This window comes from Pseudomonas sp. MF6751 (assembly GCF_016613265.1).
Classification (GTDB): Bacteria; Pseudomonadota; Gammaproteobacteria; order Pseudomonadales; family Pseudomonadaceae; genus Aquipseudomonas; species Aquipseudomonas fluorescens_BV.
On sequence record NZ_JAENSV010000001.1, the window covers coordinates 229,482 to 287,015 of the forward strand.

51 protein-coding genes (2 of these 51 running past the window's edge) are annotated in these 57,534 nt (G+C 60.9%); 28 read left to right on the top strand and 23 right to left on the bottom strand.

Annotated features, from left to right (window positions below):
- The 3 genes in view from JJD66_RS01045 to JJD66_RS01055 are tightly spaced (at most 10 nt apart) and all read left to right on the top strand, a layout consistent with a single transcriptional unit that may run on beyond the window.
- Positions 1-389: the 3' portion of an FMN-binding negative transcriptional regulator gene (locus tag JJD66_RS01045; RefSeq protein ID WP_200647436.1), read on the top strand. 250 nt of this gene lie to the left of the window's left edge; the window shows 389 of its 639 coding nt (coding positions 251-639); its start codon lies off the left edge, out of view; the stop codon is at positions 387-389.
- The gene (locus JJD66_RS01050) at positions 386-832 is read left to right on the top strand and encodes a GNAT family N-acetyltransferase (RefSeq protein WP_200647437.1); all 447 of its coding nucleotides are present in this window, start codon (positions 386-388) and stop codon (positions 830-832) included. The genes JJD66_RS01045 and JJD66_RS01050 overlap by 4 nt, the downstream gene beginning before the upstream one ends.
- Positions 833-842: 10 nt before the next feature.
- Positions 843-1,514, top strand: a complete 672-nt coding sequence (locus JJD66_RS01055) for a GNAT family N-acetyltransferase (protein WP_200647438.1) — start codon at positions 843-845, stop codon at positions 1,512-1,514.
- A gap of 127 nt (positions 1,515-1,641) precedes the next feature.
- On the opposite strand, the gene JJD66_RS01060 is transcribed toward JJD66_RS01055, so the two are convergent.
- On the bottom strand, positions 1,642-2,544 hold the full coding sequence (locus JJD66_RS01060; protein ID WP_198714605.1) for a homocysteine S-methyltransferase family protein: 903 nt from the start codon (positions 2,542-2,544) through the stop codon (positions 1,642-1,644).
- 114 nt (positions 2,545-2,658) lie between these two features.
- Between JJD66_RS01060 and JJD66_RS01065 the strand changes: the two genes are divergently transcribed.
- The 5 genes from JJD66_RS01065 to JJD66_RS01085 all read left to right on the top strand — a co-directional run bounded on the left by JJD66_RS01065 (position 2,659) and on the right by JJD66_RS01085 (position 10,078).
- Positions 2,659-3,480 carry an ABC transporter substrate-binding protein gene (locus JJD66_RS01065; protein WP_200647439.1) on the top strand — a complete coding sequence of 274 codons (822 nt, stop codon included), beginning with the start codon at positions 2,659-2,661 and terminating at the stop codon, positions 3,478-3,480.
- Positions 3,477-4,247: an amino acid ABC transporter permease gene (locus JJD66_RS01070; protein WP_014720547.1), complete on the top strand. Its 771-nt coding sequence runs from the start codon at positions 3,477-3,479 to the stop codon at positions 4,245-4,247. The genes JJD66_RS01065 and JJD66_RS01070 overlap by 4 nt, the downstream gene beginning before the upstream one ends.
- Positions 4,248-4,402: 155 nt before the next feature.
- Entirely contained in the window at positions 4,403-7,369 is a 2,967-nt protein-coding gene (locus JJD66_RS01075) for an autotransporter outer membrane beta-barrel domain-containing protein (RefSeq protein ID WP_200647440.1), read from the top strand.
- Between the two features lie 144 nt (positions 7,370-7,513).
- A complete protein-coding gene (locus tag JJD66_RS01080; protein WP_325167070.1) occupies positions 7,514-8,809 on the top strand; it encodes an autotransporter outer membrane beta-barrel domain-containing protein in 1,296 nt (431 codons plus the stop codon).
- A gap of 333 nt (positions 8,810-9,142) precedes the next feature.
- On the top strand, positions 9,143-10,078 hold the full coding sequence (locus JJD66_RS01085; protein ID WP_200647442.1) for a hypothetical protein: 936 nt from the start codon (positions 9,143-9,145) through the stop codon (positions 10,076-10,078).
- 72 nt (positions 10,079-10,150) lie between these two features.
- On the opposite strand, the gene oadA is transcribed toward JJD66_RS01085, so the two are convergent.
- Both oadA and JJD66_RS01095 read right to left on the bottom strand, forming a co-directional pair.
- Positions 10,151-11,959 (bottom strand): sodium-extruding oxaloacetate decarboxylase subunit alpha, encoded by a 1,809-nt coding sequence (oadA, locus tag JJD66_RS01090; RefSeq protein ID WP_034129149.1) that lies wholly within the window; start codon positions 11,957-11,959, stop codon positions 10,151-10,153.
- A gap of 11 nt (positions 11,960-11,970) precedes the next feature.
- A complete protein-coding gene (locus JJD66_RS01095) occupies positions 11,971-13,386 on the bottom strand; it encodes an acetyl-CoA carboxylase biotin carboxylase subunit (protein ID WP_003195732.1) in 1,416 nt (471 codons plus the stop codon).
- 194 nt (positions 13,387-13,580) lie between these two features.
- Between JJD66_RS01095 and JJD66_RS01100 the strand changes: the two genes are divergently transcribed.
- The gene (locus JJD66_RS01100) at positions 13,581-14,555 is read left to right on the top strand and encodes a LysR family transcriptional regulator (protein WP_200647443.1); all 975 of its coding nucleotides are present in this window, start codon (positions 13,581-13,583) and stop codon (positions 14,553-14,555) included.
- Here JJD66_RS01100 and JJD66_RS01105 read toward each other — a convergent pair.
- From JJD66_RS01105 to JJD66_RS01115, 3 genes are all read right to left on the bottom strand, one after another.
- On the bottom strand, positions 14,485-14,682 hold the full coding sequence (locus tag JJD66_RS01105) for a PA3496 family putative envelope integrity protein (protein ID WP_200647444.1): 198 nt from the start codon (positions 14,680-14,682) through the stop codon (positions 14,485-14,487). The two genes, JJD66_RS01100 and JJD66_RS01105, sit on opposite strands and share 71 nt — an antisense overlap.
- A gap of 262 nt (positions 14,683-14,944) precedes the next feature.
- Positions 14,945-15,811 carry a transcriptional regulator HexR gene (gene hexR, locus JJD66_RS01110; protein WP_003177007.1) on the bottom strand — a complete coding sequence of 289 codons (867 nt, stop codon included), beginning with the start codon at positions 15,809-15,811 and terminating at the stop codon, positions 14,945-14,947.
- Positions 15,812-15,973: 162 nt separating this feature from the next.
- On the bottom strand, positions 15,974-18,847 hold the full coding sequence (locus JJD66_RS01115; protein ID WP_200647445.1) for an EAL domain-containing protein: 2,874 nt from the start codon (positions 18,845-18,847) through the stop codon (positions 15,974-15,976).
- A gap of 277 nt (positions 18,848-19,124) precedes the next feature.
- Between JJD66_RS01115 and uvrD the strand changes: the two genes are divergently transcribed.
- From uvrD to JJD66_RS01130, 3 genes are all read left to right on the top strand, one after another.
- Complete coding sequence (uvrD, locus tag JJD66_RS01120) at positions 19,125-21,308, top strand: DNA helicase II (RefSeq protein ID WP_014720554.1); 2,184 nt, start codon at positions 19,125-19,127, stop codon at positions 21,306-21,308.
- Between the two features lie 217 nt (positions 21,309-21,525).
- Positions 21,526-22,392 carry a Tim44 domain-containing protein gene (locus JJD66_RS01125; protein ID WP_003195740.1) on the top strand — a complete coding sequence of 289 codons (867 nt, stop codon included), beginning with the start codon at positions 21,526-21,528 and terminating at the stop codon, positions 22,390-22,392.
- Between the two features lie 135 nt (positions 22,393-22,527).
- Entirely contained in the window at positions 22,528-22,935 is a 408-nt protein-coding gene (locus JJD66_RS01130) for an SMI1/KNR4 family protein (protein ID WP_014720555.1), read from the top strand.
- Positions 22,936-23,004: 69 nt separating this feature from the next.
- Here the strand turns inward: JJD66_RS01130 and JJD66_RS01135 are convergent, their stop codons facing one another.
- Positions 23,005-24,765 carry a cation:proton antiporter gene (locus JJD66_RS01135; RefSeq protein WP_200647446.1) on the bottom strand — a complete coding sequence of 587 codons (1,761 nt, stop codon included), beginning with the start codon at positions 24,763-24,765 and terminating at the stop codon, positions 23,005-23,007.
- A gap of 282 nt (positions 24,766-25,047) precedes the next feature.
- Between JJD66_RS01135 and JJD66_RS01140 the strand changes: the two genes are divergently transcribed.
- A complete protein-coding gene (locus JJD66_RS01140) occupies positions 25,048-25,533 on the top strand; it encodes an acyl-CoA thioesterase (RefSeq protein ID WP_003195747.1) in 486 nt (161 codons plus the stop codon).
- A 133-nt stretch (positions 25,534-25,666) separates the two neighbouring features.
- Here JJD66_RS01140 and pdxY read toward each other — a convergent pair whose 3' ends face one another.
- Positions 25,667-26,539, bottom strand: coding sequence for a pyridoxal kinase PdxY (gene pdxY / locus JJD66_RS01145; RefSeq protein WP_003195749.1), 873 nt, complete (start codon positions 26,537-26,539; stop codon positions 25,667-25,669).
- Positions 26,540-26,656: 117 nt separating this feature from the next.
- Between pdxY and JJD66_RS01150 the strand changes: the two genes are divergently transcribed.
- Entirely contained in the window at positions 26,657-27,052 is a 396-nt protein-coding gene (locus tag JJD66_RS01150) for a DUF3301 domain-containing protein (RefSeq protein ID WP_003195752.1), read from the top strand.
- Here the strand turns inward: JJD66_RS01150 and JJD66_RS01155 are convergent.
- Genes JJD66_RS01155 through dksA form a run of 4 tightly spaced genes read right to left on the bottom strand, consistent with a single transcriptional unit; the run spans position 27,046 to position 30,334 of the window.
- Positions 27,046-28,008 carry a CobW family GTP-binding protein gene (locus JJD66_RS01155; protein ID WP_200647489.1) on the bottom strand — a complete coding sequence of 321 codons (963 nt, stop codon included), beginning with the start codon at positions 28,006-28,008 and terminating at the stop codon, positions 27,046-27,048. The genes JJD66_RS01150 and JJD66_RS01155 overlap by 7 nt on opposite strands.
- A gap of 44 nt (positions 28,009-28,052) precedes the next feature.
- The gene (locus JJD66_RS01160; RefSeq protein ID WP_198714599.1) at positions 28,053-28,697 is read right to left on the bottom strand and encodes a DUF1826 domain-containing protein; all 645 of its coding nucleotides are present in this window, start codon (positions 28,695-28,697) and stop codon (positions 28,053-28,055) included.
- Entirely contained in the window at positions 28,697-29,902 is a 1,206-nt protein-coding gene (gene zigA, locus JJD66_RS01165) for a zinc metallochaperone GTPase ZigA (RefSeq protein WP_200647447.1), read from the bottom strand. The genes JJD66_RS01160 and zigA overlap by 1 nt, the downstream gene beginning before the upstream one ends.
- Positions 29,903-29,929: 27 nt before the next feature.
- Complete coding sequence (dksA, locus tag JJD66_RS01170) at positions 29,930-30,334, bottom strand: RNA polymerase-binding protein DksA (protein WP_034129158.1); 405 nt, start codon at positions 30,332-30,334, stop codon at positions 29,930-29,932.
- Positions 30,335-30,460: 126 nt separating this feature from the next.
- Here dksA and JJD66_RS01175 point away from each other — a divergent pair, with 126 nt between their 5' ends.
- Positions 30,461-30,829: a hypothetical protein gene (locus JJD66_RS01175; protein ID WP_034129159.1), complete on the top strand. Its 369-nt coding sequence runs from the start codon at positions 30,461-30,463 to the stop codon at positions 30,827-30,829.
- On the opposite strand, the gene JJD66_RS01180 is transcribed toward JJD66_RS01175, so the two are convergent.
- Positions 30,826-32,037 (bottom strand): N-acetylmuramoyl-L-alanine amidase, encoded by a 1,212-nt coding sequence (locus JJD66_RS01180; protein WP_200647448.1) that lies wholly within the window; start codon positions 32,035-32,037, stop codon positions 30,826-30,828. The two genes, JJD66_RS01175 and JJD66_RS01180, sit on opposite strands and share 4 nt — an antisense overlap.
- A 128-nt stretch (positions 32,038-32,165) precedes the next feature.
- On the opposite strand from JJD66_RS01180, the gene folE2 reads away from it, so the two are divergent.
- From folE2 to JJD66_RS01210, 6 genes are read left to right on the top strand one after another with little or no spacing between them, the layout of a single operon-like run.
- The gene (gene folE2, locus JJD66_RS01185; RefSeq protein ID WP_198714597.1) at positions 32,166-33,056 is read left to right on the top strand and encodes a GTP cyclohydrolase FolE2; all 891 of its coding nucleotides are present in this window, start codon (positions 32,166-32,168) and stop codon (positions 33,054-33,056) included.
- Positions 33,053-33,721, top strand: coding sequence for a metal ABC transporter ATP-binding protein (locus JJD66_RS01190; RefSeq protein WP_198714596.1), 669 nt, complete (start codon positions 33,053-33,055; stop codon positions 33,719-33,721). The genes folE2 and JJD66_RS01190 overlap by 4 nt, the downstream gene beginning before the upstream one ends.
- Positions 33,722-34,588, top strand: coding sequence for a metal ABC transporter permease (locus JJD66_RS01195; RefSeq protein ID WP_198714595.1), 867 nt, complete (start codon positions 33,722-33,724; stop codon positions 34,586-34,588).
- 11 nt (positions 34,589-34,599) lie between these two features.
- Entirely contained in the window at positions 34,600-35,478 is an 879-nt protein-coding gene (locus JJD66_RS01200) for a metal ABC transporter substrate-binding protein (RefSeq protein WP_198714594.1), read from the top strand.
- Positions 35,475-36,035, top strand: coding sequence for a gamma carbonic anhydrase family protein (locus tag JJD66_RS01205; protein ID WP_005792581.1), 561 nt, complete (start codon positions 35,475-35,477; stop codon positions 36,033-36,035). Before JJD66_RS01200 ends, JJD66_RS01205 begins: the two co-directional genes overlap by 4 nt.
- 3 nt (positions 36,036-36,038) lie before the next feature.
- Positions 36,039-37,376, top strand: coding sequence for a dihydroorotase (locus JJD66_RS01210; RefSeq protein ID WP_200647449.1), 1,338 nt, complete (start codon positions 36,039-36,041; stop codon positions 37,374-37,376).
- Here JJD66_RS01210 and JJD66_RS01215 read toward each other — a convergent pair.
- Positions 37,373-37,894 (bottom strand): DUF3617 domain-containing protein, encoded by a 522-nt coding sequence (locus JJD66_RS01215; protein ID WP_014720569.1) that lies wholly within the window; start codon positions 37,892-37,894, stop codon positions 37,373-37,375. The genes JJD66_RS01210 and JJD66_RS01215 overlap by 4 nt on opposite strands.
- A gap of 130 nt (positions 37,895-38,024) precedes the next feature.
- On the opposite strand from JJD66_RS01215, the gene cls reads away from it, so the two are divergent.
- Positions 38,025-39,464 carry a cardiolipin synthase gene (gene cls / locus JJD66_RS01220; RefSeq protein ID WP_105229023.1) on the top strand — a complete coding sequence of 480 codons (1,440 nt, stop codon included), beginning with the start codon at positions 38,025-38,027 and terminating at the stop codon, positions 39,462-39,464.
- 130 nt (positions 39,465-39,594) lie between these two features.
- Here the strand turns inward: cls and cfaB are convergent, their stop codons facing one another.
- From cfaB to JJD66_RS01265, 9 genes are all read right to left on the bottom strand, one after another.
- Positions 39,595-40,779 carry a C17 cyclopropane fatty acid synthase CfaB gene (gene cfaB, locus JJD66_RS01225; RefSeq protein ID WP_200647450.1) on the bottom strand — a complete coding sequence of 395 codons (1,185 nt, stop codon included), beginning with the start codon at positions 40,777-40,779 and terminating at the stop codon, positions 39,595-39,597.
- 87 nt (positions 40,780-40,866) lie between these two features.
- Positions 40,867-41,655, bottom strand: coding sequence for an HvfC/BufC N-terminal domain-containing protein (locus JJD66_RS01230; protein ID WP_200647451.1), 789 nt, complete (start codon positions 41,653-41,655; stop codon positions 40,867-40,869).
- A complete protein-coding gene (gene bufB / locus JJD66_RS01235) occupies positions 41,646-42,491 on the bottom strand; it encodes an MNIO family bufferin maturase (RefSeq protein ID WP_054896094.1) in 846 nt (281 codons plus the stop codon). Before bufB ends, JJD66_RS01230 begins: the two co-directional genes overlap by 10 nt.
- A 67-nt stretch (positions 42,492-42,558) precedes the next feature.
- Entirely contained in the window at positions 42,559-42,810 is a 252-nt protein-coding gene (bufA2, locus tag JJD66_RS01240; protein WP_020302041.1) for a BufA2 family periplasmic bufferin-type metallophore, read from the bottom strand.
- Positions 42,811-42,926: 116 nt separating this feature from the next.
- On the bottom strand, positions 42,927-44,813 hold the full coding sequence (locus JJD66_RS01245; RefSeq protein WP_200647452.1) for a cation-translocating P-type ATPase: 1,887 nt from the start codon (positions 44,811-44,813) through the stop codon (positions 42,927-42,929).
- The gene (gene hflK / locus JJD66_RS01250; protein WP_198714587.1) at positions 44,810-45,844 is read right to left on the bottom strand and encodes a protease modulator HflK; all 1,035 of its coding nucleotides are present in this window, start codon (positions 45,842-45,844) and stop codon (positions 44,810-44,812) included. Before hflK (JJD66_RS01250) ends, JJD66_RS01245 begins: the two co-directional genes overlap by 4 nt.
- Entirely contained in the window at positions 45,841-46,842 is a 1,002-nt protein-coding gene (gene hflC / locus JJD66_RS01255) for a protease modulator HflC (RefSeq protein WP_161903768.1), read from the bottom strand. Before hflC ends, hflK (JJD66_RS01250) begins: the two co-directional genes overlap by 4 nt.
- Positions 46,843-46,851: 9 nt before the next feature.
- The gene (gene hflK / locus JJD66_RS01260; RefSeq protein WP_200647453.1) at positions 46,852-48,777 is read right to left on the bottom strand and encodes a protease modulator HflK; all 1,926 of its coding nucleotides are present in this window, start codon (positions 48,775-48,777) and stop codon (positions 46,852-46,854) included.
- Positions 48,778-48,911: 134 nt separating this feature from the next.
- The gene (locus tag JJD66_RS01265; RefSeq protein WP_200647454.1) at positions 48,912-51,434 is read right to left on the bottom strand and encodes an RHS repeat-associated core domain-containing protein; all 2,523 of its coding nucleotides are present in this window, start codon (positions 51,432-51,434) and stop codon (positions 48,912-48,914) included.
- Positions 51,435-51,879: 445 nt separating this feature from the next.
- Here JJD66_RS01265 and JJD66_RS01270 point away from each other — a divergent pair, with 445 nt between their 5' ends.
- The 6 genes in view from JJD66_RS01270 to JJD66_RS01295 are tightly spaced (at most 10 nt apart) and all read left to right on the top strand, a layout consistent with a single transcriptional unit that may run on beyond the window.
- On the top strand, positions 51,880-52,500 hold the full coding sequence (locus JJD66_RS01270; RefSeq protein WP_200647455.1) for a CDP-alcohol phosphatidyltransferase family protein: 621 nt from the start codon (positions 51,880-51,882) through the stop codon (positions 52,498-52,500).
- A 10-nt stretch (positions 52,501-52,510) separates the two neighbouring features.
- Entirely contained in the window at positions 52,511-54,259 is a 1,749-nt protein-coding gene (locus JJD66_RS01275) for a bifunctional alpha/beta hydrolase/class I SAM-dependent methyltransferase (protein WP_200647456.1), read from the top strand.
- Between the two features lie 2 nt (positions 54,260-54,261).
- Positions 54,262-55,560, top strand: coding sequence for a phosphatase PAP2/dual specificity phosphatase family protein (locus tag JJD66_RS01280; protein ID WP_200647457.1), 1,299 nt, complete (start codon positions 54,262-54,264; stop codon positions 55,558-55,560).
- Positions 55,550-55,993 carry a hypothetical protein gene (locus tag JJD66_RS01285; RefSeq protein ID WP_105229034.1) on the top strand — a complete coding sequence of 148 codons (444 nt, stop codon included), beginning with the start codon at positions 55,550-55,552 and terminating at the stop codon, positions 55,991-55,993. The genes JJD66_RS01280 and JJD66_RS01285 overlap by 11 nt, the downstream gene beginning before the upstream one ends.
- 9 nt (positions 55,994-56,002) lie before the next feature.
- A complete protein-coding gene (locus JJD66_RS01290; RefSeq protein ID WP_034129175.1) occupies positions 56,003-56,623 on the top strand; it encodes a lysophospholipid acyltransferase family protein in 621 nt (206 codons plus the stop codon).
- A 1-nt stretch (position 56,624) separates the two neighbouring features.
- Positions 56,625-57,534, top strand: the 5' portion of a protein-coding gene (locus JJD66_RS01295; RefSeq protein WP_014720583.1) for a phosphatidate cytidylyltransferase. 23 nt of this gene lie beyond the right edge of the window; 910 of the gene's 933 nt are visible here — the first part of the coding sequence; the start codon lies at positions 56,625-56,627; the stop codon falls past the right edge of the window.

The window sequence follows — 57,534 nt, forward strand, 5'->3', positions numbered from 1 at the left end:
ATATCAGCCCGGCGTTTTACCCCGCCAAGGCCGAGCACGGCAAAGTGGTCCCGACCTGGAACTACATCGCCGTGCACGCCTATGGCACGCCTGCGGTATTCAGCGACGCCGAGCGCTTGCTCAAAGTGGTCACCGACCTCACCGACCGCCATGAAAGCGGCCGCGCCCAACCCTGGCGTGTCAGCGACGCACCGGCGGACTACATTGACGGCATGCTCAAGGCCATTGTCGGCTTTGCCCTGCCGATCGAACGCCTGGTGGGCAAACGCAAACTCAGCCAGAACCGCAGCGCCGCCGACATGGCCGGTGTACGTGACGGCCTGGCCGCCAGTGCCGATGTACGTGACCAGACCCTCGCCCGCTTTATTCCCCAAGGAGTTTCAGAATGAGCTTGATCGACATTCGCCAGGTCACAGCCGCCGACCAAGCCGCCTGGCTGCCGCTATGGCAGGCCTACTTGACGTTCTACAACACCGAATTGCCGGACGCCGTCAGCCAAAGCACCTGGCAACGCCTGATCGACCCCAGCGAGCCGACCCATTCGGCACTGGCCTGGCAGGACGGCAAGGCGGTGGGCATGGTCAACTTCATCTACCATCGCTCCAACTGGAGCATCGAGAACTCCTGCTACCTGCAGGACTTGCTGGTTGACCCGGCCCAACGTGGCACGGGCGTGGGACGCCAATTGATTGAGTTCGTCTACGCCACCGCCAAGGCCGATGGCTGCTGCAAGGTGCACTGGTTGACCCATGAGACCAACGCCACGGCGATCCAACTTTATGAGCGCATCGCCGAACGCCCAGGCTTCATCCAATTTCGCAAAGGTCTTTAAGGAGCACAGCATGATCAATTCCCTCGCTGATTGGAAAGGCGTCCCGGCGCCGACTGCGCAACTGCTTGAAGGGCGTTTTATCCACCTGGAAAAGCTCGACCCGGCGCGCCATGCCGATCAACTGTGGCAAGCCCTTAACGGCCCAGGGGCCGACCCGAAGCTGTGGGATTACTTGCCCTACGGCCCGTTCACCGAGCGCAGTGCCTTCGACGCCTGGTTGAACAATCACGCCGCCCACAGCGACCCGTACTTTTTCAGCGTGATTGACCGTGCGACGGGCCAGGTTCAGGGCATCCTCAGCCTGATGTCCATCGTCCCGGCGCAAGGCCGTATCGAAATCGGCCACGTCACCTTCGGCGCACCCATGCAGCGCTCGCCGAAAAGCACCGAAGCGGTGTACCTGCTGGCCAAGTATGCGTTCGAGCAGGGCTACCGTCGGCTGGAGTGGAAGTGCAACAACGGCAACGCACGGTCCAAGTACGCAGCCGAGCGCTTGGGGTTCAGTTTTGAAGGGGTGTTCCGCCAGCACATGGTGGTCAAGGGGCAGAACCGCGATACGGCGTGGTATTCGATCCTGGATTCGGAATGGCCGAAGGTCGGTGCCGGGTTTGAGGCGTGGTTGTCGGAGGCGAACCAGAGTGGTTCGGGCCAGTTGAAGACACTCACCGAGTGTCGGGGTTAATACTCACATGTGTGGGAGCTGGCTTGCCTGCGATACAGACACCTCGGTGTATCAGGCAAAACCAGTTGATGCCATCGCAGGCAAGCCAGCTCCCACATTGGAGGGTGGCGACTCTCCGAACTTAGGCTCAGCCAGCCAACTTCTGGGCCAGCACCGCAATATGCTCCGGTCCGATGCCGCAGCATCCACCCAGATGGCTAGCGCCGCGCGCTTGCCAATCCGCCGCCCATTGCAAGTAGCCGGGTGGGTCGAGGTCGTCGCGCAACGGGTCCAGACCATCGTTGGCCGTGGCCTCCTTGGGTTGCGGTGGGAAGGCGTTGGCGTAGGCGCCGATCTGAATCGCTACACCCAATCGTTCGAAAGTTTCCCGCGCCGCATCAATGGCCGCGCCGATCACTTCCGGCTGGCTGCAGTTGAACAGCAATACCTGCACGCCCAGTTGCGCCGCCGCCTCGGCTGCGTCCGCCACTGGTTCGCCGGAGCGCAGGCGCGGCACCTCGTCGGTGTCTTCGTCTTTCAAGGTAAACGACAGCCAGAACGGCTTGCCATCCTTAGGCAGCCCGGCATGGATCGCCCGCGCTTCAGCGATCGAGCTCTGGGTTTCCGCCAGCCACAGATCGACATGCGGGGCCAGGCCGTTCACCAAGGGGGTGAGCAACTCGCTGACGCGCTCGGCCTGGAACAGATCAGGGCGATAAGAACCAAACAGCGGCGGCAGTGAGCCGGCTACCTGCACGGCTTTACCGGAGGCCTGCACCGCCCGTCGCGCCAACTCACCGGCCAGGGCGGCGAGCGCCTGCCCTTCTTGGGCAAACCGCGCTTCGCCAATGTGGAACGGCACCACCGCGTAACTGTTGCTGGTGATCACATTAGCACCACTGTCGATGTAGGCCGCGTGCACCGCCTCCACCGCTTGCGGCGCTTCGCTCAAGGCCAGTGCCGACCATTCCGGCTGACGGAACGGCGCGCCACGGCGTTGCAGTTCACGGCCCATGCCGCCATCGAGAATTACTGTGCTTACTGCGCCCATATGCTTTTTACTCATATGCTTATGAAAATAACTCACTATGAGAGTCGTTCTTATAACTATTTAATGCGTACCGTTCGGTTAATAACAACCTCTTTTTTATTCAGGTGTTCGATTTTGAAATTCAGACCGCTGTTGGCCCTGGGCCTGACGATGTTGGCTGCTTCAACCCAAGCCTTTGGCGGTGCCACGCTGGATCGTGTCGAGCAGAAGAAAGAGCTGGTCGGCGTGCTGATGGAAAGCTATCCGCCGTTTTCATTTCTCAATGACCAGAATCAGCTCGACGGTTTCGACGTGGACGTGGCCAAGGCCGTGGCGCAAAAACTGGGCGTGAAGTTGCGCCTGGAAACCCCGTCCTGGGACGTGATCGCCGCCGGCCGCTGGAGCGGGCGCTACGACATCTGCATCTGCTCCATGACCCCAAGCAAGGCACGCGCCGAGGTGTTCGACTTCCCGGTGGAGTACTACGCCTCGCCCGCTGTGATCGTGGTCAATGCCAAGGACGATCGCATCCACGATGCGAAGGACCTGAGCGGCAAGAAAGTCGGCCTCACCAGCGCCTCCAGCTACGAAAGCTACCTGAACAAGAACCTGGTGATCGAAGGCGCCGAAGACACGCAGTTGCAGTACCCGTTCGAGGAGGTGCAGATCGCCCCGTACGACACCGACAACGTGGCGTTCCAGGATCTGGGCCTGGGCGCTGGCGTGCGCCTGGATGCGATCCTCACCAACCTGGTCACCGCGCAGCCGCGCCTGACCCAGGACAAGCGTTTCAAGCTCGCCGGTGCGCCGCTGTACTCGGAGCCCAACTCGGTGGCCATCGAGAAAGGCGACCCGCAGTGGGACAGCAAAGTGCGTGAGGTCTTCGCCCAGCTCAAGCAGGACGGCACCTTGAGCGCGCTGTCGCAAAAATGGATCGGCGCCGATATAAGCCGATGAGTTTTCGCCTACGGCTTTACCTGACCTGGGCGGCGCTGTTCGCGCTGTTTGCGAGTTTTTTCCTGAGCTTTGACCTGAAGTTCTCGATCATCCTCGACAAGCTGCCCAACCTGGTCGGCCTGCACCTTGCGCCCAACGGCTTCCTGCAAGGCGCGGCGCTGACGCTGTTCTTGTGCCTGTGCGCCATTGTCGCGTCGTCGGTGCTGGGCTTTATCACCGCGTTGGGGCGCCTGTCCAAAAGTGCCGTGGCGTTCGGCATCGCCAGTTTCTACGCCTCGTTCTTTCGCGGCACGCCGCTGCTGATCCAGATCCTGTTGATCTACCTGGGCCTGCCGCAATTGGGGCTGGTGCCAGGCGCCATCGTCGCCGGGATCATCGCGTTGTCACTGAATTACGGCGCCTATCTGAGCGAGATTTTCCGCGCCGGCATCCTCGGCGTGCCCCATGGTCAACGCGAGGCTGCGCTGGCCCTGGGCATGCGCGACAGGGCGATCTTCTGGCACGTGACGCTGCCCCAGGCCATGCGCACCATCATCCCGCCGGCCACCAACCAGTTCATCTCGATGCTCAAGGATTCGTCGCTGATCTCGGTGATGGGCGTGTGGGAAGTGATGTTTCTGGCGCAGTCCTATGGCCGCTCAAGCTACCGCTATATCGAGATGCTCACGACGGCGGCGATCATTTATTGGGTGATGTCCCTGGGGCTGGAATTGATCCAGGCGCGGATGGAGCGGCATTTCGGCAAGGGCTACGTGCGGCGCGGTTGACGTGCAGAATGTGCAATATATTGCAGCGCTCAGGCTGAATAGGCTCAAGGATCTGCAATAGATTGCATATTCATTGTCGTCATCTTTTCGACACATTCCTGCAACTCCCCTCCGCTATACAGGTCGACTCGCTTGCCATAACAAGGTCGCCCAGCATGCCCCCGTCTCCTCAACGCCTCGCGCTCGCCATCACCCTGTTGGCCAGCGGTGGTTTCATCGAAGCAGCCGCAGCCAAGACCCTGCAGATCGACACGCCTACCACCCAGGGGCAAACCTTGGGGGGCAGTGATACGTTGACCACGTCGGCGCCTGGCAGCATTAGAACCTCTGGGGTGGCGGTGACGCTCAAGGACGGCACCCGCGGTGCGGGGGTGGTGGTGACGAACGCGGGCAAGCTGGTCTCCAGTGGCGGTCGGGGTATCGACAGTTCGGGGAGTGTCAGCGGGGAGCGCAGGTACAGCATTTACAACCTTGCCGGCGGGGTGATCCAAGGCGCCAATGATGCGTTGCGCATCAACGGTAACGTTGCCAGCGGCAGCGTGCTGATCGACAACAGCGGCACCATTCGCTCGGCCACCGGCCAAGGGCTGGACTTGGATGCGCTGCGCAGCAGCAACGTCACCACCACCATCATCAACCGTGCCGGTGGTTTGATTCGCGGGGAGGCCAGCGACGGCATGAAGACCGGCGCCAACGCCTCTATCACTAACTACGGCGAGATTTCCACCGGCAACACCTTCTCCCGCGATGACAAGTTCGATGGCGTGGACATCGACTCCGCCAGCGGCGTGACGGTCACCAATTACGGCCTGATTTCCGGTGGCCGCCATGGCATCACCACGGACGAGGGTGCCGCGCTGACCAACTACGGCACCGTGATCGGCCGCAACGGCTCAGGCTTTGGTTCCGATGGCGACGGCACTGTGATCAACCACGGCACCATCACCGGCGCGTTCTCCGGGCTGCAACCGGATGGCGACGGTGACGGCGTGGACATCGACAAGATCGCCCATATCGAAAACTACGGCGTCATCCAGGGTGTCGGCGCCGGGGGTGTCGACAAGAACGGCTTTGCCAACGGCAGCGAAGGGATCGCCCTGGGCGGCGGCTCTATCTACAACGCCAAAGGCGCGCTGATCAGTGGTGCCAACAATGCCATTCTGGTGGACGACGGCAGCGACGGGCCCGGGCTTGCGACTACCACCCTAGAGAACCACGGCACGATTCAGGGCCTGGATGGCTTTGGCGTGAAGTTCGTCGGCAACTACGCCGACACGGTCATCAATAGCGGCACGATCAGCGCCAGCAATGGCCTGGCCCTGGACTTGGGCGGCGGTGACGACCACGTGATCTTGCGCAATGGCAGCCGCTTTATCGGCACGGTGGACGGCGGCAGCGGTTACGACCGACTGATCCTGGACGACGTGGCAGGGGGCAGTTTTGGCGACAGCCGCAACCTTGAATGGCTGGAGGTCAAGCAAGGCACCTGGACGTTGACCGGCCAGGGTGATTTCAGCGACGGCGGCAAGATTTCCAGCGGTGCCAAGCTGGTCAACCAAGGCGGCATTGCCGGTAATGTGACGGTCGATGCAGGCGGTGTGTATGCCGGCGGCGGCTCGGTGGGCAGCCTGCTGGTGAACGGCACCCTGCAGACCAACACCGCATTGGGTACCGCCAGCATCAGCCGTGACTTGCGCATGGACAGCGGCTCGACCCTCGCCTATGGCGTCAACGCCGACGGCAGTAGCGCACCGATCAAGGTCGGCGGCACCGCTTACCTTAATGGCGCGACCCTGGCGGTCAACCCCGGCGAAGGCACCTACCCGTGGCAAAGCCATTACAGCGTGCTGCAAGCCGGTAGCATCAACGGCACGTTTGGCAAGGTTACCAGCGACTACGCCTTCCTGACCCCAACCCTGGACTACAGCGCCACTCAGGTCGGCCTCACGTACACACGTAACGACATCGCCTTCAACCAGTTCGCCAGCACCGCCAACGGTGCCAGCGCCGCCAGCAGCCTGGCGGGCCTGGGCACGAACAATCCGCTGTACAACGCCCTGCTCAATACCACCACCTCCACGGCCGGTGCAGCCATCGAACAACTGGCGGGCAGCAGCACTGCGAGCCTCACCAGCGCCACCCTCAATGCCAGTGCTCAAGTGGGCAACAGCATGCTCACCGCCATGCACCAGGTGGGTGGCGGTGCGGGACTGCTGGTGGGGCTGGACGGCAAAAAAACACCCGCACTGGCGGCCACCGGGGTACCCGCCGAGGTGCGCAACCTCAATGACCCGAACGCCCGCGGCCGCCTGTGGCTGCAAGGTATCGGCAGCTACGGCAAGCTCGACGGCGAGCACGGCAGTAACGGTTTGACCCAACGCACCAAGGGCACAGTGCTCGGTGCCGATTGGGCGCTGGACGGCGACTGGCGCCTGGGTGTGCTGGGGGGTTATTCCAAGACCGACCTGGACACCACCGGTGTGGACGGCAGCGTCGACAGCTGGCACGCCGGCGTCTATGCCCTGCGCCAGAGTGGCGCACTGGCCTTGCGCCTGGGTGCTGCCTACAGCGGGCACCAAGGCGATAGTAAACGCACGGTGGCCTTCAGCGGTTTTAACGACCGCCCCAAAGGCGACTATGACGCCAACAGTCAGCAGGCTTTTGCTGAACTGGGATACGCCCTTGGCGCAGGTCGCTTGAGCGCAGAGCCGTTCGCCAACCTCGGCTACCAGCGCTACCAGCGCGACGGCTATAACGAAAAAGGCGGCGCCGCTGCGTTACACGTCAAGGGCCAGACCCAGGACAACTTCAGCAGCACCTTCGGCCTGCGCCTGGCGCACCTGAGCCAGCTGGACAACGGCGTCAGCCTCACACCCCGCGCCAGCGTTGGCTGGAAGCACACCTATGGCGATGTCGACAGCACCACCGGCCAGGCTTTCCTTTCCGGGGGCACGGCGTTCAATGTGCAAGGCAGCGCCCTGGATCGGGACAGCCTGTTGCTGGAAGCGGGCCTGGACCTGGGCTTATCCGCCCGCCATCGCCTGGGCCTGGGCTATACAGGCGAAGTGGGCAGCAACAGCCGCAACCATGCGCTGACCGGCCAATGGCAGATGAGTTTTTAATCGCACCATACTAGAGACAACTCCCGCAAATCAGGGGTCGATGGCCTGACAGTTATCCCCCCCTCACCTCGCCTAAATTCCCGGCCTCATTAATCAAGAGGTTGGGACTGCATGCCATTCACCTTACAGCGACTCGTGCTCGTCATGTCCTTCGGGCTGGCCGCCAGCAGCATTCAATTTGCCCAAGCGCAGGGAAGCGTGGAACACGTGTTCGATCGGTCCGGGATCACAGACCTGACCGGGTCAATCAATCGTGACGGCGTCCTGCATCGCCTTTCGACAGACGCCCCCGTCGATTTTTACCTGGCCGAACACACAAACACTCGCAACGGCCAGCGCCTGGCGCTGGCCGTGGACGCGGCGGTCAAATCGCTACTTGAATCAGACAAACTCACCCCCTGGGACAGGTACGAACTGGGCAATATCGGCGAATACCTCAATAACCTCGCACCCGGGAAGGTCGCTCAGGCCCTCGAACAACTCGCGGGCAGCCAGAATGCCAACCTTGCCGCAGCCACCCAAATGAGCACGCAACAGGTCAGCGACACGCTGCTCTCGGTCCTGCGCGACCTGCCAGCAAACGTCGCAGACGATGCCGATGGCCGCATCTGGGTAAAAGGCCTCAGCCACAACGGCAAACTTGACGGCCAATATGGCAGCGTCGGGTTGCAGCAAAGCACCAAGGGCGTTGTTCTGGGCGCCGACTGGGCAGTCGATCACGCGTGGCGTGCCGGTGTGGTGGGAGGCAAATCCGAAAGCGAGTTTGACCACAAGCGTTTCAAAGCAGCGCTCGACAGCTGGCATCTGGGCGCATACGCCGTACGCCAGGACGGCCCGCTGGCTCTGCGCCTGGGTGCCATCTACAGCAACCATGACGGGCAAAACAAACGCGGTGTCGATATCGACTTCTTGGGTTATCGCGAGCAACTCAAAGGCAAATACACGGCCCAAAGCCAAACCGTATTTGGCGAAATGGGCTACCAGCTGGGCAAGGATACGTTAAGCATCGAGCCGTTCGCAGGCTTGGGGTACCAGCGCTACCATCGTGAAGGCTTCAAGGAAAAAGGCGGCTTTGCGGCGTTGAATGTCGGTGCGCAAACCCAGCAAAACCTCAGCAGCACCCTGGGGCTTCGCTTGGGCAGCCTTTATCGTTTTGATAACAACATGAGCCTGTCCCCGCATTTGAGCACCCACTGGAAGCACCTCTACGGCGACGTGCAAAGCAGCGTGAAGCAATCTTCCCGACTGATTGACCTGACCGGAGAAAAGAGTGATTTCACCGTCGATGGCGTCTCGCTGAACCGCGACAGCCTGGCCCTGCGCACGGGGTTGGACATAGGCCTTTCTGCTCATCAGGCACTGAGCGTCGCGTACACCGCTGAGGTCGGCAGTAACAGCCGTAACCATGGGCTGGTAGGCGAATGGAAGATGGGGTTTTAAGACAGCAACTGAGGAAACTTCACGCTCAAGCCGGTTACAACGCCTGACATTAAGCCGGTGATTGTGCTCGCTACACTCCGGCCTCCTACACCGAAGAGGCCGGAAACCATGATCTCGCCATTCTCGTATATCCCTTCCATGGGCATGCTGTTTGCCCATGGCACCCAGTCCCTCGCCGCTGCCGTCACCCCGGCCACACCAGCAGAGCCACCTGCACACCCGCCAGCGTTGTCTGGCGAGCTCAAGACTGCCCATAGCCAACCGTCCAATGGCTTGCTCAATACCCATACCATCAAACTCATGACTACCCCAGGCTCAGCGAGCAGTCACGGTATGAATATCGACCACTTGGCCAAACTGACCCAAAGCGACGCCAACCTGGCTAACCCCCACCTCATGACAGCCGTTGAAATCGTCAACAGCCCGGATGTACAGATCAAGGCGCCTGTTCATGGCTTGGTCAGCTCCGGGCTCACCTCCGTCTGGCTGGATAACCGAGGGGGCATCACCGGTGCAACAGGCACGGGTGTGAAGCTGGACGGAAATAAAGCCGATGAAGTGACCAATCAGGGCGTTATCACCGGCGGCAACGGCGTAGCTCTCGACATGGGAGGCGGTGACGATCTGTTGATTATCAAGAAAGGCAGCCGCTTCAACGGCGAAGTGGATGGGGGCAGTGGCACCAATCAGGTGATTCTCGACGATGCTGAAGGAGGGACTTTTGAAGGGGCGACAAGAATGCAGCATCTGTGGGTCGGCAAAGGCTCCTGGGAACTGACCGGCGCACTGCACGCCAACCGACAAGGCAAGGTGTACAGCGACGCGACGTTGATCAACCGTAGTGGGATCAAGGGCACAATGGATATCGAGCCGGGCGCGAGCTACTCCGGCGGTAACGTCGACAATCTTAACGTAGCCGGCACCCTGCTGCTCGATCCCACGATCACTGCACGGACAAGAATCACCAATGATCTGAATCTGAAACCAGGATCGAGCGTGAATTTCAAAATCGGCGTGGATCAGCAGCACTCCGTGCTGAACGTCGGCAACACATTAACGTTGGGGAACCCCACCCTGCACCTTGACGTACAGCCAGAGAGCGACGAGTTGCTCAAGCGCCAGCTACCCATCGCCAAAGCAACCACCATCGATGGGAGGTTCGGCGCCATCAGCAGTAACCTGACCACCCTGGAACCTGAATTGATCTACACCCCGAAGGGCATTTTTGTCGAATTCAAACGCAAGGAGAGCCCGGCAATCACCGCCTGATGGTCAAAAAATCAGCAAAAAAAGGGGGCACATGCCCCCCGAGGTTTAAGCGGTAGTTGGAAGGCTGAGTAATCAGCCTTCGATCTCAATCAGGATTTCCCCAGGGTTCACCCGGTCGCCCTTGGCCACATGAACAGCGGCGACCTTGCCGGCAATCGCTGCCTGCACTTCGGTCTCCATCTTCATGGCTTCGGTAATCAACACGGCCTGGCCGGCCTTGACCACGTCGCCGACCTTGACCAGCACATCGACGATATTGCCCGGCATCGCCGTGCTGACATGGCCCGGTTCGGTCGCGTGCTTGCGCTTGCTGCCGCCGCTGCTGACAAATTCGTTTAGCGGCTCGAACACCACTTCTTCCGGCATGCCGTCGATGGACAGGTAGAAGTGACGCTTGCCTTCGGCCTTTACACCGACACCGGTGATATCCACACGGTAGCTTTCGCCGTGCACGTCGATAACGAATTCGGTCGGTACACCTTCACCGCCAGCACGGGCCACGCCGCCCGCTTCCGGGATCGGCAACAACACTTCAGGGGCCAGGGTGCCGGCGTCGCGTTCTTCGAGGAACTTGCGCCCGATGTCCGGGAACATGGCGTAGGTCAGCACGTCTTCTTCGGACTTGGCCAATGCACCGATTTCGCCCCGCAGCTTGGTCATTTCCGGCTTGAGCAAATCCGCCGGGCGCACGTCGATCACGTCTTCGCTGCCGATGGCCTGGCGGCGCAGTTTTTCGTTCACCGTGCCCGGCGCCTTGCCGTAACCGCCTTGCAGGTAGAGCTTCACTTCGTTGGTGATGGTTTTGTAGCGCTCGCCGGCCAATACGTTGAAGAACGCCTGGGTGCCAACGATCTGCGAGGTCGGCGTTACCAGTGGCGGGAAGCCGAGGTCTTCACGCACTCGTGGAATCTCGGCCAGCACTTCGCTCATGCGGTTCAGAGCACCCTGCTCTTTGAGCTGGTTGGCCAGGTTGGAGATCATCCCGCCCGGCACCTGGTTGACTTGCACACGGGTGTCGACGGCGGTGAATTCGCTCTCGAACTGGTGGTACTTCTTGCGCACGGCGTAGAAGTACAGGCCGATCTCTTGCAGCAGTTCCAGGTCGAGGCCGGTGTCGAACTCGCTGCCTTTAAGGGCTGCGACCATCGACTCGGTGCCCGGATGGCTGGTGCCCCAGGCAAAGCTGGAGATGGCCGTATCGATGTGGTCGGCACCGTTTTCGATGGCCTTGAGTTGGCACATCGCGGCCAGGCCGGCGGTGTCGTGTGAATGGATAAAGATCGGCAGGTTCTGCTCGGCTTTGAGTGCCTTGACCAGTTCGCCAGTGGCGTAGGGCGTGAGCAGGCCGGCCATGTCCTTGATCGCGATGGAGTCGCAGCCCATGGCTTCCAGTTGCTTGGCCTGGGCCACGAACGCTTCCACGGTATGCACTGGGCTGGTGGTGTAGGCGATAGTGCCTTGTGCATGTTTGCCAGCGGCTTTCACCGCTTCAATGGCCACGCGCAGGTTACGCACGTCGTTCATTGCATCGAAAATGCGGAACACGTCGATACCGTTGACCGCCGCCTTGGCCACGAAGGCTTTGACCACGTCGTCGCTGTAATGGCGGTAGCCCAGCAGGTTCTGGCCGCGCAGCAGCATTTGCAGGCGCGTATTGGGCAGTGCGGCGCGCAGTTGGCGCAGGCGCTCCCACGGGTCTTCCTTGAGGAAGCGCACACAGGCGTCGAAGGTCGCGCCGCCCCAGACTTCCAGGGACCAGTAGCCGACTTTGTCGAGCTTGTCGCAGATCGGCAGCATGTCGTCGGTGCGCATGCGGGTGGCCAGCAACGATTGGTGGGCGTCGCGCAGGATGGTGTCGGTTACGAAGATCTTCTTGCTCATTGTTATATTCCTCACAGGCCTGCGTGGGCGGCGATGGCGGCGGCGATGGCCAGGGCCAGCTCTTCGGGTTTGCGCTTGATCGAGTAGTTGGTCAGCTCAGGGTGGCTTTCCACAAAGCTTGTATTGAACTGGCCGCTACGGAATTCCGGGTTGCGCAGGATTTCCTGGTAATAGGCGGCAGTGGTCTTCACGCCTTGCAGGCGCATGTCGTCCAGGGCACGCAGGCCGCGGTCCATGGCTTCTTCCCAGGTCAACGCCCACACCACCAGTTTCAGGCACATGGAGTCGTAGAACGGCGGGATGGTGTAGCCGGTGTAGATCGCCGTGTCGGTACGCACGCCGGGGCCGCCGGGGGCGTAGTAACGGGTGATCTTGCCGAAGCTTGGGAGGAAGTTGTTCTTCGGGTCTTCAGCGTTGATACGAAACTGCAACGCGAAACCACGGTGCTGGATGTCTTCCTGCTTGACCGACAATGGCAGGCCGGAGGCGATGCGGATTTGCTCGCGAACGATATCGATGCCGGTGATTTCTTCGGTGATGGTGTGTTCCACCTGCACCCGCGTGTTCATCTCCATGAAGTACACCTCGCCCTCGGCGAGCAGGAACTCCACGGTACCGGCGTTCTCGTAGCCCACGGCTTTGGCAGCGCGGACCGACAGATCGCCGATGTAGGCGCGCTGTTCCGGGGTCAGTTGCGGGCTGGGGGCGATTTCGATCAGCTTCTGGTTGCGACGCTGGATCGAGCAATCACGTTCGAACAGGTGCACCACGTTGCCAAAGCTGTCACCGAGAATCTGCGCCTCGATGTGCTTGGGGTTAACAATGCATTTTTCCAGGAACACTTCCGCCGAACCGAAGGCCTTGGTGGCTTCGGAAATCACGCGGGGAAAGGCTTGTTCAAGTTCTTCGCGACTGTTGCAACGACGAATGCCACGGCCGCCACCACCGGAGGTGGCCTTGAGCATCACCGGGTAACCGATACGGTCGCCTTCAGTGAGGGCTTCGTGGATGTCGGCAACGTTGCCTTCGGTGCCCGGCGTGACCGGCACACCGGCCTTGATCATGCTGCGGCGCGCTTCGGTCTTGTCGCCCATGCGGCGAATCACTTCTGCCGAGGGGCCGATGAACTTGATGCCGCGCTCGGCACAGATATCTGCCAATTCGGCGTTTTCCGACAGGAAGCCGTAGCCCGGGTGCAGCGCATCGCAGCCGGTTTCCACCGCCAGATTCACCAGCTTGCGCGGGTTCAAGTAACCGGCGAGCGGCTCGGCACCGATGCTGTGGGCTTCGTCGGCACGCTTGACGTGCAACGCATGGCGGTCGGCGTCCGAATAAACCGCGACCGAGCGAATGCCCATCTCGGCGCAGGCACGCACGATTCGTACGGCAATTTCACCACGGTTGGCGATCAGGATCTTTTTTATCACTTGGAAATTCCCTTGAGCCGATTTGCGTGCTTCGACCCGTTGCAGCCGGGCCGGCGCGTGACCAAATGTTTCATGACAGTCGCGAGACACACACTATGCGCACAGGAGAATTAATAAAAATCAATAATTATTGGGCTGTGTATAAGTAAAGACTTATAGTTGGCCGGAACACCAAGGGGCTGAGGCTTTATAAAATGCGTAAGTCATTGATGCGTATGACATTGCGTCAATTGCAGATCTTCAATGAAGTGTGTGATTTGCGTTCCTACAGCCGTGCCGCCGAGGAAATGTCCCTCACCCAACCGGCGGTCAGCCTGCAAATTCGCCAGCTGGAAGAACTGATCGGCCAGCCGCTGTTCGACTATGTCGGCAAAAAACTCTACATGACCGAGGCCGCCGAAGCCTTGCAACGGGCCAGCCGCGACATCTTCGGGCGCCTGGAAAACCTCGATATGCAGCTGTCGGACATGCAGGGTTCACTGCAAGGCCAACTGAAACTGGCGGTGGAGTCCAGCGCCAAGTATTTCGTGCCGCACCTGTTCGCCGCCTTCAAGCGCCAGCATCCGGAAGTGCAATTGCAGCTCACGGTGGTCAACCGTGCCCAGGTGATCCGCCGGCTCTCGGACAACCGCGACGACCTGGTGATCATGTCCATGGTGCCCCAGGACATGGGTCTGGAATTCCTGCCGTTTCTCAACAATCCGATTGTCGCCGTGGCATTGCCGGATCATCCGTTGAGCCTGCAAGGGCCACTGCGCCTGCAAGACCTGGAGCCTTATACCCTGCTCATCCGCGAACCGGGCTCTGGCACGCGACTGGCCTGCGAGGAATACTTCAAGGAAAAACGCGTGCACTTCACCCAGACGGTGGAAGTGGCCTCGGCCGAGGCGCAGCGTGAATGTGTGAGTGCAGGGTTGGGCGTGGCCCTGCTGACGCGCCACGCCTTGAACCTGGAGCTGGCCACGGGCGGGCTCAAGGAGCTGCCTGTGGAAGAACTGCCGCTGTACCGCAGTTGGTGCATGGTACAGGCCAAGGCTAAACGCCTGTCACCGGTGGCCCATGCGTTCCTGGGCTTTATTCGCAGCGAACGGGTGCAGATCAGCGCGCTGGCTGAGCGTTTCGCTGGGCAGCCACGGGTACCTGCCAATGCAGTTCCGGGTAGTCACTGATGCTCTGGAGCAACTGGCGCTCCTCGCAACGGTCTTCGATGGCGCGACGGAACGCCATGCGGCGCTGGTCTTCCTGCTGACGACGGGTCTTGACGGTGCTGTTGCTGTCTTCGTAGGGCCGGGTCATTTGGAGTCTCCCAATGCGAGTACGGGGAGTACAGGATGGGCGCGGGGGATGACGGTTTGGCGGCGCGGGGATTACAGGATGATGAATCTTGCGAAATTGACGCAAATTCCCTGTGGGAGCTGGTTTGCTGTGGCGAGCAAGCTTGCTTGCGCTGGGGTGCGAAGCGCCCCCAAAAAGCCGGAGACTGCTGCGCAGTCAGCGGGAGCAAGCTCCCTCGCCACAGCAAGCCAGCTCCCACACTTTGACCGAGTATGGCCTGGGCTTAGTCGTCGAGGGCTTTGACGGATTTTGGCGAGAGGCGAAGGCTGCGCAAGCTGCGCTTCACGCTCTTGAGGTGGTTGACCAGGCTCGGGCCACGGGCCATGGCCACGCCCATCGCCAACACGTCGATGACCACCAGGTGGGCAATGCGCGAGGTCAGCGGCGTGTAGATTTCGGTGTCTTCATGCACGTCGATCGCCAGGTTCACCGTGGACAACTCCGCCAATGGCGTCTGGCTCGGGCACAGGGTAATCAACGACGCGCCGCTCTCACGCACCAGGTTGGCGGTGATCAGAAGGTCTTTGGAACGACCTGATTGGGAAATGCAGATGGCCACGTCAGTGGGCTTCAAGGTCACCGCCGACATCGCCTGCATGTGCGGGTCGCTGTAGGCCGCGGCGGTCAGCAGCAGGCGGAAGAACTTGTGCTGGGCATCGGCCGCCACCGCGCCGGACGCACCGAAGCCGTAGAACTCGACGCGCTGGGCCTGGGACATTGCGGTCACGGCCTTTTGCAGCTCCACCGGGTCGAGCTTCTCACGCACCTCCATCAAGGTGTGCAAGGTGGTGTCGAAGATTTTCAGGCTGTAGTCGGCGACGGAGTCGTCTTCATGGATTGCAAACTGGCCGAAGCTCGCACCGGCAGCCAGGCTTTGCGCCAGCTTGAGCTTGAGGTCCTGAAAGCCGGAGCAACCAATGGCGCGGCAGAAGCGCACGATGGTCGGCTCGCTGATGCCCACGCTGTGGGCCAGGTCGGCCATGGAACTGTGCATCACGGCCGCAGGGTCAAGCAGCACATGATCGGCAACCTTGAGTTCCGATTTGCGTAACAGGTGGCGCGACTGGGCGATATGTTGCAACAGGTTCAAAGGGCAGGACTCTTGTTATTGGCAGGCGCCAGGGATGTAGCAAGCTTGTAGTTATACTACAAGAATTGTCGTTTTGCCCGCTCGATGCATCACTAAATCGCCCTGCTTCCCTCTGATTCAGCGGGCAGGCGCTATGTAGCCATAAAGGCGGCCTACGCTGCGTTAAGAAAAATCTGCGTTTTTGCGTAACAAATCCGCCAGCCCTTCGGCCCTCATGGGCGGGCTGATCAGGTAACCCTGTACCTCGTCGCACTGCTCACCGCGCAGGAAATCCAGCTGCTGCTGATCCTCCACCCCTTCGGCCACTACCTTGAGGGCCAACCCGTGGGCCATGGCGATGATCGCACGGGTGATGGCCGCATCCTCGCGCCCCTGGCCAAGCCCCCGGATAAAGGCCTGGTCGATTTTTACGTAGTCCACCGGGATACGCTTGAGGTAGCTGAGGGACGAATAACCGGTGCCAAAGTCGTCGATGGCCAGCTTCACCCCCAGGTCGCGCAATTGCTGGAAGGTGGCGATGATGTGTTCAACGCTGTCGAGCAACTGGCTTTCGGTCAGTTCCAGCTCCAGGTACTGCGGGTCCAGTGCGGTTTCTTCCAGCACTTGGCGCACCAGGCTGACCAGCTTGCCCTGGCGCAACTGATGCACCGACAGGTTGACCGACACGCGAATCGGCGCCAGCCCCTGACGCTGCCATTCGCAGGCCTGCCAGCAGGCCTGGCGCAGCACAAATTCGCCCAACGGCACGATCAAGCCGGTTTCTTCCGCCAAACCGATAAAGTCACTCGGCGGCACCATGCCCCACTGCGGATGTTCCCAGCGGACCAACGCCTCGGCAGCCTTCAGCTTGCCAGTGACCAGGCATAGCTTGGGTTGGTAGAACACCGTGAGCTGACGCTCGTCAATGGCTTTGCGCAGGTGGTTTTCCAGCTGCAAACGCTCCAGGGTGCTGGCTTGCAGGCTATCGGTGAAGAACTGGAAATTATTCCCGCCCAAATGCTTGGCGTGCTGCATCGCCATATTCGCCTGGCTGACCAGTGCAGAAATTTCCCGTGCGTTATCAGGCAACAGGCTGACGCCCATAGAGGCGCTTACCACCAGCTCATGCCCCTCCACGTTCACCGGCACGCGCAGCTTCGCCAGCAACCGGGTCGCCACCCGCGCCAGGCTGGATAAGTTGCCATAGGCGTCAAACAGTACGGCGAATTCATCACCGGACAGGCGCGCAATGGTGTCGGCCTCCGGCAGCGCGTTGATCAAGCGCCGCGCCATTTTCTGCAGCAGTTGATCGGCCACTTCATGGCCCAGGCTGTCATTGAGCAACTTGAAGCGGTCGAGGTTGATATGCAGCAGCGCGAGGCTGCGACCGCCTTGGCGCACCCGCTGGTGAGCTTCGCGCAGCCGTTCGCGAAACAGCGAGCGGTTGGCCAGGCCGGTCAACTCGTCGTAGTGGGTGAGGTAGCGCATGCGCTCTTCCGACTCGCGCCGGGCGGACAGATCGGCGAAGAACCCTACGATATGACTGACGTTCCCCCGTACATCACGCACCACATTCAGTTGTAGCCATTGCGGGTACAGTTCGCCGTTCTTGCGCGTCTCCACCAATTCGCCCTGCCAGGTGCCGTGGCTGAGCAATGCCTGGCGGATCAGCGGGAAGTGGCGCCGCGCATCGCGACTGCAGGGCAGTTCCACAACGTTGCGGCCAAGCATGTCGTCAATGTCGAAACCGGTGACGCGGCTGAACGCCTGGTTCACGGCGATCAAAGCGTAGTTCGGGTCGAGGATCACAATGCCTTCGCTGGCCGCCTCGAACACCGTCGAAGCCAGGCGTTGCTGCTCCTCCACCGCCTTGCCGGCGCTGATGTCGCGGCGCGTGCCCAGCATACGGATGACGCGGCCACTGGGCGTGCGCTCCACGGCGCGCCCGCGGTCTTCGATCCACACCCAATGCCCATCGCCATGACGTATCCGGTACTCCACCTGATAGTCCTCGCTGCGGCCTTTGAGATGCTCTACCAGTGCGTGCTTGAGCAGTGGTAGATCGTCGGGGTGCAGGCGCGGTTTGAGGTGGCTGAGCATCGCCGTGACGTATTCGGGCTCCAGGCCAAACAACTCCTTGAGTTGCGTGTGGTGGACCTCGTCGGTTTGCAGGTTCCAATCCCACAGGCCCAGTTCACTGGCTTGCAGGGCCATGGCCAGGCGCGCTTCGCTTTTACTCAAGGCGAGGCTGGCAGCATCCAATTGCTGGCTGCGTTGCGCCACACGATCTTGCAGACCGACCTGGGCTTCACGCAAGTTTTGCTCCACCTCGCGGCGCTGCTCGACTTCGCGCACCAGCTCCAGGTTCAACTGCTCACTGCGTTGCTGCGCCTGTTGTAAATGCTCGATCAGGGCCTGGTTCTGGAAACGACGCAACAACCCGCGCTGGATCAGGCGGTTGACCTGCCACGCGACCAGGCTCAGGGACGCCAGCAGGATCAGCCCGAGCACGCCCCAGCCTTGTTGCTGCGGTGTGCCATTCCAGAACAGGTAGACGATGGCCGGCACCAGGCACGGCAAGGCAAACGACAGGTAGGCCCAAAAGCTCACGGCATAGGCCACGCTGGCCGACAAGGTGGCGGCGCCGATCAGGCCAAACACCCAGGCCTGATGCATGAAGCTGTCCGTGGGCACCAGGGCAATGGCCGCAACGGAGAGGGTCAGGCCACTGACCGCCGAGCCGAGCATGAACATATGGCGCCACACGGGCTGGGCCTGCCGGCTGGGCATGGCCGAATCAAAGGCTGCCACTTGAATCACGCGCATCGCCACCAGGGCAAGCAGCCAGAGCAGCCAGACGCTGTCCAGCAGGTACTGATTGGGGTTCCACAGCAACCAGGCGCAGACCAGGCCGTTGACCAGCATCAGCAGCGTCGGCAGCAACGAACCTTGATACAGCAGGCGCGTGCGCTCAACCGCGATTTCGGTTGCATAGTGTTTACGGATGACCTGCGCTGGGGCCGGCGAGGGGCCAAACAGGTCGGTGCTAAGGGTCATAGGCGGTGTTCTTATAATGGTGAGCCCGAAACGTCGACGGAGCATACACAAGCAAGCGCCTGGGCCAAACTGCTACAAGTCATAAAAAACCTGCTGCGATAGGCCGCAAACCTTTGGCCCAGACCGCTTGAGCAAGACACAGCATGGGCTGCGGGCGATGACCAACCGGTCATCACCCCCGTCAGAATGTTCGCCCGTCGATAGCTTGCAGGCGTTTTGCATCGACCATCCGGCATTGGGATTTGCCCAGGCCCCCCAAGGCCCATAGAATGCGTCGATGCGCGATGATCTCTCTCTTTTGCTGAACTCCCTCAACGATGCCCAACGCCAGGCCGTAGCGGCCCCCGTTGGCCGTCAGTTGGTCCTGGCCGGTGCTGGCTCCGGTAAAACCCGAGTGCTGGTGCACCGTATCGCCTGGTTGATCCAGGTCGAAAACGCGTCCCCGCATTCCATCCTGTCGGTGACCTTCACCAACAAGGCCGCTGCCGAGATGCGTCATCGCATCGAGCAGTTGATGGGCATCAGCCCGGCCGGCATGTGGGTGGGCACCTTCCACGGCCTGGCGCACCGCCTGTTGCGGGCGCATTGGCAGGAAGCCGGCCTGAGCCAGACCTTCCAGATTCTCGACAGCGACGACCAGCAACGCCTGGTCAAGCGCGTGATCCGCGAACTGGGCCTGGACGAACAACGCTGGCCGGCGCGCCAGGCACAGTGGTTTATCAACGGCCAGAAAGACGAGGGCCTGCGCCCGCAACATATCCAGGCCAGCGGCGACCTGTTCCTGGCCACCATGCGCAGCATTTATGAGGCCTATGAAGCGGCCTGCGTGCGCGCTGGCGTCATCGACTTCTCCGAACTGCTGCTGCGTGCCCTCGACCTGTGGCGCGACAACCCCGGTTTGCTGGCCCATTACCAGAAACGCTTCCGCCATATCCTGGTGGACGAGTTCCAGGACACCAACGCCGTGCAGTACGCCTGGTTGCGTCTGCTGGCCAAGGGCGGTGACAGCCTGATGGTGGTGGGCGATGACGACCAGTCGATCTACGGCTGGCGTGGCGCGAAAATCGAGAACATCTACCAGTATTCCGAAGACTTCCCGGACGCGGTAACCATCCGCCTGGAGCAGAATTACCGCTCCACCGCCGGGATCCTCAAGGCGGCCAACGCCTTGATCGCCAACAACACCGGGCGCCTGGGCAAAGAGCTGTGGACCGACGGCGGCGAAGGCGAAGCGATCAACCTGTACGCGGCGTTCAATGAGCACGATGAAGCGCGCTACGTGGTCGAAACCATCGAAAGCGCACTGAAAACCGGCCTGGCCCGCAGCGATATCGCGATTCTGTACCGTTCCAACGCCCAATCGCGGGTGCTGGAAGAAGCCTTGCTGCGCGAACGCATCCCGTACCGCATCTATGGCGGCCAGCGCTTCTTCGAACGCGCCGAAATCAAGAACGCCATGGCCTACCTGCGTTTGCTTGAAGGCCGTGGTAACGATGCAGCGCTGGAGCGGGTGATCAACATCCCGGCGCGTGGCATTGGCGAGAAAACCGTCGAAGCGATCCGCGACCATGCGCGCCATGCCGATGTGTCGATGTGGGAAGCCATGCGCTTGCTGATCGCCAACAAAGGCCTGACTGGCCGTGCTGCGGGGGCGTTGGGGGTGTTTGTCGAGCTAATCGAGAACCTGGCCGCCAAGTGCGCAGAGATGCCGCTGCACCTGATGACTCAGACCGTGATCGAGCAGTCCGGGCTGATCGCCTATCACGAAGCGGAAAAAGGCGAGAAAGGCCAGGCCCGGGTAGAAAACCTTGAGGAACTGGTCAGCGCCGCCCGCGCGTTCGAAAACACCGAGGACGACGAAGAGCTGACGCCGCTCGCCGCCTTCCTGGGCCACGCCTCGCTGGAAGCCGGCGATACCCAGGCAGACGAGCATGAAGACAGTATCCAGCTGATGACCTTGCACAGCGCCAAAGGCCTGGAATTCCCTTATGTGTTCCTGGTGGGCATGGAAGAAGGCCTGTTCCCTCACAAGATGAGCCTGGAAGAGCCCGGCCGCCTTGAAGAAGAACGCCGCCTGGCCTACGTGGGCATTACCCGGGCGATGCAGAACCTGGTGATGACCTACGCCGAGACCCGACGCCTGTATGGCAGCGAAACCTACAACAAGGTGTCGCGCTTCGTACGTGAGGTGCCGAAGGGGCTGATCCAGGAAGTACGCTTGTCCAACAGCGTCAGCCGCCCGTTCGGCGGTGGCCAGCAACAGAACTCCAGCAGCATGTTTGCCGGTTCCGAAATACCGGAAACCCCGTTCAGCCTAGGCCAGCAGGTCAAGCATGCGATCTTCGGCGAAGGCGTGATCCTCAACTTCGAAGGCGCCGGCGCCCAGGCGCGGGTGCAGGTGAACTTCGCCGAGGGCAGCAAGTGGCTGATGATGGGTTACGCCAAGCTCGAAGCGGTCTGAGCTGGCCACAATAAGCCCACCATCATGAAACACTGCGTAACATGAAGATTATTGGCCCAGCCTTGTTTTAGAGGCGTGCGGGCCAATATCTGTAATTGGTCCTACAGACCCTTCGGATTTGGTCTTACGCAAAAGCCCGAAACATTATGCCGCTAGCCACTGCCACGACACCTGTGCAACATGGCGCGCGTGCAATCCACAAATGGGAATTCCCTATATGAAACGTTTTCTTAGCATCGCCATGGCGTTGTGCATCGGCCTGACGATGAGCCTCGACGCCAACGCCAAACGCTTCGGTGGCGGCAAAAGCTCGGGCGCGGCACCGACTCACCAGACCAGCCAAATGGCTCCATCCGCCGGTGCCGGCGGTGCTGCGGCTACTGCAGGCGCAGCCGGTGCCGCTGGCGCTGCTGCCAAGGCCGGCGGTGCTTCGCGTTGGCTGGGCCCACTGGCCGGCATCGCCGCCGGTGGCCTGCTTGCGTCCATGTTCATGGGCGACGGCTTCCAGGGCATGCAGATCTTCGACATCCTGATCATGGGCGTCATCGCCTTTTTGGTCTTCCGCTTTATCGCCGCCCGTCGCCGCAAGCAGCAGGAGCACCTGGCTCCAGCCGGCGCGCCGATGCAGCGTGAAGCGTTCGAACAGAAGCCTGCCATGGGTTCGATCTTCGGTGGTTCGGCAGCCCCTGCCGCCCGTCCGGTGATCAACGCACCGGCCTGGTTCAACGAAGAGCGTTTCGTCGAAGCGGCCCGCAGCCACTTCCAGTCCCTGCAACAGCACTGGGACGCCAACGAAATGGACAAGATCTCCGAGTTCGTGACCCCGCAACTGCTGGAGTTCCTCAAGCGCGAACGTGCCGAGATCGGTGACGCCTTCCAGTCGACCTACATCGACGACCTGCGCGTACAGCTCGATGGCGTGGATGATCGTGCCGACAAGACCATCGCCACCCTGACCTTCAGCGGCGTGTCGAAGTCCTCGCGTTTCGACCAGGGCGAAGTGTTCAGCGAAAGCTGGAACATGGAACGCGCCCAGGGCGACGACCAGCCATGGCTGGTCGCCGGTATCCGCCAGAACGGCTAATACCTGCGCGTTTGAGCAAGCGGTAACAAAAACCCCGGACATGTCCGGGGTTTTCTATTTCACGGTTGCACTTATAGCGAGCTACTGTATAAAACGCCCCTATAAACCGCGCCATCTAGCAAGAGGATCCCGGCCGTGGAAGAAATCATCGAACAACTGCGTGAAGCCAACGAACCGGTCCCGGTTCCTTTGGAGCTGCCTGACGAAGACCTGCTGGTGGAAATCGAGGAACAACTGTTCATCGACATCCCCTTTGTCTTCCGTGAATTCTTGCTGACCGTCAGTGACGTGGTCTACGGCAGCCTGGAGCCGGTGACCGTCACCGACCCACAGTCCCACACTTACCTGCCAGACGTTGCCGCCAACGCCTGGGATGCCGGTGTTGATCGCAGCCTGATCCCTATCTGCCAGGACGGCGACGACTACTACTGCGTCGAAGAAGACGGCACCGTCGTGCTGTGGTCCGCCGAAGAAGAGTTGGTCACCGAAGAAACCTGGGAATCGGTGTGGCACTGGGCACGGGACGTCTGGCTGGAAAGCTGATACTTGATGGCTTTTGTGGCGAGGGAGCTTGCTCCCGCTGGGCTGCAAAGCAGCCCCCGCCAACGCCAATCAGTGTTCCGTATCCTTGTGGTTATCCAGCGTCTCCAGCAACGCAACCTGCATCCGCGTATGTACACGGATAAACCAGCGCCAGAGCACTGCAGCCACCGCCGCCGTGACCACGGCAATCAACACCAGCAACTTGTTGGTCGGCAGAATACTGGCCGACAAGGCTGCCAATAGCAGGAAGATCACCAGCAGCGACAAGAGGGGGATCAGCTCCGCAATCACCCTTCGCACACGTTGGGTATGCCTCCCGGCCATTTCTGGTTTCACGCTCATCTCCGCCAGCAGCATCGACAGCGCCTTGAGCTTGCGATACGCCGCAATCAGAAACGGCAACGACACCAGCAGCGCCCCGCCCCAGATCAACGCCTTCTGCCAACTCTGATCGCTGACCCAGCCCTCCAGATACCCACCGATGCGCTCCGCGAAAAAGCTGCCGGCAAAGAAGATCGCGATCACCAACGCCAGGTTTACCCCGACCTGCAGAATGATCTTGCGGATCATCGCGGCCAACATCGCCCCCTCGCCCTGCGGCTGAATGCTGCGCAGCCATTCGCCATACATGCCCAATACCCGGCTCATCCGCGTGGGCATCACTGCAGCGATCTTCAATGACAGCGGATCGGCCCCGCGAATCAGGTAGGGCGTCAGCAGTGTGGTGATCGCCGAAACGGCCACCGCCACGGGATACAGAAAGTCGCTGGTGACCTGCAGGGTCATCCCCAGCGCCGCGATGATGAAAGAAAACTCGCCAATTTGTGACAGCCCCATACCAACCCGCAGCGAGGTGCGACCATCGTTGCCGGCGATAAACGCGCCCAGCCCGCAAGACAGCATCTTGCCCAGCACCACGGCCACGGTGATCACCGCAATGGGCCAGGCGTATTGCAGCAGGATCTGTGGGTCGATCATCAAGCCAATCGCCACGAAGAAAATTGCGCTGAACATGTCGCGAACGGGTTCGATCAGGCGTTCGATCTTAATCAACTGGCGGGATTCAGCCATGATCGCGCCGATCAAAAAGGCCCCGAGTACCATGCTGTATTCCAACTTCACCACCAGCAGGCAGAAACCGAAGCACAGCCCCAATACAGTGATCAGCAGCATCTCGTTGCTTTCGAACTTTGCCACATAGGCCAGCAGGCGCGGCACCAACAAAATACCAATCACTAGGGCGACGATCATGAACAGCGAGAGCTTGCCGACCGTGGAAAACACCTCGCCGGAGCTGACCGTGCCACTCACGGCGATGCTCGACAGCAAGGCAATGATGCCGATACCCAGGATGTCCTCCACAATCAGCACACCGAAAATCAGCTGGGCGAACCGCTGGTCTTTCATCTTCAGGTCGTTGAGGGCCTTGACGATAATGGTGGTCGAGGAGATTGCCAGGATCGCGCCGAGGAACAGCGAGTCCATGGTGCTCCAGTCGAACCAGCGGCCGATCTCGTAGCCGATCCAGATCATCAGCACGATTTCCAGGAACGCCGCGATAAACGCCGTGGCCCCGACTTTGAATAGCTTGCGCAGGCTGAATTCCAGGCCCAGGCAGAACATCAGGAAGATGACTCCCAACTCCGCCAGGGTCTTGATCGTGTCTTCATCGTGGATCAGGCCAAACGGCGGAGTGTGGGGACCGATAATAAAGCCGGCGACGATGTAGCCCAACACCACCGGCTGCTTGAAGCGGTGAAACAGGATGGTGACCACCCCTGCCACCAGCATGATCACGGCCAAGTCCTGGATAAAGCTGATGGCGTGCATGGCGAGGGGCTCCTTGAGGGTGCCGGCGCTTTTCCCACTTCCGGCCTCGCCTTTGAAGGGTCGGAAAAGTCTGCCTTGATCGTAAGAAAAGCCCTGAGACGGGCTTTTGAAGGGTAACACCGCGACTTCTGCTGGAAAGCCGGTGCAATATATGGAAACAGATCGCTGCGCGCGTGACGGCGAGCCGCCTGACGGCGTCCCGTTAGGGATGGCGCTGCAAAGACTTTGAGTACCCGCAGAGGTGCCTCCCCCCAACCAATGCCTACAACCCGTGAGTGTGCTATGGAACCCGGAAACGCCCAGCTGTCGATGACGGTACTGATGACCCCTGACATGGCCAACTTCTCTGGCAATGTGCACGGCGGCACGCTGCTCAAGTACCTCGACGAAGTGGCCTATGCCTGCGCCAGCCGTTATGCCGGTCGTTATGTGGTCACGCTGTCAGTAGATCAGGTGATCTTTCGCGAGCCGATTCATGTCGGTGAGCTGGTGACCTTCCTGGCGTCAGTCAACTACACCGGCAATACGTCGATGGAAGTGGGCATCAAGGTGGTGACCGAGAATATCCGTGAACGCTCGGTGCGCCATACCAACAGCTGCTTCTTCACCATGGTGGCCGTGGACGACCAGCGCAAACCTGCCGCCGTACCGCCGTTGCAGCCGCAGAACAGCGAAGACAAGCGCCGCTTTGTGCAGGCTCAGCAGCGTCGGCAGATTCGTCAGGAACTGGAAAAGCGCTACCGGGAGATCAAAGCCGACGCGCCTTAAACTCCAAGCGGCGAATCAACTCAAAAAAGTGTGGGAGCGGGCTTGCCCGCGATAGCAGTGGTTCAGTCGACATCGCTTTGACTGAGACTCCGCCATCGCGGGCAAGCCCGCTCCCACATTGGGTTCTTTGTGCTTACAGGCTGATCGGTGTGGCTTCGAAGCGCACACGAGGGTGGGCAATACGGTCCTGGGCCCGCACCAGTTCCAGTTCATAACTGGCGCAGGCCTGGGTTTCCAGCAGCACTTCATGCACGGCCGCGGCGGTGAATTCAAAGGCAGCCACCAGGCTATCACCCAACAGCACCCGCGCCAGGAACAGCCCGGACGTCAGGTCGCCCACACCCACTGGCTGACGCGGAAACGCTAGCAGGGGCCGACGCAAGTGCCAACTGCCGTCGGCCGTCACCAACAGCATTTCAAACCCTTCTGGCAGTTTGCCTGGGTAATCCAGGTGCTTGACCAACACCGCTTTGGGGCCGCGCGCCAGCAATGCTTTGGCCATCGCCAGGCAATCGAACAGCGATTGCGGCTTGCGCCCGGCAAAACTATCCAGCTCCAGTTGGTTGGGGCACAGGAAGTCCGCCATGGCGGCGGCTTCATCCAAGAGGAAATCGCTGACCTCCTGCGGCACGATGCAACCCTTTTCCGGGTGGCCCATCACCGGGTCGCACAGGTACAGCGCCTTGGGGTTGATCGCCTTGATGCGCGCCACACCGCTGAGGATAGCGCGGCCCTGGTCGGCACTGCCCAGGTAACCGGACAGCACCGCATCACAGTTGCCCAGCTCGCCAATCGCGGCAATACCCTCTACCAGCGCAGGAATTTGCTGCGGCGCCAACACTTCGCCCGCCCACTGTCCATACTGTGTGTGGTTGGAGAACTGCACCGTGTTGAGCGGCCAGACGTTCACCCCGACCCGCTGCATAGGGAACACGGCGGCGCTGTTTCCGGCGTGGCCGAAGACCACATGAGACTGGATCGCAAGCAGGTGAGGTGTACGTTTCATGCGGGAGATTTCCGTAAAACCGTTGAATTTCTGGCCGAGCAGTATGCGACTAAACGCAGCCTGTACGACAGACCGGCGACACAGTTAAGCTGCGCTCACTTTGTTGGAGTTCATGGAATGCTGACCCTGGGAAACATCTTCGTCTTGATGCTGCTGGCCACCGGCGCCGCCTGGGTTTGGCACAACCACGGCCTGCGTGAACGGGCGCTGGCGCGGGTCAAGCAGCATTGCGCCAAGCTCGATATCGAGCTGCTTGACGGTGCCGTGGCGCTCAAACGCATCGGTTTCGTCAAGGATGCCAATGGCCGTCGACGCCTGGCGCGTATCTATAATTTCGAGTTCACGGTGACCGGCGAAACCCGGCATGCCGGGGTCATCACGCAATTCGGCGCCCACAGCGCGCAGATCGAACTGGCGCCCTACCCGTTCGAAACCAAGGAGCCGCTGCCCAGCGCCGAGATCATCGAATTGAGCCAGTGGCGCCAGGACCACGCCAGCAAGAAACATCAGTAACGGCAGGCTGCCAGGGCGCTCTGCAATGCGGCCACGTCCTGTGGTGCGCTGAAGATCAACTCAACACGTGAATCGCGCCGCCAAGCGCAGGGTTGCCAGTGCTGTGGGCTGTTATCCACAGCGTTGGCGGACACCCAACCGTCAACGCTGTGGATGACCAATTTGGCACGGCGCCAGTCGATACTCGATAGCCACTGATGCAGACGGCTGACATCGAATCGCTGGCTTGGGTGCCAGCGCCAGCCAATGCTCCAGCCGCCCTCCTGGCTCTGACTCAGACAGATCGGCAACCCAGGGTCGCTCCAGATCGCCGGCATTTGCCCCACCGCTTCAGGCACGCCGAAATTATCCACCGCTACTTGGGCCCGTGCTTTCAAACCGGGCAACCGGTCGAGTGGCAGTTGCGCCTGGCGTGTCCAATGGAGCGGGCAATCGCGTAATTGCGCTTCAATCGCCTGACGTTGCGCCGCAGTCAGCGTCTCATCCTTGTTCAGCACCAGCAGACCGGCACTGGCCAACGCCTCCTGTTGTGCCTGCGGCAACGGCCTGCCCGCCGCCAACGCCTGGGCATCGAGTACCAGCACGCAAGGCTGCACGGCCAGCACGTCTTGCCATGGTGCGTGCCGCAGTTGCTTGAGCAATTGCGCCGGATGGCCCAAGCCTGAGGGCTCGATAAACAAGCGGTCCGGCTTAGCCTTACGCAACAAGCGGCCCAGCCCTACCTGGAACGGTGCGCCGTTCACACAACACAAACAGCCGCCTGCCACCTCGCCCAGGGCGATACCGTCATCGTCTTGTGTGAGTAAGGCTGCGTCCAGGCCGATCTGGCCGAACTCGTTGATCAGCACCGCCCAGCGCTCGTTGGCCGGGCGCTGGGCAAGCAGGTGCTTGATCAGGCTGGTCTTGCCGGCGCCCAATGGCCCAGCAATCACATGGGTAGGAATGTTCTGCAGCATAAGAGGCATGGTTCAGGCCGTTTAGAGCGTTTGATCCTACGCGGTTATGCCAGCCAATCCAGCGTCAGGATCAACCGTCGCTCATCGGCCTTGAGCGCTGGCGAGCGGTGGATCAGCCCATGCCCTTCATTGCCGTGCCATTTGGTGCCTTTAAGCAGCGCCACTTCACCGCAATGGATCTGCTCGATGCGCTCAGTGGGCTCGGCATCCGCCTGGCTCAATGTGCGCCGGTCCATGACGCCTTCACGCAACCATTGGCTTCCGATACCGGCGTAGGTGGTGATCAGCCGAACAGGCACGTGATCAACGTGAAAACGCGGACACATGGCCTTGTCCAATAGCCGTAAACGCACGCCGATGCGCTTGGCGCCCAGCAGGCAGGCGAATGCACTGACCAGCCACGACACATCGGCGATAAACCCATCGTAGCCTTCAAGATCGCGACAGCTGGACGCCAAACCTTGCAAGTTCGGCACGGAGTCTTCGCTAGCCAACTCGACCACCAAGGACTCGGCCAACGGTTCATTGAGCGCCACCAGCAAAGCGCCAAACTCGGCGATATGCAGGGGCAGTTGGCGCTGCCAGATGGCCAGGTTGACGCCGTCATTGAGGATATCGGACAGCGCCAGCGGCGTTTCCCCATGTGTCTGGCGGATGACGGGGCGCAGGGGAATGACCGGAGCCAGCATCAGGCGACCTGCTCATACCAAGGGCCAAACGGGTCGGGCAACTGGCGCCAACCTTCGACGCCCAGGGCCGTTTCTTCATCGGTGAGCAAGCAGGCGTCCAACTCGGTACGCATCTGGGCAAAGTCGATGTTTTGCCCGATAAACACTAGTTCCTGACGGCAGTCACCCGTGCTCAACTGCCAGTTAGCCATGATCGCCGCCACGCTTTCTTCGTCCTGAGGCCACTGGCTTTTCGGCACAAAGCGCCACCAACGCCCGGCAAACCCATGGCGCATCAACCCGCCCGCCTGGGACCAACTGCCCGCATCCTGATGTTTGCTGGCCAACCAGAAGAAACCCTTGGAGCGCAACAGCTTGCCGTTGACCCAGGGGCGGTCGATAAAGTCGAAAAACCGCTGTGGATGGAACGGCCGGCGCGCACGGTAAGCCGTGGACGCTATGCCGTATTCTTCGGTTTCCGGCACATGCTCACCGCGCAATTCCTGCAACCAGCCCGGGGCCTGGGCGGCGCGTTCGAAGTCGAAACGGCCAGTGTTGAGGATCTTGTTCAGCGGCACTTCGCCCATAACCATCGGGATGATTTCCGCTTGGGCGTTGAGGCGCTCGAGGATGGCCATCAGTTCTTCGCGCTCGCGGCTGCTGATCAGGTCGATCTTGCTGATCAGGATGACGTCGGCGAATTCGATCTGTTCGATCAACAGGTCGGTGATGGAACGTTCATCCTCCTCACCGAGGGTTTCGCCCCGTGAAGCCAGGCTTTCGGCGGCTTGGTAGTCGAGCAGGAAATTCATACCGTCGACCACAGTGACCATCGTGTCCAGGCGTGCAATGTCGGCCAGGCTTTGCTCGTTTTCATCGCGAAAAGTGAAGGTTTCGGCCACGGGCAAAGGTTCGGAAATACCGGTGGATTCGATCAGCAGGTAATCGAAACGACCTTCTTTGGCGAGTTTTCCCACCTCTTCAAGCAAGTCTTCACGCAAGGTGCAGCAGATGCAGCCATTGCTCATCTCCACCAGCTTTTCTTCCGAACGATTGAGCGTGACATCACGCTGCACCTCGCTGCCGTCGATGTTGATCTCGCTCATGTCGTTGACGATCACCGCCACCCGCAGGTTGTCGCGGTTGCGCAGTACATAGTTGAGCAGCGTGCTTTTACCGGCACCGAGAAAGCCGGACAACACGGTCACAGGGAGACGATTGGGCATCAGGTATTCCTCATCAAGGTTGGCCGGTCAAACTGCCCGTCTATGGCGTTCGCGCAGCTCTTCACGTTCTTTGGCTTCGATACATAAGGTGGCGGTGGGACGCAGCAGCAGGCGTTGCAGGCCGATGGGTTCGCCGGTTTCACGGCACCAGCCGTATTCGCCACGGGCCAGCAATTCCAGGGCGTCGTCGATCTTGTCCAACAGCTTTTTTTCACGCTCCAGCAGGCGCAGTTGCCATTGGCGTTGCTCTTCGGCACTGCCGATATCCGCCAGGTCGCTGTTGGTTTCCTGCTCGCGCAGCGCCTGGAACTCTGCGTCGATACGGGCTTGCAGGTCATCGCGCTGAGCCAGCAGCAGTTCGCGGAAGAAGCGCTGCTGGGCCTCATTCATGTAGTCGGCCGCTGGTTGGGCCAAAAGATCGTGTTCGGTCATGGGAAGCGGTTCGCGGGTCGGGCTGTGCATTTATGTTATAGTATAACAATACAAATAAGCCAATCCCTCTTGCTCGCCGCGACGAAGGGCGCAATGCTGGGTCACCTGCCTATGTTGAGAACCTCGATGAAATACCTGCTGTGCGCGCTGCTATTGGCAGTCGCCGGGCCTGCCTGCGCCCAGGCACCCAGCCTGTTGGCCAACTGCACACGCAGCGCCAACCTGCTCGCTTGTGTAGACCCGTTGGGCAATGCCTATAGCGTGGCGACCGTCGGCAGCACTACGTATCTGCGCGGGTTTGAAGTGATTGGCAAACGCTATTGGGCGCAGACCAACAGCCGTTATGGGCAACTGACGTTTTTTACCGGGTTGGCATCGGATGGCGAGGCGTGGGTCGGCTACACGCGGCGCGTGGGCTGGACCACCATCAACCGATTTTCCAGCTCAGGGGGCGCCAGCGCCAAGTTCACTTGCAGCCGAATGACCGGCTGTTAGACCTGGCTGTTTTTCTGCGCCTGCACCCAGGCCATGTAGCTGTTCATGGGTGGGTTCTTCTGGAAGTAACGCTTGAGTCCTTCGAAAAGGCCATCCGCCACCGCCTGTTGATGGCGCGCCGTCACCAGCCGCTGGGCATCCCGAGGGTTGGAAATGAAACCCGTCTCCACCAGGATCGAAGGCACGTCCGGTGACTTGAGCACGGCGAACCCGGCCTGCTCCACACGTTTCTGATGCAGGCTGGTGATGTTTTGCAGGCTGCCCAATACCGAGCCACCCAGTTGCAGGCTGGAGGCGATGGTCGCATTCATCGACATGTCGAGAATGACCCCGGCCAGCATCGGGTCCTTGTCCTTCAGATTGAGCAAGGTGGTGGCGCCCAGCAAGTCGGCGCCATTTTCGCGCTGGGCCATGAAACGTGCCGTAGCCGAAGTGGCGCCCCCTTCAGACAACGCATACACCGAGGCGCCCGACGCGGTCAGCCGTGGCGCGGCGTCGGCATGTACCGAAATAAACATATCGGCCTTGTGCTGACGGGCGATGTCCACGCGCTTGCGCAGCGGCACGAAGAAGTCGTCGTTGCGCACCAGTTTTACGTCAAAACCCTTTTCGCGCTTCAAGCGTTTAGCCAACAACTGGGCAATCGACAGCACCACATCTTTTTCGCGCTGGCCTTTGGAGCCAATGGCACCTGGGTCTTTGCCGCCATGGCCGGGGTCGACCACCACGATGATGTCGCGCTTGGGATGCGCCTTGTCTACCGGCGTCACCCAGGGTGCCGGCTCAGCGGCGATTTGACGGGGCGCACGGGTCGCGTTGGTCAAATCCAACACCAGGCGATGGCCTTGGCCATCCTGGGGCGGCAACACGAAGCTGTTGAGCTGCATGGGCTCGACCAGGTCCAGCACGATGCGCGTATCGCTCTTGCCGAAATGCCCGGAACGGATCGAGGTAATCCCACTGTTCTTCAATGCCAATTGGGAAAAGTCACCGCTAAGACCGGCGCCACTCAAGTCGATGATCAAGCGGTCCGGTGAGGTCAGGGAAAAGGTCTTGTATTGCACCGGGCCGCTGAGGTCGAACACCAGGCGCAGCTTGTCCTCCGAGCGCCACAAGCGTGCATTCCGAATCTGCGTGGCGTAAGCCCCCAAAGGCAAGGCAAACAAGGGGCTGACCAGCAGCAGGTTGAGGAGCTGACGTCGGTGCATGGCATATACCGCAGATAAAGGAGTGTCCCTACTCGATATGACTGAACAAAGGCTGGAGCAGAAAATTCATCGCAGCTCGTATTGTTATACTATAACATGTCGAATTATTTCCAACGATGGACCTGCTTATGAATGCGCTGACTCTGCCGGACATTGCCGCGCAGGCTTCACGCCAAGCCTTGCCACTCGACTGGGTGGGGATGTGCGGCATCGCCTTGCCGATCCTGATTGACGGTCAACACCTGGCCGCCACCGCTGACGTGGGCGTAAGCCTGGACGACGGCACGGCCCGTGGCATTCATATGTCACGCCTGTACCTGGCTCTGGAAATGCTCGATCAACAGCCGCTGACACCTGCACTGCTGCGTAATGTACTGCAGCGTTTTCTCGACACACATGAAGGTTTATCTAAGAACGCTTACCTGCGCATCCACACCCAGTTGCTGCTTAAACGACCCGCCCTGGTCAGTCCGCTAGCCGGCTGGAAGAGCTACCCGGTGAGCATCGAAGCGCGTCTGGAAAACCAGATGTTCCACGTGGAACTAAAAATTGACGTTACTTATTCCTCAACCTGCCCTTGCTCCGCCGCACTCGCCAGGCAGTTGATTCAGCAGCAATTTGTGGATGATTTCGCCAACACGCCGTTGCAGCACGAAGCGCTGCTGGCCTGGCTCGGCAGTGCCAACGGCATCGTCGCCACACCCCATAGCCAACGCAGCAGCGCGCAGTTGCACGCTCAGTTGCAAGGTACTGACCTGCCGATAATCGACTTGATCAACGCTGCCGAAACCGCACTCGGTACCGCCGTACAAACCGCGGTGAAACGCGCAGACGAACAAGCCTTCGCCCTGGCCAACGGGCAGAACCTGATGTTCTGCGAAGACGCCGCTCGCCGCCTGAACCTCGCCTTGAAACGCTCGGATGCCATCAAAGCCTTCCACCTCAAAGTGATCCACGCCGAAAGCCTGCACGCGCACGATGCCGTGGCTGAAAGCCGCTGGACGAGAGACTTTGCATGATCACCTGTAACTCTTTGCGCTGGGGTGCCCCCGGGCAACCGCTCACCCCGGCACTGGATTTGACCCTGGAAAAAGGCAGCCTCACCGGCATCATCGGCGCCAATGGCACAGGCAAGAGCAGCCTGCTCAAAGTCATCGCCGGCCTGCAAAAGCCGCTGGCGGGAAAGGTCATTGTGGATGTTCCACGCCGTGGCGGCTTGGCCTTCCTACCCCAGCAGCAACACTTGGACCGGCAGTTCCCCATCCGCTTGCAAGAACTGGTGGCTGCAGGTTTTTGGGGTACACAGCACACTTCACAACAACGCAGCCAACGCCTGCAAGCGGTACTCGAAGACTGGTGCCTGACCGGCTTGGAACACCGACCGTTGATGGCATTGTCCGGAGGCGAATTGCAGCGCGCCCTGCTGGCACGCATGAGCCTGGCCGACGCATCCGTCCTGCTGCTCGACGAACCTCACGCAGCCCTCGATGAGGACGGTCAGGCGCTGTGCTGGAAACACATCCACGCCTGGCACAACGAAGGTCGCACCCTGGTGATCGTCTGCCATGACCTGGCCGCCGTGCGTCACCACACCCAGCACGTACTGCAGATCAAAAACACCGGCTGCGTATTCGGCCCCAGCAAAGAGCTGATCCGCCCGCAACCGCAGATGCAGGTGGCCTGAATGCACTTCACTGCCCACTTATGGATGCCGTTTCATGAGTTCGTCTTTATGCGCCGCGCACTCATCGGCGGTTTGGTACTGGCTTGCAGCACCGCGCCGCTAGGAGTGTTTCTGATCCTGCGGCGCATGAGCCTGATCGGTGATGCAGTGGCCCACGGCATCCTGCCCGGCGCTGCCCTGGGTTTCTGGTTCGCCGGCCTGAGCCTGCCCGCGCTGACCCTCGGCGGCCTGGGTGCAGGCCTGAGCATGGCCGGCCTGGCCGCGTGGATCACTCGCCGCACCGGCCTGCGCGAAGACGCCAGCCTCGCCGCCATCTACCCCATCTCTTTGGCCGCCGGCGTGCTGATCCTGGGCCTTGCCGGCAAGCGTCTGGACCTGCTGCACCTGCTGTTCGGCTCCGCCCTGGCCGTGGATCAAACCACACTGACCGGCATGCTCTGGGTCTCGGGTTTCAGCCTGATCGCCATGGCGCTGATCTACAAACCGCTGCTGCTGGACACCCTCGACCCGCTGTTCCTGCAAACCGTCAGCCGCCTCGGGCCCCTCGCCCATGGCGTGTTCCTGACCCTGGTGGTGCTGAACCTGGTGATCGGTTTCCAGGCCATCGGCGCGTTGATGGTGGTTGGCTTGATGATGTTGCCGGCCATCTCCTCACGCTTCTGGAGCCGACGCTTGCCGGTGTTGATCGCGGTATCGGCGCTGCTGGGATGCCTGTCGGTGTGGTTGGGCCTGCTGCTGTCGTTCTACTACTCACTGCCCAGCGGCCCGGCGATAGTGCTGGTGGCAGGCGCTGGGTATTTGTTGTCCGTGGTGTTCGGTCCGGTGCACGGCTTGTTGCGCCGCCCGCCTTTGCTCACATCCCAATGAGGTGTTTCCCGATGCGCGCTCTATTCGTGCTGTTCAGTCTGCTGCTGCCGCTTTCGATGGCCCACGCCGCCGACAAACTCCAAGTGGTCACCAGCTTCAGTATTCTCGATGACATCACCCACCAGATCGGTGGCGAGCATATCCAGATCAGCAACATGGTCGGCCCGGACGCCGACGCCCATACCTATGAACCCACGCCGGACGACGCCAAGGCACTGCTCAAGGCCAAGGTCATCATCAAGAACGGCCTCGGTTTCGAGCCGTGGCTGGACCGCCTGGTCACCAGCACCGAAACCAAGGCAACGGTGGTCACCGCCAGCAAAGGTGTGATTTCCCACACCATGGACGAGGATGGCGAAACCATTCCCGACCCGCACGCCTGGCACAACCTGGCCAACGCCGAAATTTATGTGAGCAATATCACCAAAGCGCTGGTAGCCGCCGACCCTGGCAACAAGACCGCCTACCTGAGCAACAGCCAGGCCTACCTCAAGCAAATCCATAGCCTGCTGGACGAGGCCAAGGCCAAGTTCGGCGCCCTGCCACCGGGTAACCGCCGCATCGTCACTTCCCACGACGCTTTCGGTTACCTGGGCCAAGCCTATGGCATCCAGTTCCTCGCGCCCCAGGGTTTGTCCACCGAACGTGACCCTTCGGCCGCTGAAGTTGCCGCACTGATCACCCAGATTCGCAAGGACAAGGTCAAAGCCGTGTTCATGGAAAACATCAAGGACTCACGCCTGCTCAAGCAGATCGCTGACGAAAGCGGCGCACAGATCGGCGGCACGCTGTACTCCGACGCCCTCGCCGCAGAAGGCCCGGCCAACACCTTTATCGGGCTGTTCGAATACAACCTCAACACCCTGTGCGCCGCACTGAGCCAGCCATGATCCGCAAAAATCCTTCGGGCGACCTGCCAGTGATTGCCGAATCGGCCTACGTCGACAAGACCGCCATCATCTGCGGCAAAGTCATCATCGGCGAGAACGTGTTCGTCGGCCCTTACGCCGTGATCCGCGCCGACGAAGTGGATGCCAGCGGCGCCATGGACCCGATCACCATCGGCGCCAACTCCAACATCCAGGACGGCGTGGTCATCCACTCCAAGTCCGGCGCAGCGGTGACCATCGGCGAATTCACCTCCATCGCTCACCGCTCCATCGTCCACGGCCCCTGCACAGTGGGCGACCGCGTGTTTATTGGCTTCAACAGCGTGCTGTTCAATTGTGCCGTGGGCGATGGGTGCGTGGTGCGCCACAACTCGGTGGTCGACGGCCGCGATCTGCCCGCCGCTTTCTACGTGCCCTCCACCACGCGTATCGGCCCCAACACCGACTTGTCGCAATTCCCGCCGGTGAGTGTCAGCGCCTCGGAGTTTTCCGAAGACGTGGCACGCACCAACGTCGACCTGGTGCGCGGCTACAAAGCCCTGCAAAACGAGTTCTGAACCATGAGCCGCCTGCTGATCCGCAACGCCCGCCTGGTCAACGAGGGCCAGGTATTCGACGCCGACGTACTGATCGCCAATGGTCGTATCGAGAAGATTGCCGCCAGCATTCAAGGCGGTAACGAACCGGCGGAAATCGATGCCAACGGCCAGTGGCTGCTGCCAGGGATGATCGACGACCAGGTGCATTTTCGCGAACCCGGCGCGCCGGAAAAAGGCAGCTTCTACAGCGAATCTCGCGCGGCGGTGGCCGGCGGTATCACCAGCTTCATGGACATGCCCAACACCCAACCGGCCACCCTGAACCTGGAAGCCCTTGCCGATAAAAAGCGCCGTGCCGCACTGCATTCAGTGGCCAACTACGGCTTTCATTTCGGCGTGAGCAACGACAACCTCGACATCGTCGCCGCCCTAGACCCCAGTCAAGTGGCGGGGGTCAAGGTGTTCATGGGCGCCTCCACCGGCAATATGCTGGTGGACGACCCACGCATTCTGGAGCGCCTGTTTGCCGAGGTGCCGACCATCCTGCTCGCTCATTGCGAGCACACGCCCAGCATCCTGGCCAACGAGCAGCGCCTGCGCGAACGCTTCGGCGAGCATATTCCCGCCGTCGCCCACCCGCTGATCCGCGATGCCGAGGCCTGTTATCGCTCGTCATCGTTTGCCGTGGAATTGGCCAAACGCCATGGCACGCGTCTGCATGTGTTGCATCTGACCACCGCTCGCGAACTGGCGCTGTTCGAAGACAAGCCCCTGGCCGACAAGCACATCACCGCCGAGGTCTGCCTGCACCACCTGCTGTTCGATGACCGCGATTACCACCGCCTTGGCCACCAGATCAAATGCAACCCGGCGATCAAGACCCGCGCCGACCGCGACGCGCTGCGCCTGGCGTTATTGAGTGATCGTCTGGATGTGATTGGCACCGACCATGCGCCGCATACCTGGGCGCAAAAACTGTTGGGTTATCGGCAAGCGCCCTCGGGCTTGCCTCTGGTGCAGCATGCCCTGCCGGCGTTACTGGAGTTGGTGGCCGACGGGCATTTGCCCCTGACCACTCTGGTAGCCAAGACCAGCCACCGCGTGGCCGACCTGTTTGCCATTGCTGATCGCGGCTACGTGCGCGAGGGCTACTGGGCCGACCTGGTACTGATCAAACCGGAGCCTGCTGGCAAGCCGGTCAACAGCCAGCCTATTCTCGCCCGCTGCGGCTGGACACCCTTTGCAGAGCGCAGCTTTCGCCACAGCGTGAGTACCACACTGGTCAGCGGCCACCTGGCCTGGCACAACGGCCAGGTGGTCAACAGTTGCCAGGGCTTGCCCCTGCAGTTCGGGCGTTAGGCGCGGGGTTTAACCGAACCGCAATCGTTGCCCAGCCACTGGGCGTGGCTGTCCAGGCTACCCTTCTGCTGGATGCCGGTGGCATTGAAGGTACCGTTGACGCTGGTGGTGAATTCTTTCTGGCTCTGAAACGTTGCCACCCCAGTGCCCTGGGCTTTCGGGCAACTGAAACGGAACTTCCACTGGTTGCCGCTCTTGTCGGTGACTTCCTGTTTGCAGCCCGATTGAGGGTCGGTCAGGGGGATCGAATCGGAGGCCACCTGAGCCGGGGTCAGGCACACCTGTACGCCTTTACCGGCCATGTTGATGCCTTGCTTTTCGAGCATGGCGCGCTGTTCAGGGGTCATCTGTTGCTTGAGTTGACCGAGGATCAGCGACAAGTCCGGCAGGTCCTGGTTATCGACTTTCATATTGCTGGTGGTCAATTCCCACAAGCCCGGCGCCAGCATCTGCGCCTGCGCCGCCACAGGCAGCGACAAACCAACAACCATGGCCAAACCAAGCAGACGAGCATTCATCGGGTAACTCCTGGGTAATTGTGGGCGTTAGACGTCGCAAAGCAGCCAGTGTTGCATGGCAAATAAAATAGCGACATTCACAGCCGTTCATGGTCTGTTACGCACTGGACTGCCTGGAGTTACGTCGTTCATGGATTTCTTTGGCCCGCACCTGCTCGCCTACGTCATTGCCACGCTGCACTTTCTCGGAACGCTCGCCGCGATCCACGCAGTACTGACCGTGCGCACCGCACAAGGCTCGATTGCCTGGGCGTTGTCACTGATGTTCATGCCCTACCTGACGCTGATCCCCTACCTGATTTTTGGCCGCAGCACCTTCGACGCGTACATCCAGGCCCGTCGCCAGGCCAACCAGGAAATGCACACGGCCATCACCGAACTGAACTGGCGCCCGTGGGTGGAGGAAGCGCTTGCGGCGCGCAACTCCAGCGCCTACGCCTCCTTGCGCGCCATGCCCAAGCTGGGCCGCATGCCCTGCCTGGCCAACAACGAAGTGCGCCTGTTGATCAATGGCGATGCCACCTTCGGCGCGATCTTCGAGGCTATTCGTAACGCAAAGACCGCCGTGCTGTTCCAGTTTTTCATCATTCACGATGATGAACTGGGCCGCCAATTGCAGGCCCTGTTGAAGGAAAAAGCCGCTCAGGGCGTGGCCATTTACGTGCTGTACGACCGCATCGGCAGTCACGCGCTGCCCCATCGTTATGTGCAGGCGCTGCGTGACGCGGGAGTGCAGGTCAAGGCATTCGCCACCCGCAGTGGCTGGCTCAATCGCTTCCAGGTCAACTTCCGTAACCATCGCAAGATTGTCGTGGTGGACGGCATCACCGGTTTTGTCGGCGGGCATAACGTAGGCGATGAATACCTGGGTAAAAAACCGCCCCTGGCGCCATGGCGCGATACCCATGTGCAGGTCACAGGCCCGGTGGTGGCATGCCTGCAGGAGTCGTTTGCCGAGGACTGGTTCTGGGCCGCACGGGAACTGCCGCCGCTGATCCTGCCGGACGCCTACCCGGAAGACGGTGTGCTCTGCCAGTTGCTCGCCAGCGGGCCAGCGGACCCTTATGAAACCTGCTCGCTGTTTTTCGTCGAGGCCATCCATGCCGCGACCGAGCGCGTGTGGATCACCAGCCCCTACTTCATCCCCGACGAGGCGGTGTTTGCCGCCCTGCGCCTGGCGGTATTGCGCGGAGTCGATGTGCGCCTGCTGCTGCCGTCACGGCCCGACCATCGCATCGTGTACGCTGCGTCCAGCCTGTATGCCAACGAAGCGGTGCGAGCGGGCGTGCGGGTGTTTCGCTACACGCCGGGCTTTTTGCATCAGAAGGTGGTGTTGGTGGACAGCGAAATCAGCGCCATTGGCAGTGCCAACATGGACAACCGTTCGTTCCGGCTGAATTTTGAAGTGATGCTGCTGACGGTGGATGAAGCCTTCGCCAGCCAGGTTGAGCAGATGCTGCTGAACGACTTTGCCCTGGCCCATGAAGTCAGCCACGAAGAAAGTCGCGAGACCCGTCGCCTGCAACAACTGGGGATGCGCATTGCGCGCCTGATCTCACCCATCCTCTAACCACCAATACAAAACCAACGTGGGAGCTGGCTTGCTTGCGATGGCGGTGTGTCAGTCGACTCATCCGGTCCTGATACAACGCTATCGCAGGCAAGCCAGCTCCCACAGTTCGATCTTCAGGGTTTGGTGGTCAGCGGTAGAGGTCTTCCCGCGTCCACGGCAGTTCATGCCCGCCATCGGCATGGGGTTTCACTGCCAGTATCTGGTGCAGGTTGATCCAGCCTCGGGCAAACGCATAAGCGCAACCGGCCAGGTACAGCCGCCAGATGCGTAGCGCCTGTTCCGGTACCATCTTCGCCGCTGCTTCCAGGTTGTCTTCCAGGCGTTCGCTCCAATGGTCCAATGTGCGGGCGTAATGCATACGCAGGCTTTCGACATCGACCACTTCCAGCCCTGCTTCACTGACCTGGGCGGTCATCATCGCCAGGTGCGGCAGTTCGCCGTTAGGGAACACGTAGCGCTCGATAAACTCGCCGGCGCCACGGCCTACGGGGCGGCCATCGGTGTGCTTGGCGGTAATGCCATGGTTCATCACCAGGCCACCTTCACGCACCGCGCCGAACAGGGTCCGGCAGTATTGCGCCAGGTTTGCATGGCCGACGTGTTCGAACATACCCACGCTTACCACCTTGTCGAAACGGCCGTCCTGGGGCAGGTCGCGGTAGTCGAGTAATTGCAGGTCGACCTGGTCTTCCAGGCCTTCGGCTTTCACCCGCTCCTTGGCCAGCGCCAGTTGTTCCTTGCTCAAGGTGATGCCGAACACCTTGACCCCGAACTCCCGCGCGGCATAGCGCGCCAACCCGCCCCAGCCGCAGCCCACATCCAGCAGATACTCACCCGGCTGCAGCCGCAACTTGCGGCACAGGTGGCGGAATTTGTCTTGTTGGGCCTGGTCGATCGACTCGCTGCCGGTTTCGAAATAACCGCAGGAGTAGGCCATGTCCTGGTCCAGCCATAGCTGGTAGAACTCGTTGGACAGGTCGTAATGGTAGGAAATGGCCGCCGCGTCGGTGGCCTTATCGTGGATCGAGCGCACCGGACGACTCTCCCCGTCGTCATCGACCAAAGCGTGACTCAACTCGTCACATAGCCTGATCACTTCGGTGATGGAGCCTTCCAGCTCCAGCTTGCCCTCGACGAAGGCTTCGCCCAGTGAGTCGAGCGTTGGATGGCTCAGCCTGGATACGACCGTGGGGTCCTTGACCACGATGGTGACGCTGGGCTCAGGGCCCAAGTTGAATTCATGGCCGTCCCAGAGTCGAAGACGCAGCGGTAGCTGAAGATTCTGTAAGGCCGGTGGAAGTTGCGCGAGCATGAGTAGTCCCCCCTTGTTTCAGACGTCTGCTGTGAGGGTAGACCATGCCAAACAAAGTAGGAAGCTATCGAATGAATAGCTCCCCTGCTATGGCGCTCGGCGCTCGAGCAAACCTTCCTGGACCCACTGTTTCAGCCAAGTGGCCGCTTGCAGCGACGCCCCCTCTGAATAAGTGACCGCCAGCTCAATACACAGTTCTGAAAAATTCCAGCCCATGGTCACCATGCCCGACAGCGCACAGGCTTCAGCGGCTTCCAGGCTGCGGTAGTGGCAGCGGTTCTGGTTGCGCCACACCAGGCAGATTTGCGCCGGTTCCAGCGCCTGGCTGCCGGGGAAATCCGACTCATCCTTGCTGGCTCGCCAGATCGCCACCGTGTTGAAACGGCAAAGCAGCTGCTGCACCGAAGGCGCCAGCGCAACCTGCAAGGTGGGCCAGTCTTCAGGCGCCAAATGCGCCATGTCATTCAAGGTCAGCGGCTCCCCTTCGGCGGCGTCAAACGCCAAGGTGAACGCCCACTCCAGGCGTGCCAACTCAGCCAAAGGCGCACTTTGCGAAGCCATCAGATGCTCAACGATAAACATCGCAAAGCGCTCGCCCAACCAGCGCACGCTGTAATGGGCCGACGGATAACGGCGGATGTAGGCCTCGGTCAGTGAGCAAAACTGCTCATCTCCCAGCCAATACCAGATGGCACCGAAGTCATGGCGCAGCACCTCTTGCAGTCGCGACAGATAGGCGTTGTGGTAAATCGCCAGGCCGGTGTCCACATCCAACGTCGGCCCTCCCAGCAAGGTGGCGGCAAAGCCGCTGTTGGCCGCGGGCGCTTCGGATAATAGATGCTGTTCAAATGCCAACTGCCAGTCGATCAGGCGCATAACGCTCTCCGGGCCAAGGCGCTGGCACCCAACTCACGGGCTTTGTTCAACTCGGTGAGCAACTCTTCGAAGGGCGGAAAATGGTCATCGCGTTCCAGCAAGGTCGACACCGGGCCCAAATGCTCCAAAGTTTGCTGATACAGCGCCCACACCGGGTCGCACACTGGATGGTCATGGGTATCGACCACATAGTCGCCATAATCCATATGCCCCGCCAAGTGTAGTTGGCGAATGCTTTCGGCTGGCAGGTTACGAATGAACGTCCAGGCATCAAAACCATGGTTGCGTGCGCTGACGTAGACGTTGTTGACGTCCAGCAGCAATTGGCATCCGCTCAGATGGGCCAAGGCGTTGAGGAACTCCCACTCGGTGAATTCATCCGCCTTGGAACGCACGTAGCTGGAGACATTTTCCAGTACCAGCGGGCGCTGCAAGACGTCCTGCACCTGACGCACGCGGCCGGCCACGTGGTAGAGACTTTCTTCGGTGTAAGGCAGGGGCAGCAAGTCATGTAACTGATGCGCGCTGCCGCGGCTCCAGCACAGGTGATCGGAAATCCACGCCGGCTGAATGCGCTCTGCGAGCTGTTTGATGTGGTTCAGGTAATCCGTATCGAGGGCATGTGGCCCGCCGATGGACAACGACACACCGTGCATCACCAAGGGGTAACGTTCGGCTATCGCATCCAGGTAGTACAAGGCCTTACCGCCCTGCACCAAGTAATTCTCGGAGATCACTTCGAACCAATCCACGGCCGGCGACTGTTCAAGGATCTGATGGTAGTACTCACTGCGTAAACCCAGGCCGTAACCCAGACTTGGAAGGGACGCGGACATGACTCACTCCTGGGCAAAGTGTCCGCAGCGGTGGCAGGCAGCCGCCGCGGTTGCACTTGTTTGCCGGTTACTCGCCGACTGTACCGCCAGCGGCGTCGCAGGCCGATTTGGTCATGGCCTTGAAGCCCATCCCTTTGCACTCGCCCTGGCCCTTGCACGCGTGGTCCTTGGTTTTGCAGTCGTTCATACCTTTGCAGGAGGTCACGCCGTAGCAGTGAACGGTGGCGTCTGCCGCTTGTACCTGGGTGGCCACACCCGCGAACAGAGAAGCAGCGGCCATTGCGAGGGCGGCACCAGCAGCAGCGGATTTAATACTCATTGTTGTATTCCTCATGATCAGTAGTGGAGCCGGTCCGAACGGATTGTTCAGTCTCGACACAGCACTAGAGTGAGGCCTCCTGTCGGCGTTACAGCCGTGAGCAAATATTTCTGAAATTATTCGTCGAGCTTCAGCAGCGGCTCCTGGAAGCGCAGTAAACGCCCGGCGTTACCCAGTACCAGCAGGGTACTGAGGTTGTGCAGTACCGCCGCGATCATCGCACCCGCCGCCCCCAACCAGCCGAATGCGGCGAACACCACAATGGCCAGCGTCCAGCCCAAGCCAATGATCACGTTGACCTGCAACGTCTGCCGACACTGGCGACTCAAGCGCACACAGGTGCCCAGGCGGCGCAAGTCGCTGCCGATCAACACCACGTCCGCCGAGGCCAGGGCGATGTCCGCACCGCCCGCGCCCATGGCCACGCCGACCACGCCGGCCTTGAGCGCCAGGGAGTCGTTGATGCCATCGCCCACCACCATTGGCCTGAAGCCACTGCTGATTTCGCCCAGCACGCGGTTGAGCTTGTCTTCCGGCAGCGCTTGGGCTTCGACATCACTGATGCCCACGTCCAGCGCCAGGCTGTCGGCCACGCTTTGGCGGTCGCCGGTCAGCAGCAGTTGGCGGCCCAGGCCCAAGTCACGCAGTTCTTGCAGGGCCTGGCGCGCTTCGGGTTTGACGCTGTCGGCCAACAGCAGCCAGGCGAGGAACTCGCCGTTCAACGCCAGCCCGGCAATCGGCCCATCATGGGTGGGCACGGCGGTGGTGACGATGCCCAACTGTTCAAACAACTCCGGCCGTCCCAGCGCCGCTTCGCCCTGCTCGGTCTGGGCGACCACGCCCAGGCCCTGACGCTCGCGGATGTCGCTAAGCACCAGCATCTGCTCCTGGGTCGCCAACCCCGCCAACGCTCGGCTGACCGGGTGACTGCTTGCCGAACCGAGACTGGCCGCCAGGTTCAGCAGCTTTTGGCGATCCGGCGCGCGTGTCTCGATGGACTGCAAGCGCAGGGTGCCAAAGGTCAGGGTGCCGGTCTTGTCGACCACCAGCGATGTCAGGTCGGCCAGTTCTTCCAGGAACGCCGAGCTGCGAATCAGGATGCCATGGCGCGCCGCCACGGCGATCCCGGCAATCGCCGTGGCCGGTGCCGACAACACCAAGGCACAGGGACACGCTGCCACGAGCACCGCGAGCATCGCCTGGGCGTCATTGGTGACAAACCAGGTGACGGCCGCCAGCAGCAATACCAGCACCATGTAGCTGCCGGCGTAGCGCTCCAGCAGCCGGGTGATCGGCGGCTTGGAACGCTCGGCGTTTTGCATCAGCGCAATGACTTTGCCCAACGTCGATTCGTTACCGGTACGCGTGACCTCAAGGCGCAGCAGGCCATCGAGGTTGATCGCCCCACCAAACACCTGCACGCCCACGCTGGCTTCCAACGGCACCGACTCGCCGGTGATCGGCGCCGTGTCCAGGCTCGCCTGGCCGGACAACACCACGCCATCGGCCGGCACGCGGTCGCCGGCACGCACTTCGACGATATCGCCGGTGTTCAAGGTGCCGTTATCCACTTCGGTGATGGTCCCGTCCGCCTGCACCAGGCGTGCGTGGCTGCGGGTGAGTTTGCCCAGGGCACGGATCGCTTCCTGGGAGCCAATCACGCTACGCTCTTCCAGCACATGGCCAAAGATCATGATGATCGGCAACAACGCGGCGGTGAGCAGATCACCGGTGGCCCAGGCGCCGAGCATAGCCAGGGCGATCAATTGGTCGGTGATGCCGTGCAGGCTCGGAAAGCGCAGGCTGTACCAGGCTGAACGCATCACCGGCACCGCCACCAACAGCGAAGCCACGCCCAGCAGCAGCTGGCTGACGCCGCTCTGGTCCGGCGCGAGCCAGCGCCACACCAGGCCCAGCACGAGCAAGCCCAGGGCAAGCATCGCCAAGGTCAATTGCCGGGCAGCGCTGCGCTGTTCGGCAGAGGTCAGCATGGGTGCGCTCATTGTTCGGCTCCCTGGATGATCAAGCGGGAGTCGTCTTTGGGATCGACGGTGGTCACTGAACCGGCCTGTCCGAGAATCTTCGGCAAGCGTTCACGGTACAGGCGCAACAGCAAACCGGGGTCTTTGACCTGGGCCAGGCTGGCAACGGTAGCGGTCTGCGCCTGGGCATTGGCCAAGCGCTCGCTGGCCTGGGCATGGGCGACTTGCACCTGGCGGTCAGCCTCCTGGTTGGCGGTCTGGGTGAGTTTCTCCGCTTCAGTGCGGGCGTTGGCCACGGCTTTATCAGCCTGCTGGCTGGCGGTCAGTACCGCGTTGAACGCATTCACCGCAGGCCCTGGCAGGCTCGATTGCACATCGACGCGGGTGGCTTCGATACCCAGCCCCAAGCCGCTGGCCGCCAACTCCGCCAGGCGTTTGTTGATGCCTTGCACCAGGTCGCCGCGCAGCCGCTCACGGCGTTCGGCGGCGCCATTGTCGCTGCCGATCAGTTCCGGGCGGGCTACCAGGATGGTGTCCAGATCCCGCGCAGCGGTGAGAGCCACGGCGCTGCGTGTCACCAGCCGATCCAGGGCCGGCAGTACGTGGTCGCCCTGCAACACAAAGGCGTAGGGTTCGGTCACCTTGTAGAACACCCGCACGTCCAACTGCACCACCCCGGCATCGCCGGTCAGCAGGTAGCCGGAACCGGCTAGGGCATCGCTCAAGGGCGTGGCGAAACTGGCCACGCGATCGGCCTGCAGCGCCGCATCGGAACGCAGCAGGTTTTCCACCCGCCGTTCGATCACCCGGTCGGCCGCTGGCAACAGGACGACTTGTTCGAAAGGCTGCGGCCAAGCCAGCAACAATCCGGCGTTCTGAATGCGATCGAGGGCGCCAAAATGCAGGACCACGGCGCGATTCTGCGGGTCGATCTGGCGCACATTGGAAAAGGCCCAGGCCAACGCCGCCAATACGGTGACCGCGTACAGTGCCAGGAACGTCAGGCGCCCGGCCTGGATCCACGGGCTGTCCGGGCTGTCACGCTCGCTCATGGCTGCAGGTCCTTGGGCCCATCCACCAGAGCGCGAAAAGGTGCGGCGTCGGTGCGCAGGATGATCTTGGTCCCCGGCGTGACCACCGTGCCCAAGGTATCCAGCGAACGCAGCAGGTTGTACAGCTGCGGATTGCCAGCGTAGGCGCGGCCATAAATCTGCGCGGCTTCAACCCGCGACTGCGCTTCGATGTCGGCGGCTTTCACAGTGGCATCGGCCTGCATGATGCGCGCATCACGCTCGGCAGCGGAGCGGATCTGCGCCGCTTCGCGCTTGCCCACGGCGGTGCGTTCGGTGGCGATGGTTTCACGCTCGGCGCGCATGCGGTCAACCGTGGCGGTGAGGGTCACCGATGGCAACGTCAAACGCTCGATACCGACCTGCGCCACGCGCACACCATAGGTGGTGAGCAATTGTTGATCAATCTGCTGGCGCAACTGCGCTTCAAAATCGGCGATGCGCACTTGGCTGGCGTCGGTATTGATCAAGCTGGACAGGTCAAAGCTGGCTGCCGTGGTTTCCAACGCGGAGCCGACGAAGGTACGAATCTGCCGCGCCGCCTCATCAGGCTGATTCTGCACCGCACGCATAAAACGCTGCACGTTGTCGGCATCGCCCTGCACCTGCCACGCCACGTAGGCCTGCACGATAATCCGCAGGCCATCGCGGGTGCCCACATCCTGCAAGCCGCTGGACGTGGTGCGCAGGCGCAGGTCCACCGGGATCGCCGCTTCGAACGGTGCCGGCCAGCGCCAGCCCAGGCCCGGCTCCAGCAGCACGCGCGCGGGGTTGCCGAAGCGGGTAATCACCGTGGCCTCGCCGGAACGCACTTGCACCAGGCTCGCCGCTGCCACGGCAAACAGCACCAGCAACACCGCCCACGCCATGCGCCGCCAGGGAAAAGGCCCGGCCGCCTGCTCATCGCCGTGATGGTGATGGTGGTGGCCGTGATGGTGGTGATGACCGTGATCATGATCGTGAGAATGAGCGCTCAACAGACGAACTCCTTATTGAACGGCTTTGCGCGGCACCGACGGGTCGGCGGGCAAGGTAAAAGAACGCAGATCGATCGTCGGCGCACTGTCGGCACCCAAACGATGATCCAGAATAAGCAGCTTGGCCTGGGCCAGGCCCTGGCTCAGTTGGCCCAGGTACTGTTCCAGCACGAAGGCTTGGCCCGCAGCGGCGTAGGCTTTTTGTTCGGCGGCAAAGCGCAGGTTCGCTGCTTGGGCACCGGCATTCACCTCGCGGGCACTCGCCTGGGCCTGATCGCGGGCGGTGCTGGCTTGAAGCAGCGCCTGGTTGGTCTGCTCGCTGGCCGCACCGCGTTCACGGGCGATCAGCGCCTGGGCGCCGATCTGCGCGGCTTGCACACCGTGGTACGCGTTGGCGGCACCGGCCGGCGGATGGATCGCCTCGACCACCGTGGCGAGGATTTCCACACCGCTGTCGAGGGTTTGCAGGTCGGCTTGCACGCTGCGGCCAATCTCGTCGGCGAGGCTGGTGCGCTCTTCGCCGAGTAATTCATCCAGGGTGCGCGAGGCAAAATCGTGCACCAGGATGCGGCTGGCGGTGCTGCGTATCAGGGTCGGGATATCCGCGCTGTTATAGGTGGCGGCAAGCGCAGCCTGATCAGTGAGGCCGATGCGGTAGACAAAACGCACGTCCATATTGACGATCTGGAAGCCCTGCTTGTCGCCGCTGCTGCTGGCAATGACCTGGGATTTATCATTCACATGGCTGGCGTCCCACAGGCGATTGGCAATCAACGGCGCCGGGCCTTCGGCTGCGGCCAGCTCCGGTGTGGCGGCTTCGCTGACGCTGGTCGCCAGCTCATGCACCACGCCGTTTTCAACATTCAGTACGCGGCCCAACGGCCACGGCAAACCCGCATGCAGGCCGGGGCCGAACACCTCGACCGGTTTACCAAAACGCTCATAAATCCCGCGGCCTTGCAGGGGCACTTCATGCACACCGGTCAGCGCCCAACCTACCCCCAGCACCACCAGCAGCACCGGGAAAAAAGCTCGGCGCATATAGGTAAAGGCCCAGATCTGGCGCAGGTCGATGCCAAAGCGGTTGTGCAATTCATGCTGCAACGCCAGCAACGGCTGCGGCGGCCAACGCAGCAGGCCGGCAATAAAACTCTGCGCCATCAAGCGCGGTTCGAGGCGCGGCTGGCGCGGGCTGAACAACGAGAGCACGCCCCTGAGCAGGAATTCCAGCGCTACCAGCGCCGGCAGGAGCCCGATGAAGGTGGCCAGGCGCAGCGGCCAGACCGACTCCGCATTGGCAAACAGCAGGCAGATCGCGCTGAGCACCAGGCAGATAATTGCCATCCGGCTCAATTGCGCCAACTGTGAGGCTTCCGGCCATTGGGCAGCGGTTTCCTGGCCCAGGCGGCGTTCGAATACCAGCAGGCCAAACGCCAGAGCCAAAGCGAGCGCTGCGCCAATACTTGCCGATTGCCCGATGGCAGCAGCGGGCAAGCCCAGGTTCCAGAACTGCAGGATGCTGACCAGCGCCAGCAACGACCAGCCTCCCAACCACAGCACCGGTGCGCCAATCTGCGCCAACAGGCCGTTGCCGAACCGGTTGATCAGGCCCTTATGCCAGGGTGTAGGCTCGATGGATTGTTCGCCCGCTTCACCGCTCGGCGCTTCCAGCGCCTGGGCACGCCAATCGGCCACCCACCAGGCCGACTGCAAGCCGGCCACCAGCAGCAGCAAGGCCGACGCGCAGTTGATCAATACCACCGGCCAGATCGACACGGGTGCAAACAACGCTACGAACAGCGCCAATATCCAACCACTGAGGGCCAGGGTTGTCAGGCCTATACCGGCCTGGCGCAATCGACGGGCGTGGAACAGCCCCTGCTGAAAACGCGCGAGGCCTTCAACCGAAGCCCCGTCAGCCTCTAGATCCACTTGCATCTGCTCAACGCCCACTTGCACACAATTCGTTACGATATAACACGAAGCGTGAAATTTTTGTTCTCAACCCCGTTCGCATATTTAGGTCGAGGAGCACTCGCAAAATATCCGTCGGCTGTCCGGCCTTCACAGAGTTACCTCAGGGCACGTCGGGCACTGCTACCTTGAATGACTCTACGCATGTTTCGCCAAACACGATGGGCAACCCGTGAGACAGGGTTGCGCGCCGCACGGCGCAAGTCTCGCTCTACTGCTCGAGTCAAAGCCTCCAGGGACGGGCTCCTAACCATCGGAGCGGGTTCGAGAACAGGCTGAGGCTCGACATGAACCTCTATGATGTCAACGTCCGCCCCCAGTTGATAATCGTAAACTTCCTGTCGCGTGATACCCGTAGCACGCAGGCCGAAAGCAGTCATGATTCTCTGAGTTGAACGGCCATTACCCTCACTGGCCAAAAACCGCTCCAGCATGCCTTCCTGCTGCTGCGTAGCAAGCAGAGCCTCATTGTTTTGAACGTTCCAGCGCACAATGGCTTGCGGTAAAACACCGTAAAAATTGTTATGCCTTGAAATCATTTCATACTGATGCCAGGTAACGTCGGTAGCATTGGGCCCCTCTACTGGCGCACGGTAGTTTTCCATCAAGCGCCAGCGGCCGGGCAAGAATTCGTTTCTGAACCGATACCTGCCTGGGATTGAAGCAGACGTGTAAGTAGACTCAACGCGGTGCTCGCCATACATACGGTGAGTCATGCTCCTCTCCACGGCGTACCGGCGCTCGGCGGCGACGTGAGCATCCACGTCACGACGCCGGAATGTCTCTGGATTCTGTCGATAAGCCGGAACATGGGCACTGGAGGAATTATCCGAATAGTCGTCGGCGACTTCCGGAGCCCTGCCATCGTGGTCTCGATACCGGAGCGGATTATTTCGGACCATTCGATACAGATTCAGCCCATCGATTTCGCCCGAGGGATCCGGGTTGATCCAGCGCATCAGCCATGGCGCATAGTAACGCGAACCGTAATAGTACAATCCGGTCGCATCCCGCTCTTGGCCTGAATAACGGATGGTCTTGCCATTAACATGAGTCTGACTTCTGGCCGCCCACCACGCCGTACCACCGAAGGGGTAATACCCCTCATGACTGATCACGTCGCCATATTCATCGAGTTCCAACGCAACGCTGCCCAGATGGTCATCAACGTTGTAGCGCCACTGTGGGACAGGTAGTCTCTTGCGACCGTTCGCTCGCCAGTTTAACCGTCGAACTTGACTGCGCCCTAACGCCACGCTGATGACATGCAGGACTTCTCCCGTCGCCGTATCGCTGTGTATCTCCAAACCCGGCAGATACATGACCTGGGCCACATGCTCAACAGACTTTGCCTGCCACACTCGTACCTTGCGTCCACGCTGCCCAGTGCCATGGTAGAAATACCGTTCGTTATCCGCAGGCCCCGCCTTGCGCAGCACCTGGGTGACTTGGTGCAATTGATTACGGGCGTCCCATGTCATCCTCTGCGCGCCGTCCAACATCAACAAATTGCCGTTTGCATCAAACCCATTGGCTAAATCCGGTGGATTCATCTCATCGGCCATATACATGCTTCGATTACTACGCTCGGCTGTCTTCATCATGCGCAAGGGTTCGCTGCCATGCTTGAGCGTGATTAGATTTCCGCCGAGGTCATAGGTGTAAACCTGCGTGTAGTTACGCAACCGACTCGCGTCACCTCCTCCTGGTAGTACAACACCGGGCAGGCCAGGCTGAATGCCGGCCAGGACGCTTTCCCGTCCGGTGGCCTCAATCAAATGGTAAAGCGTGTCGTAGCGATAAGTGCTAACGGGGACAATTCTTTGAGAATCAAACCATTGGGTTGGTTGTGCCCGGTCCTCCAAGCATTGCAGGTTACCCACGGGGTCCCACTGATAATGTAGGTCCTGGAGTACTTTATCCTGCCGGATTGTGTTCAGTCGTAGTAGTCGCCCACTGCGGGCGTCGTAGCCGGGCTGGGAAATGACACCATTACCCGCCAGTTGGGATTCGACTTGACCACAAGCGTTATAGCGGACCGCGCTGAGCAGCAATTGCTCCGGTTTTCCATCCTCAGTCAGACTGGATTGAACCAGTTCACCCGCCACGTTGTAGCAATGGCTCTGCACATTCGCCAACGCATCGGTTTGGCGGAGCAACTGATTCAACGCATCGTGATGCCATTGCGTGAGATACCGCATTGCCGCGCCTTGATGATCTGTCTCCAATAACGCGTCGCGCTCATCCAAAGACTCAGGCCAATCCGCGGGTACCAATGCCTTGAGAAACTGTTGAGTCTGGCCTGCAACGTGCCCCAGCAAACCGTAATCGACAAAAACCTGGCTGCCGACCCCATCGTCATGCCGAACCAGCCGACCGCAACGATTGCCCATTTCAGTCGATGATCCGTACGTCAGCCGCTCGACGAAGGTCTGGAGAGTGGTCGCTGACTCTTCGCTCACACTAACCTGACGTATTTGGGAGTCATAGCACACCCGCCGGACAGTACCCCGCCCATCCCAACTATGCAGCGTTTGAGCTGCGTCGCCCACAAGGTTGACACGCCAGCCCGCATCTACGCTTTCAACACGCAACAGCTGGCCCGACAGACTATGGGTCATAACTTGGTTGGGCTCCCCTGTTTCACCACCCGTTGCCCACAATCGCGTGTCCCATTGTGCATGCACTCGACCAAGGACATCGCGCGAATACCTTTCGGTACGTGCCTGCAGTGCCTCGTCTAATGTCTGTCGGTGATACGCAACGACCGCTACTTGCAACCTACGCGCGTCTGTCACCCTCAGAGTCGGTGTCTGTCGGTGCAAAGTCGAAGACATTTGCGACCCTCTGCGTGTGTAGAGATGTAACTATAGACACGAACTCGATCACCTGCTGTTGAGGCCCCATAGGACGCTCCCACAAGCGGTGATTGATTATGCTCAAGAGCGTGACTAATCCCCCTATAAACACGAGCCATCACTGGTGTCGGCTGCGATTAGTCGGCACACTTCAGACAGTTCTTCAGACAGTTTTTCGCGGGTTCACGGACAAGGAAGCGTCACCCCCATGATTTCCATCTACCAACTCAAACCGCGTTTTCAAAACCTGCTGCGGCCTCTCGTGCAGCGCCTTTATGACAACGGCACCACCGCGAACCAGATCACCGTGCTGGCCGGGGTTATTTCCCTGCTGGTGGGGCTGTTGATCGCGGGCTTTGCCCAACACCTCTGGCTGTTTGCACTGATCCCGCTGTGGATGATTGTGCGCATGGCGCTCAATGCCATCGATGGCATGCTGGCCCGGGAATTCGGCCAACAGTCGCGCCTCGGTGCTTACCTCAATGAATTGTGCGATGTGATCGCCGACAGTGCGCTGATCCTGCCCTTTGCATTGGTCCCCGATGTGAGCCTGGCGCCGGTGCTGCTGGTGACGCTGCTTGCGGTATTCAGCGAATACGCCGGGGTGCTGGGGCCGATGGTGGGCGCGTCGCGCCGTTATGACGGGCCCATGGGCAAGAGTGATCGGGCGTTCGTGCTCGGGGTGCTGGCCACGGGCGTGGCGCTGGGCTGGCTCGGCGCCGGTTGGGTGGAGGCGGTGATGTGGCTGGTCGCCGCCCTGCTCGCCTATACCTTGGTCAACCGGGTGCGTCAGGGCCTCAAAGAACAACAATCTCTCCCTTCTGCATAAGGATTTTGCGATGCGCGAACAGCAACAGCACACCTTCAGTACCCATGATGGCGTCGAGCTTTTCTATCGGCACTGGCCGGCCATGGCAGGTGTCGGGCCGCGCAAGGCGATCCTGTTGTTCCATCGCGGCCATGAGCACTCGGGGCGTATTGCCCACCTGGTGGATGAACTGGGCCTGCCTGAATTCGACTTCTTCGCCTGGGACGCCCGTGGCCACGGCCAATCCCCAGGCGAGCGCGGCGACAGCCCCAGCTTTGCCACCAGCGCCCGCGATGTGCGGACTTTCTGTGACCACATCAATGCCACCTACGGCATCGAGGAGGAAGACATCGCCGTCATCGCCCAAAGCGTCGGCGCGGTGATCGCGGCTACCTGGGTTCATGATTACGCGCCAAAAATCCGCGCCCTGGTGCTCGCCTCGCCAGCCTTCAAGGTCAAGCTGTACGTGCCCTTCGCCCGCCCCGGCCTGGCACTGATGCGCAAGTTTCGTGGCAACTTTTTCGTCAACAGCTACGTCAAGGCCAAGTTCCTCAGCCATGACCCCGAACGCGTGGCGTCCTACGACAGCGATCCACTGATCACCAAGGCCATTTCGGTGAATGTGCTGCTGGGCCTTTACGAAGCGGCCGACCGGGTTGTCGCCGACGCCCAGGCGATCCAGGTGCCGACCCAACTGCTTATTTCTGGCTCCGACTTTGTGGTGCACCGCAAACCCCAACAGCAGTTCTTCGACCGCCTCGGCAGCCTTAAAAAAGAGCTGCATATCCTCCCCGGTTTTTTCCACGACACCCTCGGTGAACGTGACCGAGCCGTGGCTGTGAGCAGCGCCAAGCGCTTTATCTTGCAGAACTTCGCCCACCCGCTGGACCGCGCTTCTTTACTGGATGCAGACAAACTTGGCGCCACGTGCGCCGAATCCGAATCCCTCGCCGCGCCGTTGCCACGCAATTCACTGCGCGACCTGTACTGGCGCATGACCCGCGCCAGCATGGGCCTGGGCAAGAACCTGTCGGATGGGGTGAAGCTGGGCTTCGACACCGGCTTCGATTCCGGCAGCACCCTGGACTACGTGTATCGCAATAAGCCTACCGGCAAGGGCGGGCTGGGGCGGATGATCGATACCAACTACCTCAACTCCATCGGCTGGCGTGGTATTCGCCAGCGCAAGCTGAACGTCGAAGAGCTGCTGCGCCTGGCCATGGCCAAGCTACGTGACGACCAGCGCGAAGTACGGATTGTCGACATCGCCGCCGGCCACGGGCGCTACATCCTGGAAGCCTTGCAGGGTGTATCGCCGTTGCCGGAATCGATCCTGCTGCGCGACTACAGCGACATCAACGTGCGCGACGGTGGCGCGCTGATTCGCGAAAAGGGTTTGGGGGACATAGCCCAATTCGTCAAAGGCGATGCGTTCGACCGCGCTGACCTGGCCGCCCTGGACCCCAAGCCGACCCTGGCCGTGGTGTCCGGCCTGTACGAATTGTTCGCCGATAACGCCATGGTCGGCGGTTCACTGGCGGGCCTGGCCGAAGCCGTGGAGCCAGGTGGTTACCTCGTCTACACCGGCCAACCGTGGCACCCGCAGTTGGAGCTGATTGCCCGTGCGCTCACCAGCCACCGTCAGGGCCAGGCTTGGGTGATGCGCCGGCGCAGCCAGGCGGAAATGGACCAACTCGTCGAAGCAGCGGGCTTTCGCAAGATCACCCAGCGCGTGGATGAGTGGGGCATTTTCACTGTGTCCCTGGCACAGAAGATCTGAACATGCGCGAACCCGGTTTATTGAAACCTGCGGTACTTTGGCTGCTGCTGTTGGCGCCGCTGTTTTTCAGCACCTATGGCTTTGCCACCTGGGTCACCAGCCAGCGCAGCGACGTCGGCACGCTGGTGTTCGGCTGGGAAACACGCATGCCATTCTGGGCCTGGACCATCGTGCCCTATTGGTCCATCGACCTGCTTTACGGCTTCTCGTTGCTGCTACCCAACACGCGTCATGAGCTCAAACAGCATGCGCTGCGCCTGCTGAGTGCGCAGGTGATAGCCGTGAGTTGCTTCCTGATCTGGCCACTGCGCTTCACGTTTGAGCGGCCGGAACTGGACGGTGTATTCGGTTGGTTGTTTGCGGTGCTGGCCGGTTTTGACAAGCCCTTCAACCAGGCGCCTTCGCTGCATATCGCGCTGCTGGTGATCCTGTGGGTCATGTACCAACGGCATACTCAAGGATTTTGGCGTTGGGTGGTGCATGGCTGGTTCGCGCTGATCGGGGTTTCGGTGCTGACCACTTATCAACATCACTTTATCGACTTACCCACAGGCGCCCTCGCGGGGTGGTTGTGCGTGTGGTTATGGCCGGTGGAGCACCCGAGCCCCTTACTGAATGCACGGCTGACGCGGGATAACCAACGATGGCGGCTAGGGATACGCTATGGGCTGGGCGCAGTGATACTGACAGTGCTGGCCTGCGTATGCGGTGGCGCTTGGCTATGGCTGCTATGGCCGGCGGTTTCTCTGGGGTTGATCACGGCCAACTACCTCGTACTCGGCGCATCGGGCTTTCAAAAACGTGAGGATGGCCACCTTACGCCTGCGGCACGCTGGTTATATGCACCTTATCTGGCGGGCGCCTGGATCAATTCGCGGCTGTGGACGCGCAAACATCCTCAGGCCGATCCGATTGTGGATAACGTCTGGCTCGGGCGTATTCCTGCCACCCGCGAGCTGGGTTCATTCAAGGCCATTGTCGACTTATGCGCCGAACTGCCGATTAATCCACAGGGCCGTGCTTACGCCTGCGTGCCCGTGCTGGACCTGATCGCTCCAACCCCCGACGAATGCTTGAAAGCGGCCCACGCCATTGAACGCCTGCAAGCGAGCGGCCCCCTGTTGGTGTGCTGTGCCCTCGGTTACTCACGCAGCGCCACCGCCATCGCCGCCTGGCTGTTGAACACGGGGCGAGCCACCACGGTTGAGCAAGCGCTGGCTATTATTCGTACAGCGCGGGCCGATGTGGTCCTGCACCCCGAACACCGTCAAGCATTGGAGGGTTTGCCAAATGCCTGCTGATATGGAACTCCAGATTGTCGCCAGCCTGTTGCGCCGTGGCCGATCACTGGATCAGTTATCCACAGGACTGACGCTGCTCGGCGTGCTGTTCGGCCTCGCCCAGCTGCTGTTGGCCAGCATTTCCACCATTTGTCTGCTGTTGGCCCTGTGGATGATCGTGCTGGGCCTGCTGCAAAAGTATTGGGCGCTGCGGGTGGCCTTCGACGCCGACCTGTTCGCCCTGCTCGCTCGCGACACCACCCGCACGCCAGACCTGGACCAGGCCCTGCAAACCCTTGGCCTGCAATCGCCCAAACGAGCCGGTCGGCCATGGACTGAACGCCGTCGCGGCGCCCTCAAACTGCTGCGTAAACAAGCCTGGCTGCTGGGCGCGCAAGCGCTGTTGACCCTGGGCATCATTCTCGCCAGCCCTTGGCTACCCTTCGCCGGATAAGGAATTCCCATGTTCGAACCCGTGGTCGCCACGCTGATTACTTCCATGGCCCGCACCGTCACTGGCGCCCGCAGCCTGTGGCTGGGGTGCGCGCCGGTCCCGGTGCAGCGGATCTACTTCGCCAACCACAGCAGCCACGGCGACTTCGTCCTGGTGTGGGCATCACTGCCGCAGAACCTGCGCAAGTTCACACGCCCGGTGGCCGGCAGTGATTACTGGAACAAGAGTGCGCTGCGCCGCTACATCATCAATCGAGTGTTCAATGGCGTGCTGATCGACCGTGAGCGCAAGGACCCTGTGGACAACCCATTGCAGCCCATGCTTGCGGCGTTGGAGGGCGGCGATTCGCTGATCATTTTTCCCGAAGGCACGCGCAATCTGGAGGATGGCCTGCTGCCGTTCAAAAGCGGCTTGTACCACTTGGCAAAGAGTTACCCACAGGCCGAGCTGGTCCCGGTGTGGATAGCCAACCTGAACCGGGTCATGCCCAAGGGCCGCGTATTACCGCTACCGTTGTTATGCACCACCAGCTTCGGTGCCCCCCTGCAACTGGAAGAAGGCGAAGACAAAGCCGACTTCCTTGCCCGCAGCCGCGACGCCCTGCTCGCCCTTGCCCCGGAGCATTCCTGAGATGGATAGCCAAACCCTGATGTTATTTGGCGGCATCGGCGCGATCCTGGTCATCGCCTCGCTGATCGGCCTGATCCTCAAGCTGCGCACCCGTGGCAGCCCGAATGCCGTGATCGACAACCTCAACGCCCGCATCAACGCCTGGTGGGTGATGGTGGTGGTGATCGGCATCGCGTTCTGGCTCGGCACCGGCGCGGTGATCCTGCTGTTCTACGCGGTGTCGTTCTACGCCCTGCGCGAGTTCCTCACCCTCACGCCCACCCGACGCAGCGACTACCCGGCTCTGGTGGCCGCGTTCTACCTGGCCCTGCCGCTGCAATACCTGCTGATCTACGCCGACTGGTATGGGCTGTTCTCGATCTTCATTCCGGTGTACGTGTTCCTGCTGCTGCCGATCCTCGCCTCCCTGGGCGGCGACAGTACGCACTTTCTGGAACGTGCATCGAAGGTGCAATGGGGGCTGATGATCGCCGTGTTCTGCGTGTCTTTCGTCCCGGCACTACTGACTTTGGACATACCGGGCTACGAAGGCCGTAACCTGCTGCTGATCGCCTATCTGGTGATCGTGGTGCAACTGTCGGACGTGTTGCAGTACGTGTGCGGCAAGCTGTTCGGCAAACACAAGATCGCGCCCAACCTGTCGCCATCGAAAACCGTGGAAGGGTTTGTGGGCGGAATTCTGCTGTCCTCCTTGATCGGCGCGGCGCTGTGGTGGACCACACCGTTCAATCCCTGGCAGTCGTTCCTGATCGCGCTGCTGATCAACTTGCTGGGGTTTGCGGGAGGGATTGTGATGTCGGCGATCAAGCGTGACCGCGGTGTGAAGGACTGGGGGCACATGATCGAAGGGCACGGCGGGATGTTGGATCGGCTGGATTCGGTGTGCTTTGCGGCGCCGATCTTCTTTCATC

Excerpts from the sequence above, each read along its gene's own strand:
- JJD66_RS01050 (WP_200647437.1), top strand. The coding sequence starts at position 386 with ATGAGCTTGATCGACATTCGCCAGGTCACAGCCGCCGACCAAGCCGCC.
- JJD66_RS01055 (WP_200647438.1), top strand. The coding sequence starts at position 843 with ATGATCAATTCCCTCGCTGATTGGAAAGGCGTCCCGGCGCCGACTGCG.
- JJD66_RS01060 (WP_198714605.1), bottom strand. The coding sequence starts at position 2,544 with ATGGGCGCAGTAAGCACAGTAATTCTCGATGGCGGCATGGGCCGTGAA.
- JJD66_RS01070 (WP_014720547.1), top strand. The coding sequence starts at position 3,477 with ATGAGTTTTCGCCTACGGCTTTACCTGACCTGGGCGGCGCTGTTCGCG.
- JJD66_RS01075 (WP_200647440.1), top strand. The coding sequence starts at position 4,403 with ATGCCCCCGTCTCCTCAACGCCTCGCGCTCGCCATCACCCTGTTGGCC.
- JJD66_RS01080 (WP_325167070.1), top strand. The coding sequence starts at position 7,514 with ATGTCCTTCGGGCTGGCCGCCAGCAGCATTCAATTTGCCCAAGCGCAG.
- JJD66_RS01085 (WP_200647442.1), top strand. The coding sequence starts at position 9,143 with ATGAATATCGACCACTTGGCCAAACTGACCCAAAGCGACGCCAACCTG.
- oadA (WP_034129149.1), bottom strand. The coding sequence starts at position 11,959 with ATGAGCAAGAAGATCTTCGTAACCGACACCATCCTGCGCGACGCCCAC.
- JJD66_RS01100 (WP_200647443.1), top strand. The coding sequence starts at position 13,581 with ATGCGTAAGTCATTGATGCGTATGACATTGCGTCAATTGCAGATCTTC.
- JJD66_RS01105 (WP_200647444.1), bottom strand. The coding sequence starts at position 14,682 with ATGACCCGGCCCTACGAAGACAGCAACAGCACCGTCAAGACCCGTCGT.
- JJD66_RS01115 (WP_200647445.1), bottom strand. The coding sequence starts at position 18,847 with ATGACCCTTAGCACCGACCTGTTTGGCCCCTCGCCGGCCCCAGCGCAG.
- uvrD (WP_014720554.1), top strand. The coding sequence starts at position 19,125 with ATGCGCGATGATCTCTCTCTTTTGCTGAACTCCCTCAACGATGCCCAA.
- JJD66_RS01125 (WP_003195740.1), top strand. The coding sequence starts at position 21,526 with ATGAAACGTTTTCTTAGCATCGCCATGGCGTTGTGCATCGGCCTGACG.
- JJD66_RS01135 (WP_200647446.1), bottom strand. The coding sequence starts at position 24,765 with ATGCACGCCATCAGCTTTATCCAGGACTTGGCCGTGATCATGCTGGTG.
- JJD66_RS01140 (WP_003195747.1), top strand. The coding sequence starts at position 25,048 with ATGGAACCCGGAAACGCCCAGCTGTCGATGACGGTACTGATGACCCCT.
- pdxY (WP_003195749.1), bottom strand. The coding sequence starts at position 26,539 with ATGAAACGTACACCTCACCTGCTTGCGATCCAGTCTCATGTGGTCTTC.
- JJD66_RS01150 (WP_003195752.1), top strand. The coding sequence starts at position 26,657 with ATGCTGACCCTGGGAAACATCTTCGTCTTGATGCTGCTGGCCACCGGC.
- JJD66_RS01155 (WP_200647489.1), bottom strand. The coding sequence starts at position 28,008 with ATGCTGCAGAACATTCCTACCCATGTGATTGCTGGGCCATTGGGCGCC.
- JJD66_RS01160 (WP_198714599.1), bottom strand. The coding sequence starts at position 28,697 with ATGCTGGCTCCGGTCATTCCCCTGCGCCCCGTCATCCGCCAGACACAT.
- zigA (WP_200647447.1), bottom strand. The coding sequence starts at position 29,902 with ATGCCCAATCGTCTCCCTGTGACCGTGTTGTCCGGCTTTCTCGGTGCC.
- dksA (WP_034129158.1), bottom strand. The coding sequence starts at position 30,334 with ATGACCGAACACGATCTTTTGGCCCAACCAGCGGCCGACTACATGAAT.
- JJD66_RS01175 (WP_034129159.1), top strand. The coding sequence starts at position 30,461 with ATGAAATACCTGCTGTGCGCGCTGCTATTGGCAGTCGCCGGGCCTGCC.
- JJD66_RS01180 (WP_200647448.1), bottom strand. The coding sequence starts at position 32,037 with ATGCACCGACGTCAGCTCCTCAACCTGCTGCTGGTCAGCCCCTTGTTT.
- folE2 (WP_198714597.1), top strand. The coding sequence starts at position 32,166 with ATGAATGCGCTGACTCTGCCGGACATTGCCGCGCAGGCTTCACGCCAA.
- JJD66_RS01190 (WP_198714596.1), top strand. The coding sequence starts at position 33,053 with ATGATCACCTGTAACTCTTTGCGCTGGGGTGCCCCCGGGCAACCGCTC.
- JJD66_RS01195 (WP_198714595.1), top strand. The coding sequence starts at position 33,722 with ATGCACTTCACTGCCCACTTATGGATGCCGTTTCATGAGTTCGTCTTT.
- JJD66_RS01200 (WP_198714594.1), top strand. The coding sequence starts at position 34,600 with ATGCGCGCTCTATTCGTGCTGTTCAGTCTGCTGCTGCCGCTTTCGATG.
- JJD66_RS01205 (WP_005792581.1), top strand. The coding sequence starts at position 35,475 with ATGATCCGCAAAAATCCTTCGGGCGACCTGCCAGTGATTGCCGAATCG.
- JJD66_RS01210 (WP_200647449.1), top strand. The coding sequence starts at position 36,039 with ATGAGCCGCCTGCTGATCCGCAACGCCCGCCTGGTCAACGAGGGCCAG.
- JJD66_RS01215 (WP_014720569.1), bottom strand. The coding sequence starts at position 37,894 with ATGAATGCTCGTCTGCTTGGTTTGGCCATGGTTGTTGGTTTGTCGCTG.
- cls (WP_105229023.1), top strand. The coding sequence starts at position 38,025 with ATGGATTTCTTTGGCCCGCACCTGCTCGCCTACGTCATTGCCACGCTG.
- cfaB (WP_200647450.1), bottom strand. The coding sequence starts at position 40,779 with ATGCTCGCGCAACTTCCACCGGCCTTACAGAATCTTCAGCTACCGCTG.
- JJD66_RS01230 (WP_200647451.1), bottom strand. The coding sequence starts at position 41,655 with ATGCGCCTGATCGACTGGCAGTTGGCATTTGAACAGCATCTATTATCC.
- bufB (WP_054896094.1), bottom strand. The coding sequence starts at position 42,491 with ATGTCCGCGTCCCTTCCAAGTCTGGGTTACGGCCTGGGTTTACGCAGT.
- bufA2 (WP_020302041.1), bottom strand. The coding sequence starts at position 42,810 with ATGAGTATTAAATCCGCTGCTGCTGGTGCCGCCCTCGCAATGGCCGCT.
- JJD66_RS01245 (WP_200647452.1), bottom strand. The coding sequence starts at position 44,813 with ATGAGCGCACCCATGCTGACCTCTGCCGAACAGCGCAGCGCTGCCCGG.
- hflK (WP_198714587.1), bottom strand. The coding sequence starts at position 45,844 with ATGAGCGAGCGTGACAGCCCGGACAGCCCGTGGATCCAGGCCGGGCGC.
- hflK (WP_200647453.1), bottom strand. The coding sequence starts at position 48,777 with ATGCAAGTGGATCTAGAGGCTGACGGGGCTTCGGTTGAAGGCCTCGCG.
- JJD66_RS01265 (WP_200647454.1), bottom strand. The coding sequence starts at position 51,434 with ATGACCCATAGTCTGTCGGGCCAGCTGTTGCGTGTTGAAAGCGTAGAT.
- JJD66_RS01270 (WP_200647455.1), top strand. The coding sequence starts at position 51,880 with ATGATTTCCATCTACCAACTCAAACCGCGTTTTCAAAACCTGCTGCGG.
- JJD66_RS01275 (WP_200647456.1), top strand. The coding sequence starts at position 52,511 with ATGCGCGAACAGCAACAGCACACCTTCAGTACCCATGATGGCGTCGAG.
- JJD66_RS01280 (WP_200647457.1), top strand. The coding sequence starts at position 54,262 with ATGCGCGAACCCGGTTTATTGAAACCTGCGGTACTTTGGCTGCTGCTG.
- JJD66_RS01285 (WP_105229034.1), top strand. The coding sequence starts at position 55,550 with ATGCCTGCTGATATGGAACTCCAGATTGTCGCCAGCCTGTTGCGCCGT.
- JJD66_RS01290 (WP_034129175.1), top strand. The coding sequence starts at position 56,003 with ATGTTCGAACCCGTGGTCGCCACGCTGATTACTTCCATGGCCCGCACC.